The 57,671-nt window shown below is 70.3% G+C and carries 39 protein-coding genes and 2 pseudogenes (1 of these 41 running past the window's edge); 20 read left to right on the forward strand and 21 right to left on the reverse strand.

The features are described 5' to 3' along the window. The 4 genes from AC5Y5V_RS07805 to gabT form a co-directional block, all read right to left on the reverse strand. Window positions 1-1,860 (reverse strand): PE family protein (locus tag AC5Y5V_RS07805; protein WP_499932502.1); only part of this gene is annotated, 1,860 nt, incomplete at its 3' end. A 119-nt stretch (window positions 1,861-1,979) separates the two neighbouring features. Continuing rightward, window positions 1,980-6,140 carry a PE family protein gene (locus tag AC5Y5V_RS07810; protein WP_499932504.1) on the reverse strand — a complete coding sequence of 1,387 codons (4,161 nt, stop codon included), beginning with the start codon at window positions 6,138-6,140 and terminating at the stop codon, window positions 1,980-1,982. A 287-nt stretch (window positions 6,141-6,427) separates the two neighbouring features. After that, window positions 6,428-9,883, reverse strand: coding sequence for a carboxylic acid reductase (gene car, locus AC5Y5V_RS07815; protein WP_499932506.1), 3,456 nt, complete (start codon window positions 9,881-9,883; stop codon window positions 6,428-6,430). 260 nt (window positions 9,884-10,143) lie between these two features. After that, complete coding sequence (gene gabT / locus AC5Y5V_RS07820; protein ID WP_499932508.1) at window positions 10,144-11,484, reverse strand: 4-aminobutyrate--2-oxoglutarate transaminase; 1,341 nt, start codon at window positions 11,482-11,484, stop codon at window positions 10,144-10,146. A 171-nt stretch (window positions 11,485-11,655) separates the two neighbouring features. On the opposite strand from gabT, the gene yajC reads away from it, so the two are divergent. The 7 genes and pseudogenes from yajC to AC5Y5V_RS07855 all read left to right on the forward strand — a co-directional run bounded on the left by yajC (window position 11,656) and on the right by AC5Y5V_RS07855 (window position 20,863). Further along, a complete protein-coding gene (gene yajC, locus AC5Y5V_RS07825; RefSeq protein WP_499932510.1) occupies window positions 11,656-12,024 on the forward strand; it encodes a preprotein translocase subunit YajC in 369 nt (122 codons plus the stop codon). A gap of 97 nt (window positions 12,025-12,121) precedes the next feature. After that, window positions 12,122-13,930, forward strand: coding sequence for a protein translocase subunit SecD (secD, locus tag AC5Y5V_RS07830; RefSeq protein WP_499932513.1), 1,809 nt, complete (start codon window positions 12,122-12,124; stop codon window positions 13,928-13,930). Window positions 13,931-13,936: 6 nt separating this feature from the next. Continuing rightward, window positions 13,937-14,704: pseudogene (locus AC5Y5V_RS07835) on the forward strand (serine/threonine-protein kinase); the annotation flags it as partial. 168 nt (window positions 14,705-14,872) lie between these two features. Beyond that, window positions 14,873-16,117 (forward strand): protein translocase subunit SecF, encoded by a 1,245-nt coding sequence (gene secF, locus AC5Y5V_RS07840; protein ID WP_499932925.1) that lies wholly within the window; start codon window positions 14,873-14,875, stop codon window positions 16,115-16,117. A 15-nt stretch (window positions 16,118-16,132) separates the two neighbouring features. Further along, entirely contained in the window at window positions 16,133-17,773 is a 1,641-nt protein-coding gene (locus AC5Y5V_RS07845) for an ABC transporter substrate-binding protein (RefSeq protein ID WP_499932515.1), read from the forward strand. 10 nt (window positions 17,774-17,783) lie between these two features. Further along, the gene (locus AC5Y5V_RS07850; RefSeq protein WP_499932517.1) at window positions 17,784-18,320 is read left to right on the forward strand and encodes an adenine phosphoribosyltransferase; all 537 of its coding nucleotides are present in this window, start codon (window positions 17,784-17,786) and stop codon (window positions 18,318-18,320) included. A 152-nt stretch (window positions 18,321-18,472) separates the two neighbouring features. Continuing rightward, the gene (locus tag AC5Y5V_RS07855) at window positions 18,473-20,863 is read left to right on the forward strand and encodes a RelA/SpoT family protein (RefSeq protein ID WP_499932520.1); all 2,391 of its coding nucleotides are present in this window, start codon (window positions 18,473-18,475) and stop codon (window positions 20,861-20,863) included. Window positions 20,864-20,927: 64 nt separating this feature from the next. Here the strand turns inward: AC5Y5V_RS07855 and AC5Y5V_RS07860 are convergent, their stop codons facing one another. From AC5Y5V_RS07860 to AC5Y5V_RS07880, 5 genes and pseudogenes are all read right to left on the reverse strand, one after another. Then, a complete protein-coding gene (locus AC5Y5V_RS07860) occupies window positions 20,928-22,844 on the reverse strand; it encodes a protein kinase domain-containing protein (protein WP_499932929.1) in 1,917 nt (638 codons plus the stop codon). Window positions 22,845-22,914: 70 nt separating this feature from the next. Then, window positions 22,915-24,624: a protein kinase domain-containing protein gene (locus tag AC5Y5V_RS07865; RefSeq protein WP_499932933.1), complete on the reverse strand. Its 1,710-nt coding sequence runs from the start codon at window positions 24,622-24,624 to the stop codon at window positions 22,915-22,917. A gap of 87 nt (window positions 24,625-24,711) precedes the next feature. After that, the gene (locus tag AC5Y5V_RS07870; RefSeq protein ID WP_499932936.1) at window positions 24,712-25,542 is read right to left on the reverse strand and encodes a peptidylprolyl isomerase; all 831 of its coding nucleotides are present in this window, start codon (window positions 25,540-25,542) and stop codon (window positions 24,712-24,714) included. Between the two features lie 171 nt (window positions 25,543-25,713). Continuing rightward, window positions 25,714-26,469 (reverse strand): annotated as a pseudogene (locus AC5Y5V_RS07875) (serine/threonine-protein kinase); the annotation flags it as partial. Window positions 26,470-26,487: 18 nt separating this feature from the next. After that, window positions 26,488-27,387, reverse strand: coding sequence for a peptidylprolyl isomerase (locus AC5Y5V_RS07880; RefSeq protein WP_499932522.1), 900 nt, complete (start codon window positions 27,385-27,387; stop codon window positions 26,488-26,490). Window positions 27,388-27,462: 75 nt separating this feature from the next. Between AC5Y5V_RS07880 and AC5Y5V_RS07885 the strand changes: the two genes are divergently transcribed. The 3 genes from AC5Y5V_RS07885 to AC5Y5V_RS07895 all read left to right on the forward strand — a co-directional run bounded on the left by AC5Y5V_RS07885 (window position 27,463) and on the right by AC5Y5V_RS07895 (window position 31,586). Next, window positions 27,463-28,131 carry an MBL fold metallo-hydrolase gene (locus tag AC5Y5V_RS07885; protein ID WP_499932940.1) on the forward strand — a complete coding sequence of 223 codons (669 nt, stop codon included), beginning with the start codon at window positions 27,463-27,465 and terminating at the stop codon, window positions 28,129-28,131. Between the two features lie 3 nt (window positions 28,132-28,134). After that, the gene (hisS, locus tag AC5Y5V_RS07890; RefSeq protein ID WP_499932524.1) at window positions 28,135-29,406 is read left to right on the forward strand and encodes a histidine--tRNA ligase; all 1,272 of its coding nucleotides are present in this window, start codon (window positions 28,135-28,137) and stop codon (window positions 29,404-29,406) included. 134 nt (window positions 29,407-29,540) lie between these two features. Beyond that, entirely contained in the window at window positions 29,541-31,586 is a 2,046-nt protein-coding gene (locus tag AC5Y5V_RS07895; RefSeq protein ID WP_499932527.1) for a PE family protein, read from the forward strand. A gap of 27 nt (window positions 31,587-31,613) precedes the next feature. On the opposite strand, the gene AC5Y5V_RS07900 is transcribed toward AC5Y5V_RS07895, so the two are convergent. Beyond that, the gene (locus AC5Y5V_RS07900) at window positions 31,614-32,846 is read right to left on the reverse strand and encodes a PA14 domain-containing protein (RefSeq protein WP_499932529.1); all 1,233 of its coding nucleotides are present in this window, start codon (window positions 32,844-32,846) and stop codon (window positions 31,614-31,616) included. 265 nt (window positions 32,847-33,111) lie between these two features. Between AC5Y5V_RS07900 and AC5Y5V_RS07905 the strand changes: the two genes are divergently transcribed. Beyond that, complete coding sequence (locus AC5Y5V_RS07905; RefSeq protein ID WP_499932531.1) at window positions 33,112-34,143, forward strand: Rv2578c family radical SAM protein; 1,032 nt, start codon at window positions 33,112-33,114, stop codon at window positions 34,141-34,143. 1 nt (window position 34,144) lies between these two features. Here AC5Y5V_RS07905 and AC5Y5V_RS07910 read toward each other — a convergent pair whose 3' ends face one another. After that, complete coding sequence (locus tag AC5Y5V_RS07910) at window positions 34,145-35,689, reverse strand: purple acid phosphatase family protein (RefSeq protein WP_499932533.1); 1,545 nt, start codon at window positions 35,687-35,689, stop codon at window positions 34,145-34,147. 100 nt (window positions 35,690-35,789) lie between these two features. On the opposite strand from AC5Y5V_RS07910, the gene AC5Y5V_RS07915 reads away from it, so the two are divergent. Then, window positions 35,790-36,242, forward strand: a complete 453-nt coding sequence (locus tag AC5Y5V_RS07915) for an Rv2576c family protein (RefSeq protein WP_499932535.1) — start codon at window positions 35,790-35,792, stop codon at window positions 36,240-36,242. Window positions 36,243-36,281: 39 nt separating this feature from the next. Here the strand turns inward: AC5Y5V_RS07915 and cax are convergent, their stop codons facing one another. Together cax and AC5Y5V_RS07925 are read right to left on the reverse strand one after the other, a co-directional pair. Then, complete coding sequence (gene cax, locus AC5Y5V_RS07920) at window positions 36,282-37,373, reverse strand: calcium/proton exchanger (RefSeq protein WP_499932538.1); 1,092 nt, start codon at window positions 37,371-37,373, stop codon at window positions 36,282-36,284. 48 nt (window positions 37,374-37,421) lie between these two features. Beyond that, entirely contained in the window at window positions 37,422-37,931 is a 510-nt protein-coding gene (locus AC5Y5V_RS07925; protein ID WP_499932543.1) for a helix-turn-helix domain-containing protein, read from the reverse strand. A gap of 56 nt (window positions 37,932-37,987) precedes the next feature. Here AC5Y5V_RS07925 and AC5Y5V_RS07930 point away from each other — a divergent pair, with 56 nt between their 5' ends. Next, window positions 37,988-38,773, forward strand: a complete 786-nt coding sequence (locus tag AC5Y5V_RS07930) for an aldolase (protein ID WP_499932546.1) — start codon at window positions 37,988-37,990, stop codon at window positions 38,771-38,773. Between the two features lie 13 nt (window positions 38,774-38,786). Continuing rightward, a complete protein-coding gene (locus AC5Y5V_RS07935) occupies window positions 38,787-39,656 on the forward strand; it encodes a dihydrodipicolinate synthase family protein (RefSeq protein WP_499932548.1) in 870 nt (289 codons plus the stop codon). Between the two features lie 7 nt (window positions 39,657-39,663). On the opposite strand, the gene ypfJ is transcribed toward AC5Y5V_RS07935, so the two are convergent. The 3 genes from ypfJ to AC5Y5V_RS07950 are packed head-to-tail and all read right to left on the reverse strand — an operon-like array spanning window position 39,664 to window position 41,994. Beyond that, window positions 39,664-40,560 carry a KPN_02809 family neutral zinc metallopeptidase gene (gene ypfJ / locus AC5Y5V_RS07940; protein ID WP_499932552.1) on the reverse strand — a complete coding sequence of 299 codons (897 nt, stop codon included), beginning with the start codon at window positions 40,558-40,560 and terminating at the stop codon, window positions 39,664-39,666. A 33-nt stretch (window positions 40,561-40,593) separates the two neighbouring features. Then, the gene (locus AC5Y5V_RS07945; protein ID WP_499932557.1) at window positions 40,594-41,097 is read right to left on the reverse strand and encodes an SRPBCC family protein; all 504 of its coding nucleotides are present in this window, start codon (window positions 41,095-41,097) and stop codon (window positions 40,594-40,596) included. Between the two features lie 9 nt (window positions 41,098-41,106). Further along, on the reverse strand, window positions 41,107-41,994 hold the full coding sequence (locus AC5Y5V_RS07950) for an oxidoreductase (RefSeq protein WP_499932943.1): 888 nt from the start codon (window positions 41,992-41,994) through the stop codon (window positions 41,107-41,109). 66 nt (window positions 41,995-42,060) lie between these two features. Here AC5Y5V_RS07950 and aspS point away from each other — a divergent pair, with 66 nt between their 5' ends. From aspS to AC5Y5V_RS07965, 3 genes are all read left to right on the forward strand, one after another. Further along, window positions 42,061-43,842, forward strand: coding sequence for an aspartate--tRNA ligase (gene aspS / locus AC5Y5V_RS07955; protein ID WP_499932559.1), 1,782 nt, complete (start codon window positions 42,061-42,063; stop codon window positions 43,840-43,842). After that, on the forward strand, window positions 43,839-44,273 hold the full coding sequence (locus tag AC5Y5V_RS07960) for a nitroreductase family deazaflavin-dependent oxidoreductase (RefSeq protein ID WP_499932561.1): 435 nt from the start codon (window positions 43,839-43,841) through the stop codon (window positions 44,271-44,273). The genes aspS and AC5Y5V_RS07960 overlap by 4 nt, the downstream gene beginning before the upstream one ends. A 120-nt stretch (window positions 44,274-44,393) precedes the next feature. Beyond that, a complete protein-coding gene (locus tag AC5Y5V_RS07965; protein WP_499932563.1) occupies window positions 44,394-45,437 on the forward strand; it encodes an FUSC family protein in 1,044 nt (347 codons plus the stop codon). Between the two features lie 122 nt (window positions 45,438-45,559). On the opposite strand, the gene AC5Y5V_RS07970 is transcribed toward AC5Y5V_RS07965, so the two are convergent. Together AC5Y5V_RS07970 and AC5Y5V_RS07975 are read right to left on the reverse strand one after the other, a co-directional pair. Next, window positions 45,560-45,949, reverse strand: a complete 390-nt coding sequence (locus AC5Y5V_RS07970; protein WP_499932565.1) for an MmcQ/YjbR family DNA-binding protein — start codon at window positions 45,947-45,949, stop codon at window positions 45,560-45,562. Window positions 45,950-45,995: 46 nt separating this feature from the next. Beyond that, on the reverse strand, window positions 45,996-47,228 hold the full coding sequence (locus tag AC5Y5V_RS07975; RefSeq protein WP_499932567.1) for an esterase/lipase family protein: 1,233 nt from the start codon (window positions 47,226-47,228) through the stop codon (window positions 45,996-45,998). A 45-nt stretch (window positions 47,229-47,273) separates the two neighbouring features. Between AC5Y5V_RS07975 and AC5Y5V_RS07980 the strand changes: the two genes are divergently transcribed. Together AC5Y5V_RS07980 and AC5Y5V_RS07985 are read left to right on the forward strand one after the other, a co-directional pair. After that, complete coding sequence (locus tag AC5Y5V_RS07980) at window positions 47,274-48,206, forward strand: transglutaminase family protein (RefSeq protein ID WP_499932569.1); 933 nt, start codon at window positions 47,274-47,276, stop codon at window positions 48,204-48,206. Then, window positions 48,199-49,233, forward strand: coding sequence for a zinc-binding metallopeptidase family protein (locus AC5Y5V_RS07985; RefSeq protein WP_499932571.1), 1,035 nt, complete (start codon window positions 48,199-48,201; stop codon window positions 49,231-49,233). Before AC5Y5V_RS07980 ends, AC5Y5V_RS07985 begins: the two co-directional genes overlap by 8 nt. 82 nt (window positions 49,234-49,315) lie before the next feature. Here AC5Y5V_RS07985 and AC5Y5V_RS07990 read toward each other — a convergent pair whose 3' ends face one another. The 3 genes from AC5Y5V_RS07990 to AC5Y5V_RS08000 all read right to left on the reverse strand — a co-directional run bounded on the left by AC5Y5V_RS07990 (window position 49,316) and on the right by AC5Y5V_RS08000 (window position 56,473). Further along, window positions 49,316-51,982: a circularly permuted type 2 ATP-grasp protein gene (locus tag AC5Y5V_RS07990; protein ID WP_499932573.1), complete on the reverse strand. Its 2,667-nt coding sequence runs from the start codon at window positions 51,980-51,982 to the stop codon at window positions 49,316-49,318. Continuing rightward, window positions 51,982-55,311: a transglutaminase family protein gene (locus tag AC5Y5V_RS07995; protein WP_499932575.1), complete on the reverse strand. Its 3,330-nt coding sequence runs from the start codon at window positions 55,309-55,311 to the stop codon at window positions 51,982-51,984. The genes AC5Y5V_RS07990 and AC5Y5V_RS07995 overlap by 1 nt, the downstream gene beginning before the upstream one ends. A 112-nt stretch (window positions 55,312-55,423) precedes the next feature. Beyond that, window positions 55,424-56,473 carry a DUF2189 domain-containing protein gene (locus tag AC5Y5V_RS08000; RefSeq protein ID WP_499932577.1) on the reverse strand — a complete coding sequence of 350 codons (1,050 nt, stop codon included), beginning with the start codon at window positions 56,471-56,473 and terminating at the stop codon, window positions 55,424-55,426. A gap of 126 nt (window positions 56,474-56,599) precedes the next feature. Between AC5Y5V_RS08000 and AC5Y5V_RS08005 the strand changes: the two genes are divergently transcribed. Next, on the forward strand, window positions 56,600-57,671 hold the 5' portion of the coding sequence (locus tag AC5Y5V_RS08005) for a replication-associated recombination protein A (protein ID WP_499932580.1). The gene runs 284 nt beyond the window's last position; 1,072 of the gene's 1,356 nt are visible here — the first part of the coding sequence; it begins with the start codon at window positions 56,600-56,602; its stop codon lies beyond the right edge, outside the window.

Here is a 57,671-nt window from a genome sequence, read left to right on the forward strand (position 1 = left end):
GCCACCCTGGCCGCCCGGCTTGCCCGGATCGAGCGTGGTGCCGTCGACGCCGTTGGCGCCGGTGCCACCGCGTCCGCCGTCGCCGCCGAGGCCGCCTTTGCCGCCGGTGCCGTTGCTGCCTGCCGCGCCACCGTCGGTGCCGCTGCCCGCCGCGCCGGCGGTGCCACCGGTGCCGCCCTTGCCGCCGTCGGAGCCCATCCCGCCGGTGGTGCCGGTGTTGGTGCCACCTTGACCGCCGGTGCCGCCGACCCCGCCCACGCCACCCTTGCCGCCGTCGCCGCCGCCGACCCCGCCGATGCCGGCGCCGCCGTCGCCGCCTTTACCGCCGGCGCCGCCCTGGCCGGCCTCGCCGCCCGCGGTGGGCGTAACACCGCTCGTACCGTGGGCGCCCTCGCCGCCGGTGCCACCAAAGCCGCCGCTGCCGCCGGTGCCGCCGACACCGTTGGCGCCGCCGTCGGTGCCGGCGCCGGCCGCGCCCCCCTTACCGCCGGTGCCGCCTTGACCGCCTGAGGTCCCGATACCGACGGCGTTGCTGTTGGGGGCGCCCTGCCCGCCGGTGCCGCCGACCCCGCCGGCGCCGCCCTTGCCGCCGTCGCCGCCGCCGACGCCGCCGATGCCGGCGCCTCCGGCACCGCCCGTGCCGCCGTTCCCGCCCAGTCCGCCCTGCCAACCACCGGTGGGCGGAGTGATGGAAGCGCCGTTGGCGCCTGTCCCGCCCGTCCCGCCGGCGCCGCCGACCCCGCCCGTCCCGCCGGTGCCGTTGGCCCCGTGCGCGCCGGCGCTGCCCAGGAAATTGGTTGCCGCTGTCGCGCCACCCGCCCCCCCGACACCGGCGTGACCGCCGGTCCCGCCGGTCCCGCCGTCACCGCCGGCCTTGCCGACGTCTGCGCTGCTACCGCCGCTGCCGCCGGCGCCGCCGACGCCGCCCGCGCCACCGACACCGCCACCCCCGCCGGTTCCGCCGGAGCCGCCGAGTAATGCGTGGTTGGCCCCACCGACTCCGCCGGTCCCGCCGGACCCACCGGTGCCGCCGCCCTGCCCGGGGCCGCCCGTCGCGCCCTCGGCGCCCACACCGCCCGCTCCGCCGATACCGCCGTCACCGCCGGTCCCGCCGGCCCCGGACACCGACACCACCTGCCGGTTCGCTCCACCCGCCCCGCCGTTGCCGCCGTCGCCGCCGGTTCCGCCGGCCTGGCCCGTCGGGGTCGCACCGGCCGCGCCGGCCCCGCCGATGCCGCCGGCTCCGCCGTTGCCGCCGCCGATCAGGCCGTTGGCCCCGCCCGCGCCGCCGTTGCCGCCGTTTGCGCCCGCGGTGATGGCATCCCCGCCGGCGCCGCCCGCACCGCCGGCGCCCCACAGTCCCGCTGACCCGCCCGCGCCGCCTGTCTGTCCCGCCGCACCCGACCCGCCGGCCCCGCCGTCGCCCAGAATCCAGCCCCCGTCCCCACCGGCGAGCCCACTGCCGGCGGCTCGGTCGGCACCGTTGCCGACCAGCGGACGGCCGGTCAACAGCTCGACGGGCGAAAACAGCGTCAGGTCCTGGGCCGCCTGCACCAGGACGTGCAGCAGGGAGGTGTTGGCGGCCTCAGCCCCCGCGTATGTCCCCGCTCCGGCAAGCAACGTCTGCACAAACCCGGAATGGAACAGCGCGGTTCGCGCGCTGAGCGCCTGAAAATCCCGCGCATAGCCGCCGAACAACCTCGTCACCGTCGCCGACACCTCGTCCGCGGCTAAAGGGGTGATCGTCGTCGTCGAGGGCGCCGCCGCCGCACTGGCTGCCCGCAGTGCCTCGCCGATACGGCTCAAATCCCCGGCCGCTGCGGCCAGCGTCTCCGGTGCTGCGGACAGATAAGAAGACATTCGGACCCCTTGCCTCGTTGTGATGGGACATCCAAAGCGCGCAGAACTTTACAACCGGTCCGTCGCAGTCACTTTCGATTAGAGAGACCTCATAGGAACATCACTTGACGAGCAGACGGTCAGCCGGACTCGCCGTCACCGCCTCTGCCGTTGGCCTGGCCCATGGCGGCGCTGCCAGCCTTTCCGCCCTGGCCCGCGATGCCGGAGGTGCCGCCGCCGGAGCCGCCGTTGTTCTGATCGGCGCCGTTGTTGGCGCCCGGCCCGCCGACGCCGCCCTGAATGCCATTTGCGCCGTCTCCACCGACGAAGGCCACGGGGTTGTTGTTAATAGTGGTCGCGCCTGCGCCGCCGCCACCACCGCCACCGATACCAGCCCACCCGGCAGCGCCGGACGACCCGACGCCGCCCTCGCCACCCGAGGCTGACGCGGTCGACTTGGAGGCGCCGCCCCCGGCACCGCCGTCGCCGGCGACGGCGCCGATTGCGCCGGCGGCCCCACCTCCGCCGCCGCCCCCGCCGGCGGCGCCCCCGCCAGCGGTAACTCCGGCGGCGGCCCCTCCAGCCCCGCCGCCTCCGCCGCCACCACCCGTGCCACCGGCGCCGCCCGAAACGGCGCCGCCGCCACCACCCGTGCCGCCAGAGCCCCCTTCGCCGAATGCGCCGGAGCCGCTGTTGCTGGACGTTCCGCCGCTGCCGCCGGTACCACCGGTGCCGCCCTGGCCTCCGAGGGCACCGCCGCCTCCACCGTCACCGCCGCTGCCACCTGCGCCGCCTCCGCCGCCCCCGCCGCCGAATCCGAGGGTTAAGGCGGAGCCCGTAGCGTAGTCGCCGCCGTCGCCGCCTCCGCCGCCGTTTCCGCCGGTGCCGCCCTGGCCGCCCAAGGTGTTGCCGGCACCGGCCACCCCGCCGCCTCCACCGGCGCCGCCGGTGCCGCCCTGGCCGCCGCGCGCGCTCGCGGTGGTGAAGATGCTGCTGCCCATATTTGTGCCGCCGCGGCCGCCGTCGCCGCCGTCGCCGCCGGTGCCGCCCTGGCCACCGACGCCACCGCCGACACCGTTGATGCCGGCGCCGCCGTCGCCACCCGTCCCGCCGGACCCGCCCGCACCGCCCTTGTCGCCTTCTGTCGGTGTGAGCGAGGTGACGCCGGCAGTGCCGGTGCCCCCGTCCCCGCCTGCGCCGCCCTGGCCGCCGGTGCCGCCGGTGCCGACGGCCCCGTCCGCGCCGAGGTCGGTGCCGAGGCCCGCCGCGCCCGCGGTGCCGCCGGTGCCGCCTTTGCCGCCGCTCGTCCCCGCCCCGCCGCTGTTGCCGGTGTTAGAGCCGCCCGCGCCGCCGTCGCCGCCGCTTCCGCCGTTACCGCCCGTCCCGCCGGTGCCGCCGCCGGAGCCGCCGATGCCGGCACCGCCGTCGCCGCCCTGACCGCCCGCGCCACCCTGGCCGCCCTGGTGGCCTCCCGTCGGATTGGTCGGGTCGTCGGTGCCGGCGAGGCCGATGCCGCCCTTGCCGCCGTTACCGCCGTGGCCGCCGCTGCCGCCGGTGCCGATGCTGCCGTCGTCGCCGCCGTCGGTGCCGATTCCGGCCGCGCCGGCCGTGCCGCCGGTGCCACCCTTGCCGCCTTGGGCGCCGTCAGCGATCGGCATGGCGGTGCCGGTGTTGGATCCGCCCAGGCCGCCCGTGCCGCCGGTGCCGCCGGTGCCGCCCTTGCCGCCGTTGCCACCGCCTTGGCTGCCGATACCTGCCCCGCCGTCGCCGCCTTGTCCGCCCGCGCCGCCCTGGCCCCCTTGATGGCCCGCCGTCGGATTGGTCGGGTCGTCGGTGCCGGCGATGCCGGTGCCGCCCTTGCCGCCGGCGCCGCCCTGGCCGCCGGTGCCGCCGGCCCCGATGCTGCCGGTGGCCCCGCCGTCGGTGCCGACGCCCGCCGCGCCGGCGGTGCCGCCGGTGCCGCCCTTTCCGCCGTCGGCGGCGTCCCCGCCGAGGTTGCCGGTGTTGGAACCGCCGACGCCGCCCGTGCCGCCGGCACCGCCGGCGCCGCCCTTGCCGCCGGCGCCGCCGCCTTGGTTGTTGATGCCGGTGCCGCCGTCGCCGCCTTGGCCGCCCGCGCCACCCCGGCCGCCCTGGTGGCCCTGCATCGGATTGGTCGGGTCGCTGCTGCCGGCAATGCCGGTGCCGCCTTGGCCGCCGGCGCCGCCCTGGCCGCCGGTGCCTCCGGCGCCGATGCTGCCGGTGGCCCCGCCGTCGGTGCCGACGCCCGCCGCGCCGGCGGTGCCGCCGGTGCCGCCCTTACCGCCGTCCGCTCCGTCGCCGCCGGTGTTGCCCGTGTTGGTGCCGCCGAGGCCCCCGGTGCCGCCGCTGCCCCCGACGCCGCCCTGGCCGCCCTTGCCGCCGCCCTGGTTGTCGATGCCGGCGCCGCCGTCGCCGCCTTGGCCGCCCGACCCGCCTTGGCCGCCTTGGCGGCCCTGCGTCGGGGCGGTGGGGTCGTCGGTGCCGTTGATGCCGGTGCCGCCCCTGCCGCCGGTGCCGCCGTGGCCGCCGACGCCACCGGTGCCGCTGCTGCCGGCGGCCCCGCCGTCGGTGCCGACGCCCGCCGCGCCCGCGGTGCCGCCGGTGCCACCCTTGCCACCATCGGCGCCAGTGCCCGCGACGGTGTCAGTGTTGGTGCCGCCCTGGCCGCCGGAGCCGCCAATTCCGCCGACGCCGCCCTGGCCGCCGGAGCCGCCGCCTTGGTTGTTGATCCCGGCGCCGCCGTCGCCGCCTTGGCCGCCCGTCCCGCCTTGGCCGCCCTGGTGGCCCGCGGTGGGCGTCAGGCCGGAGGTGCCGTTGTCGCCTGTCCCGCCTTGGCCACCGGTGCCGCCTCGGCCGCCGACGCCGCCGACGCCGTTGCTGCCGTCGGCGCCACCGTCGGTGCCGTGGCCCGCCGCCCCCGCGGCACCGCCCGTGCCGCCCTTACCGCCCTGAGCGCCGGCACCGCCGGTGCTGGCGGTGTTGTCGCCGCCGGTGCCGCCGGTGCCACCGACGCCGCCAGTCCCGCCGCTGCCGCCCGCACCGCCGCCGACGCCGTTGATGCCGGCGCCGCCGGCACCGCCCTTGCCGCCGGTTCCGCCGAGACCGCCCACGTCGCCCGCGGTGGGCGCGGCGCCGCTCGGACCCGACACCCCGGTGCCTCCGGTCCCGCCCGAGCCCCCGCCGCCGCCTGTCCCGCCGACGCCGTTGGCGCCGGCGGCCCCCGCGCTGCCGACGACGTTCGTGGCCGCTCCCACCGCGCCGCCGGCGCCGCCGGCGCCGGCATGACCACCGGCCCCGCCCGTCCCGCCGTCGCCGCCTTTGGCGCCGATGGCTGTCGCGTCGCCGCCGGCGCCGCCCTCGCCGCCCGTCGCGCCGGACCCGCCCTGGCCGCCGGTGCCGCCGGTGCCGCCGAGCAGCGCCTGGTTGGCCCCGCCGACACCGCCCACGCCGCCGCCACCGCCGACCCCGCCGGTAGTTCCCGTCATGCCGGCCGGTCCGGTCGCTCCCGAACCGCCGTCGGCCCCAGCGCCGCCGACCCCGCCAGCACCACCGGTCCCGGACACCGAGAACAGCTGCCGGTTGGCCCCGCCCGCGCCGCCGTCCCCGCCGGCCCCGCCGGCCTGCCCCGTGTGCGCCTCGCCGGCCGCACCCGCGCCGCCGACCCCGCCCGCACCGCCGTTGCCGCCGCCGATCAGGCCGTTGGCCCCACCGGCGCCGCCTTTGCCGCCGGCCGCACCCGCCGCGGTCGCGTTCCCCCCGTCGCCGCCGCGGCCGCCGGCGCCCCAGAGCCCCGCCGACCCGCCGGCGCCGCCGGCCAGCCCGGCGGCACCGGACCCGCCGTTGCCGCCGTTGCCCAGGATCCAGCCGCCGTCGCCGCCGGCGAGCCCGCTACCGGCGACCGCGTCTGCGCCGTTACCGATCAGGGGCCGCCCCGTCAGATCCCGGACGGGGGAAAATACCGCCAGGCTTTCCGCAAGGGATTGCAGCGGTGAAACATTGGCCGCCTCGGCCGCCGCATACGAGCCGGCGCCGGCCAGCAAAGCATGGACAAAGCTGCCGTGAAACAGCGCTGTGCGCGCGTGGAGCGCCTGAAAATCGTGGGCGTAGCCGGCGAACAGTCGCGTGATGGCGGCCGAGACCTCGTCGGCGGCCAGGGGAGCGATCGCCGTCGTCGACGGCGCCGCCGCCCTACTGGCCGCTCGAAGCGCCTCCCCGATCCCTTTCAAGTCGTCCGCCGCGGCGGCCAAAATCTCCGGTGCTGCAATTACCTGCGTCGACAACTCGAAACTCCTGTTCTCAAGCTGACCAATGGCTAATTTGCGCGGAAAAGATACCGGGATCGCGGGGCGTCGTCATCCAATTCGGGTAGCTACTAAGAATTTTCAAATATCCGAGGTCGCAGCAGGGCAGTGATCGAGCCTGCGGTGAGGGCTGGGTCTCGCTCGCGAACGTGACCCTCGATGCTAGGTCGACGGACGGACCCGAATACCCCGCGCCGAACAGACGCAAAAGCACCCATTTCCACGCTGAAATGGGTGCTTTTGCGTCTGCTCGCGCTACGGCCGCGCTAGAGGAGGCCGAGCAACCTCAGGTCGCTGACGTACTTGGCGATGATCGCCGGACCGATGTGCGGAATGTCCTTGTCCGCACCGATTTTCGCGTCCTGGACCGCCGCCCGGAACCGGTCGGTCGGTGCCATCGAACCGCGCAACGGCCGCTCCGGCTTCTGGTAGTTGTGCAGCAACGGCAGCAACGACGCGTTGCGCTGCTTCTCGGGCAGACCGCGCAGCGTGGTCTCGAACCGCGCCAGCCACTCGCCGTAGTCGGCGATCCGCTGGATCGCGCAGCCGTCCTGCACCAGCCAGTCGACGAACTCGTCCATGCCGATGCCGTCGTCGTAGGGGTTCATCACGTGGTACGTCTGGTACCCGTCATCCCGCCGCGCACCCAACGTCGATATCGCCTCGGCGATGAATTCCACCGGCAGCCCGTCATAGTGGGCGCGCTGCCGCTCGCCGTCCTCCGACAGTTCGTAGAACGAGCCGGGAGCGACGCCGGTGGCGACCAGGCTCAGCATCATGCGGGTGAACATGTCGGGCACGTTGAGCTGGCCCGCCCATGTCGTGTCGGCCAGGATCATGTCGCAGCGGAACACCGCGACCGGCAGGCCGCACAGGTCGTGCGCCTCGCGCAGCAGCACCTCGCCGGCCCACTTGCTGTTGCCGTAGCCGTTGGCGTAGCTGTCGTTGATCCGGCGCGTCGCGCTGATGACGCGGATGTCGGCGTCCTCGGTGAACTTGCCGGGCTCGATCTGGTCGCCGACGCCGATCGTGGACACGTAGGTGAACGGTTTCACCTTGGACGTCAACGCGATTCGGATCAGCTCCGCGGTGCCCAGCGCGTTGGGGCCGAACAGCTCGCTGTACGGCAGCACGTGGTTGACCAGCGCCGCGGGGTCGACGATCAGGTCCACCGTGTCGGCGAGCCGCTGCCAGGTGACGGCGTCCAGGCCGAGGTTGGCCTCGCCCTTGTCGCCGGCCAGCACCTCGAGATGCCCCGCCAGGCGCTGGTAGTGCGCCAACAGCTTGGGGTCTCCGCTGTCGAAGGTCTTGTCCAGCCGCGCGCGTGCCTCGTCGTCGGACTTGGCCCGCACCAGCGCGATCACTTTGCCGTCGACCAGGCTCATCCGCTCCAGCCAGTCCAGCGCCAGGTAGCGACCCAGGAAGCCGGTCGACCCGGTCAGCAGGACCGTCCGCGCCTGGACATCGGCCCGCGGCAGCTGAGCAGCGGCCGCCAGCGTGTCGGCGTCGATGAACTTGTCCAGCGTCAGGTCGCTCGCGTGCACCTCGACCGCGTCCCGACCGTGAACCGAAGCGAACGTCGGGCGCTTGGAGCCGCCCCGCTCGGCCTCGATGTAGGCCGCGACGGCCGCCAGATCGTTGGCCGGGCTGACGATCACGCCCACCGGCACGTCGACGTCGAAGATCTCGCGCAGCAGGTTGCCGAACGTCAACGCGGACAACGAGTCTCCACCCAGGTCGGTGAAGTGCGCATCCGGCGAGAGGTCGCTCGCGGCGCTGCCCAGCAGCGCACCCGCGGCACGGCTCACCGTGTCCAGCACCGGCGCGTCGGCGCCGCTTTGACGCAGCTCGCTCAGCTCGTTGGCCTGGCCCGCGGCCAGGTCGGCGTAGAGCTGTTCCAGCCGTTCGCCGTAGTGCTGCTTGAGCTTCGGCCACGCCAGCTTGCGGATGCCGGTCAGCAGGCCGTTTTCCAGGGTGAACGGCGTGGTCTCGACGATGAAGTCGCGCGGCACCTCATAGGACTGCAAACCCGCCTCTTTGGCGACGGCCTGCAGCGAGTCGGCGATCTCCGACTTCGACGCGTTCACGTCGGTCGGCACCACAACGGCCAGCAGGTAGGGGTGCGCGCTGTTGCCGTAGACGTAGATCTGGCGGACCAGCGGGCTGTTGCCGAACACCGCCTCCAGCTTGGCGACGGTGACGAACTCGCCCTGCGCCAGCTTGAGCACGTTGTTGCGACGGTCGACGTACACCAGACGGCCGGGCGCCACCTCGGCGACGACGTCGCCGGTCCGGTAGTAGCCGTCGGGGTCGAAGACGCCGGCGGTCACCTCGGGCCGCTTGTAGTAGCCGGGGAACATGTTCTCGGTCTTGAGCAGCAGCTCGCCCCGCGGATGCGGCCGGTCGGTGGCGTAGTAGCCCAGGTCCGGCACGTCGTCCAGCTTGTAGTCGATTACCGGCGGGCTCTGGATCTCGCCGTCGAACAGCACCATCCCGGCCTCGGTCGAGCCGTAGCCGTCCAGCAGGCGCATCTGCAGCAAGGACTCCACCCACGCCTTGAGCTCCGGCGACGTCGGCGCCGAGCCCGTCATCGCGAAGATGAACCGCCCGCCCAGCAGGTACTGGCGCACGTCGTCCAGCACGTCCGCCTCGTTGCCGCCGCGGTCGACCTGCCGCTGGTATTCGGCGTACAGCGTCTCCCAGATGCGCGGCACGAAGTTCAGCTCGGTGGGCCGCACCAGCTCGAGGTCCTCCAACAGCGTCGAGAGGTCGCTGCGGGCCGCGAAGTACGCCGTGCCGCCGTTGCCGAGGGTGCCGTAGAGGATGCCGCGGCCCATGACGTGGCTCATCGGCATGAAGTTGAGGGTGATCGACGCGGCGCACTCGCCGAACCAGTTGCGGCTCGACCGGCACCACATTTTGCCGACGTTGCTCTGCGGGTACATCGCGCCCTTGGGCGCGCCGGTGCTGCCGGAGGTGTAGATCAGCAGCGCCAACGGGTTGGCTTCGGCGGGCTCGGCAACCGGCTCGACGGGCAGGCCCTTGCCGCGCTCGATCACGTCGGCCAGCGTTTCGACGCTGACGGCGGTGTCGGCGAGCGCGGCGACGGCGGCGTCGAAAGCCTCGCGCTCGTCGTCGACCTCGGGGTGGTAGTCGAACACCACGAGCTTGGCGGGCGTGTGGCCGCCCAAGATGAGCTCGACGGCGTCGGGCAGCTGGTTCACGCTCGCCGCGACGACGGTCGGCTCGGTCTCCTCGACGATCGGGCGCAGGCCGCTGACGGCCGCGCTGGTCTGCAGCGGGACCGACACGGCACTGATCTTGGCCAGCGCGACGTCGATGGTGGTGAAGTCGACGCTGTTGAAGCCCAGCACGGCGACGCGGTCGCCGGCGCGCACGGAGTCGTGGGTCAGCGCGCGGGCCAGGGCGCCGACGCGCTCGCTCAGCTCGCCGTAGGTGACGGTCTCGAAGCGGGGGAGCAGCTGGGAAACCGTGCGCCCGGTCTTGGGGTCCTGGACGAATTCGACGACGCGCTGGCCCAGGGCCGGGCGGTCGGCGTAACCGTCGAGCACGGTCTGGATGATCTGCGGCAGGCGCAGCCCGGGTTGCTCGAGGGCTTCGACGACGGCCGGGTCCGGCCTGGCGGCGGCGAATTGCGGGTCATTGGTGGTCAGTTCTTCTATGCGGCGCTCGAGCCGCTCGTCTTGAATAAAGGTCGACATGACAGTCCCTAGCGATCAATGAAAATTAGGTGGTTCGCGCAACGTTGCGCTGATAGATAGAACGTTAGCCAAGCTAAAGGTATTCCCGCAAGGGTCCGCGCTGCTAGTCCACTGTGAATTGCACCACCGCCTGGCTGCGGCGTGGCATTCGTCGCGTCGCGTGTGGGGGATATGCACGTTTCCTCGACGGTTTTCGTCCATATCCCCACACTCGTGGGGACGCGGCGCGGCGCCGTACGCAGCGGCGCCCAGCCTGCCTGTTACAGGTCCGCCAGCAGCCCGGCGAGGACGTCGACACCTTCGATCAGCAATTCGTCGCTGATGGTCAGCGGCGGCAGCAACCGGATGATGTTGCCGAACATCCCGCAGGTCAACACGATCACACCGGCCGCATGCGCCGCGGTGGACAGCTTGAACGTCAGGTCGGGGTCGGGGTCGGCGGTCCCGGACTTCACCAGCTCGATGGCGATCATCGCGCCGCGGCCGCGCACGTCGCCGATCCGGTCGTCGGCGGCCTGCAGGGGCAGCAGTCGATCCATCATCAGCCGCTCGATCTCCTGCGCCCGCTCGATCAGGCCGTCGCGTTCGATGGTCTCGATCGCGGCCAGCGCGGCGGCGCACGCCACCGGATTGCCGCCGAACGTCCCGCCCAGGCCGCTGGTGTGCGGGGCGTCCATGATCTCGGCCCGGCCGGTGACCGCGGACAGCGGCAACCCGCCGGCGATGCCCTTGGCGGTCACGATCACGTCCGGCGCTAGATCCTCGTGTTCGCAGGCGAACATCGCACCGGTGCGCGCGAAACCGGTCTGCACCTCGTCGGCGACGAACACCACGCCGTTGTCGCGGCACCAGGACAGCAGACCGGCCAGGAACCCGGGGGCCGGGACGATGAACCCGCCCTCGCCGGCGATCGGCTCGATGATGACGGCGGCCAGGTTGTCGGCGCCGACCTGCTTCTCGATGACGTTGATGGCCCGGGCCGCCGCCAGATCACCGTCGGTCGCCATCTCCTTGTCGATCAGGCCGTCACGATAGGGATAGGACAGCGGAGCACGGTAGATCTCCGGCGCGAACGGGCCGAAACCGCTCTTGTACGGCATGGACTTGGCGGTCAGGGCCATCGCCATGTTGGTGCGGCCGTGGTAGGCGTGGTCGAACGCCACCACCGCAGGCTTACGGGTGTGCGCGCGGGCGACCTTGATCGCGTTCTCGACGGCCTCGGCGCCGGAGTTGAACAGCACCGAACGCTTCTCGCCGCTGCCCGGGGTGATCCGGTTGAGCTCCTCGGCGACGGCGACATACTCCTCGTACGGCGTCACCATGAAGCAGGTGTGGGTGAAGTCGGCGACCTGCTCGCGGACGGCGTCGACCACGCGGGGCGACGAACTGCCGATCGTGGTGACCGCGATGCCCGAGCCCAGGTCGATCAGCCGGTTTCCGTCGACGTCCTCAACGATTCCGCCGGCGGCACGCGTCACGAACACCGGCATGGTGATACCCACGCCGTGCGACACCGCCGAGACCCGGCGTTTGGTCAGTTCCAGCGATGCGGGACCCGGGATCTCGGTGGCCAGATGACGACTCTGCTCGAGGCTGGCCACCAAAATCCTCCTCACTGCGGGCGTGCCCGCAACCATGAATAGAGCCCCGCACAGGGCGCGCATCACGCGCCAATAAAGCCTAGCCGCTAGCCGGGTGGGCAGCCTGCCAGACTGGGCGGGCACACTGGACCGTTAACGAGTACCGATACGAAAAGAAAGATAGGCGCTTCGATGCAAGGTATGGCCTTTCCACTCGCGATGCTGGTCCTCATCGGCGGGTTTCTGTGGTTTACGAACCGCCGCCAGCGGCGGGCGATGCAGGCAACCATCGACCTGCACGAGTCGCTGCGGCCGGGGGACCGGGTGCACACCACGTCCGGCTTGGAGGCCACCATCACCGACGTCGCCGACGACACTGTCGACCTCGAGATCGCGCCCGGGGTCGTCACCACCTGGATGAAGCTGGCGATCCGCGACCGGATCCTGCCCGACGAACTCGCCGACGCCGACTATGACGCCGACGAAGACACCGACTACGGCGCCGACGAGACGGACGACTCCGACGCCGCCGCCGAGACCCAGGCCAGCAAGGAGTCCTGACACACCGAAGGCCCTGCAAACGCGACACGTAGTCTTTTCCGGAGTCGCTTCGAGGTCTTCGGGGTACTGAACCGATTCTCAAGGAGATATACGGAACGTGGCATCGTCTTCGGCGCCGGTATACCCAGCCCGCTACCTGTCGGTGTTCCTGGCCCTGCTCATCGGCGTCTACCTGCTGGTTTTCCTCACCGGCGACAGGAAGGCGTCCCCGAAGCTGGGCATTGACCTGCAGGGTGGAACCCGCGTCACACTGACCGCGCGCACGCCGGACGGCTCCCGCCCGGGCCACGACGCGCTGGCCCAGGCGCAGCAGATCATCAGTTCGCGGGTCAACGGGCTCGGCGTCTCCGGTTCGGAGGTCGTCGTCGACGGCGACAACCTGATCATCACGGTGCCCGGCCACGACGGCGACGAGGCCCGCAACCTGGGCCAGACCGCGCGGCTGTACATCCGGCCGGTGATCCAGGCGATTCCGGCGCAGGCTGTCGAACCGCCCAAGCCCAAGGCGCCCGCCGCACCGGCGCCCGGCGGTCAACCCGGCCCCGCGCCCGCGCCCGGCGGTCAACCGGCCCCCGCGCCGGCGCCCGGCGCCAACCCGGCTCCGCCGCCCGCCCCCGGCGCCGGCCCGGCCCCACAGCCGCGGCCTTACCCGCAGGACCCCACCCCGGCGCCCGGTCCCTCTCCGGCGCCCAGCCCGGCGCCGGCACCTAGCAGTGGAGCTCCCGCCCCGGCGGAGGCGCCGCCTGGTGAGGTGCCCGCGCCCCCGGACCCGCGCAAGGAACTCGCGGAACGCATCGCGGCCGAGAAGGGCTGGCGGCAGAGCACCCGGCAGGGTGTCCAGTTCCTGGCCCTGCAGTACCAGGCCACGCTGTGCGCCAAGAAGGGCTACCAGGACATTCTGGCCGGCAACGACGACCCGAAGCTGCCGCTGGTGACCTGCTCGCAGGACCATAAGGCTGCGTACCTGCTGGCGCCGTCGATCATCAGCGGTGACCAGATCCAGGACGCCAGCTCCGGCATGAACCAGCGCGGCCTGGGCTACGTCGTGGACCTGCAGTTCAAGCCCGCCGCGGCGGCCATCTGGGCCGACTTCACCGCCGCGCACGTCGGCACCCAGACCGCGTTCACCCTGGACTCGCAGGTCGTCAGCTCCCCGGTGATCCAGGAGGCGATCCCCGGCGGCCGGACCCAGATCAACGGCGGTGACCCGCCGTTCACCTCGTCCACCGCGCGCCAGCTGGCCAACGTGCTGAAGTACGGGTCGCTGCCGCTGTCGTTCGAGCCGTCGGAAGCCCAGACGGTGTCGGCGACGCTGGGCCTGACGTCGCTGCGGGCCGGGCTGATCGCGGGCGGGATCGGTCTGATCCTGGTGCTGTTGTATTCGCTGCTGTACTATCGGGTCCTCGGCCTGCTCACGGCGCTGTCGCTGATCGCTTCGGGGGCAATGGTTTTCGCGATCCTGGTGCTGCTGGGCCGCTATATCAACTACACCCTGGACCTGGCCGGGATCGCGGGTCTGATCATCGGCATCGGTACCACCGCGGACTCGTTTGTCGTGTTCTTCGAACGCATCAAGGACGAGATACGCGAAGGCCGTTCGTTCCGATCGGCCGTTCCGCGCGGTTGGGCGCGGGCCCGCAAGACGATCGTGTCGGGCAACGCGGTCACGTTCCTGGCCGCCGCCGTGCTGTACTTCCTGGCGATCGGCCAGGTGAAGGGGTTCGCCTTCACGCTGGGTCTGACGACGATCCTCGACCTGGTGGTGGTGTTCCTGGTGACCTGGCCGCTGGTGTACCTGGCGTCCAAGTCGTCGCTGCTGTCCAAGCCCGCCTACAACGGCCTTGGCGCGGTTCAGCAGGCGGCCCGCGAACGCCGGACGTCAGCTTCAACGACGGGACGGGGTTAAATCCTCATGGCGACAAAGGACTTCGGCCGCTACGAACTCCGCGACCTGCTGGGTCGCGGCGGGATGGGCGAAGTATTCAGCGCGTATGACAGCGAGACCGACCGCGTCGTCGCCGTGAAGCTGCTGCCGGCGCACCTGGCCGAGGACGTGGACTTTCAGCGCCGCTTCCGCCGCGAGGCCAAGACGGCCGCGGGGTTGAACGATCCGCACGTGGTGCCCATTCACAGCTACGGCGACATCGACGGCCAGCTGTATGTGGACATGCGGTTGATCGAGGGGCCGGATCTGGGGACGCTCATCGCCGACGAGGGCGGGAAGCTCAGTCCGTCGCGCGCGGTCAAGCTGATCGAGCAGGTCGCCTCGGCGCTGGACACCGCGCACGAGGCGGGCCTGGTGCACCGCGACGTCAAGCCGTCGAACATCCTGGTGGCCGCGCGCGATTTCGCCTACCTGATCGATTTCGGCATCGCCCGCGCCGCCGCGGACACGTCGGTGACGGCCGACGGGCAGACCGTCGGCACCTTCGCCTACATGGCCCCGGAGCGGTTCAGCGGCACGGCCGACGCCGCCTCCGACGTCTATTCGCTGGCCGGCGTGCTGTACGAGTGCCTGACCGGCCAGCGTCCGTACCCCGGCGACAGCATGGAGCAGCAACTCGCCGGGCACCTCACCGGCGACGTGCCGAAGCCGTCCAGCGTTTCCGACGACATCCCGAAGGCCTTCGACGAGGTGATCGCACGCGGAATGGCCAAGGATCCCGACGAGCGCTACTCGACGGCCACCGAGCTGGCGGAGGCCGCCCGCTCGGCGTTGGGGGAGTCGCCCAAGAAACCGGCCGCGAAAGCGAAGCCGGCGACGAAAAAGCCCCCGGCCAAGTCGGCCGCCAAGACCGCCGCGAAACCGGCCGCGAAACCGACTGAGTCCACAGCGTCCACGAAGGTCATTGCGAAGCCGGTCGTCGGCGAGGCGCCGCACCACAGCTTCCTGTCTCGGCTCTACACCGGCACCGGCGCATTCGAGGTGGTGGGACGGCGTCGGCTCTGGTACGGCGTCAGCGGCGCGATCGTCGCGATCGCCCTGCTGAGCATCCTGGTCCGCGGCTTCACGTTCGGCATCGACTTCAAGGGCGGCACCACGGTGTCGATGCCCGCTAACGGCGTGCACGGCACCGTGCAGACCAGCCAGGTGCAGGACGTCTTCAGCAAGACCATCGGCAAGGATGCTGAGGCGGTCGTCATCGTGGGCAGCGGCTCCTCCGCGACGGTGCAGATTCGTTCCGAGCACTTGGACAACCAGCAGACGGCGAAACTGAAGACCGCGCTGTTCGACGCGTTCCAGCCGCAGGTGGACGGAAAGCCCAGCAAGCAGGCGATCAGTGACTCGGCGGTGTCGGAGACCTGGGGCGGTCAGATCACCGTCAAGGCGCTGATCGCGCTCGGGGTGTTCGTCCTGCTGGTCGGCGCTTATATCGTGGTGCGTTACGAACTCTGGATGGCCGTCTCCGCGCTGATCACCATGTTCTTCGATATCACGGTCACCGCCGGTGTCTATTCGCTGGTGGGCTTCGAGGTCAGCCCGGCCACGGTCATCGGACTGCTGACGATCCTGGGTTTCTCGCTCTACGACACCGTCATCGTGTTCGACAAGGTCGAGGAGAACACCCACGGCTTCCAGCACACCACCCGGCGCACCTTCGCCGAGCAGGCCAACCTGGCGATCAACCAGACCTTCATGCGCTCGATCAACACCAGCCTGATCTCCGTGCTGCCGGTGCTGGCGCTGATGGTGGTGGCGGTGTGGCTGCTCGGTGTGGGCACGCTGAAGGACCTGGCGCTGGTGCAGCTCGTCGGCATCCTGGTCGGCACCTACTCGTCGATCTTCTTCGCCACGCCGCTGCTGGTCACCCTGCGCGAACGCACCGAGCTGGTGCGCACCCACAGCCGCCGGGTGCTGCGGCGGCGCAGCCCGGCCGCGCAATCCGGGGCCAAGGCGGTGAGCGCCGATACCGCCACCGCGGCCGACGACGACGAAGCGGCGACGGAGACCGTCGAGGCCGCCACGCAGGTCAGCAGCACCGCCAAGACGGTCGCTGCCAACGCCGCGAGCAAACCGGCGCCGGGCGCGAAACCGGTGCGGCCCACCGGAACCCGGCGCCCGACCGGCAAACGCAATGCCGGCCGGCGTTAGTCGGGGCTAGTCAGCATGGCCGGCTACCGGTGGACGCTCCTGGGTCTGACGGCGGCGCTGACGGCGGCTATGACGGTGAGCGGGTGCTCGAGCAGCGCCGCGGGGCACATCGACTACGTCGTCGACGGCGCGCTGATCAGCTACAACACCAACACGGTCGTCGGCGCCGCGTCGGCCGGAGCGCAGGCATTCGCCCGCACGCTCACCGGCTTCGGCTACCACGGGCCGGACGGGCAGATCGTCGCCGACCACGACTTCGGCAGCGTCTCGGTGGTGGGCGGGGCGCCGCTGGTGCTCGACTACCAGATTGCCGACAACGCGGTCTATTCCGACGGCAAGCCGGTGACCTGCGACGACCTGGTGCTCACATGGGCGGCCCAGTCCGGCAAGTTCCCCGCCTTCGAGGCCAACACCCAGGCCGGCTACGTCGACATCGCCAACATCGAATGCATCCCCGGGCAGAAGAAGGCCCGGGTGACGTTTGTCCCGGACCGCGGCGTGGTCGACTACGGTCAACTGTTCGCGGCGACGTCGATGATGCCGTCGCACGTCATCGCCGACCAGCTGAAGGTCGACGTCACGGCGGCGCTGCTGGGTAATCAGATCCAGCTGGTGAACGAGATCGCCAAGCTGTGGAACACCATCTGGGATCTCAAGCCGGGCCTGGATCTGAAGCGTTTCCCGTCGTCTGGCCCGTACAAGATCGAATCCGTCCTGCCGGGCGGCTCGGTGGTGCTCACCGCCAACGATCGCTGGTGGGGCCCCAAGGCGGTGACCAAACGGGTGACCGTGCGGCCGCAGGGCCCCGACATCCAGGACCGGGTCAACAACCGGAATGTGGACGTGGTCGACGTCGCGGCCGGGTCGTCGGGATCGCTTGCCACGCCCGACAATTACGAGCGCATCGACTATCCGTCGGCCGGTATCGAGCAGCTGATCTTCGCGATGCAGGGACCGCTCGCGCTGGCCCGTGAGCGCCGCGCGTTCGCGCTGTGTACCCCGCGCGACGTGATCGCCCGGGACGCCGGGGTGCCGATCGCCAACTCCAGGCTGTCGCCGGTGGCCGACGACTCCGTCGCCCAGGCCGACGGGGCCGCCCAGGCCGGCCAATTCAGCAAGGCGGACCCCGCCGCCGCCAAAGGCGCCCTCAACGGCGCGCCGCTGGCGCTGCGGGTCGGTTACCAGGGGCCCAACGCCCGGTTGGCGACCGCCGTCGGGGCGATCGCGAAGTCCTGCGCCGCGGCCGGCATTACCGTCACGGGCGTCACCATCGACACCCCCGGCCCGCAGGCGCTGCGGGAGGGCAAGATCGACGTGCTGCTGTCCAGCACCGGCGGAGCCACCGGCAGCGGGTCCACCGGGGCCTCGGCCATGGACGCCTACACGCTGCACAGCGGCAACGGCAACAACTTGTCCGGCTACGCGAACCCGCAGATCGACGGCAATATCAACGCGATGGCGGTGTCGGCCGACCCGGCCGAGCGGGTCAGGCTGCTGACCGAGAGCGCGCCCATCCTGTGGGGCGACATGCCGACCTTGCCGCTTTACCGCCAGCAGCGCACGCTGTTGATGTCGAAGAAGATGTACGCGGTGGGCAAGAATCCGACCCGTTGGGGCGCGGGCTGGAACATGGACAGATGGGCCCTTATGCAGTGAGATTGCAGTGATGCGGGGTGGGGGGACGACGATCGCCGAGGTAATTGCGGGGCTGACCCGCGACGTCGCCGACTTTCCGAAGGCCGGCGTGCGGTTCAAGGACCTCACGCCGCTGTTCGTCGACCCCGACGGCATGGCCGCGGTGACCGACGCGCTGGCCGAGCTCGCCACCGGGGTGGATCTGGTGGCCGGCATCGAATCGCGGGGGTCGATGGTGGCCGCGGCCGCCGCCGCGCGGCTCGGCATCGGCGTGCTGTCGATCCGCAAGCGTGGCAAGCTTCCGCCGCCGGTGCTCACCGAGGAATACACCCGGGAGTACGGCGGCGCCGCCATGGAGATCCCCGCCGACGGCATCGACCTGCGGGGTCGCACCATCGTGATCATCGACGACGTGCTCGCCACCGGCGGCACCCTGGGCGCTGCGCAGCGGCTGCTGGTGCGTGCCGGGGGAGACGTGATTTCCGCGGCGGTGCTGATCGAACTTCCCGCGCTCGGCGGCCGCGAGGCGATCGCCCCGCTGCCGGTGCACAGCCTGAGCATGGCCTAGCCGCGCGAAGGGGCGCCGCGCAGGCCGACTGGCGCCGAGTGTGCGGCCAGCCGCACGTTGGGCGCCGAACGTGCGGCCGGCCGCACGTTGGGGCCGCGCAAGGCCCGACACCCGATATCCTCGAAGGGCGAAGGCGACTTTCGGAGGTAAACGTGGCGGACGACCAGAGCACGGCGCAAGCCGTCGTTGCGCCGCCCGCAGAAACCGATGCGGAAACCCCGATGGTCGTCGAGCCGGTGCCAGAGGCGCCGCCCGAACCGCCGGTAGAGGCGCTCAAGACCACCAGCAGCGCGTCGCGGCGGGTCCGCGCCCGGCTGGCCCGCCGGATGACGGCGCGCAGCGGCGCCCTCAATCCCGTGCTCGAGCCGCTGGTGGCGGTGCACCGGGAGGTCTATCCGAAGGCCAACCTGTCGTTGCTGCAGCGCGCCTTCGAGGTCGCCGACCAGCGCCACGCCAGCCAGCTGCGCCATTCCGGCGACCCGTACATCACCCACCCGCTGGCCGTCGCCAACATCCTGGCCGAGCTGGGCATGGACACCACCACGCTGGTCGCCGCGCTGCTGCACGACACCGTCGAGGACACGGGTTACACGCTGGAGGCCTTGAGCGAGGAGTTCGGCGAAGAGGTGGGCCATCTGGTCGACGGCGTGACCAAGCTGGACCGCGTCGTGCTGGGCAGCGCGGCTGAGGGCGAGACGATCCGCAAGATGATCACCGCGATGGCCCGCGACCCGCGAGTGTTGGTGATCAAGGTCGCCGACCGGCTGCACAACATGCGCACCATGCGCTTCCTCCCGCCGGAGAAGCAGGCCCGCAAGGCCCGCGAGACGCTGGAAGTCATTGCGCCGCTGGCCCACCGGCTGGGGATGGCGAGCGTCAAGTGGGAGCTAGAGGACCTCTCGTTCGCGATCCTGCACCCCAAGAAGTACGAGGAGATCGTCCGGCTGGTCGCCGGCCGGGCGCCGTCGCGGGACACCTACCTGACCAAGGTCCGCACCGAGATCACCAACACCCTCAACGCCTCGAAGATCAAGGCGGTGGTGGAGGGCCGGCCGAAGCACTACTGGTCGATCTATCAGAAGATGATCGTCAAGGGCCGCGACTTCGACGACATCCACGACCTGGTCGGCATCCGCATCCTGTGCGACGAGATCCGGGACTGCTATGCCGCTGTGGGCGTGGTGCATTCGCTGTGGCAGCCGATGGCGGGCAGGTTCAAGGACTACATCGCCCAGCCCAGATACGGCGTCTACCAGTCGCTGCACACGACCGTCGTCGGCCCGGAGGGCAAGCCGCTGGAGGTGCAGATCCGCACCCGCGACATGCACAAGACGGCCGAGTTCGGCATCGCCGCGCACTGGCGCTACAAGGAAGCCAAGGGCCGCAACGGAGTTCCACACCCGCACGCCGCCGCCGAGATCGACGACATGGCCTGGATGCGTCAGCTGCTGGACTGGCAGCGGGAGGCCGCCGACCCGGGCGAATTCCTGGAGTCGCTGCGCTACGACCTTGCGGTGCAGGAGATTTTCGTGTTCTCACCCAAGGGCGACGTCTTTACGCTGCCGACGGGATCCACTCCGGTGGACTTCGCCTACGCGGTGCACACCGAGGTCGGCCACCGCTGCATCGGGGCGCGGGTCAACGGCCGACTGGTGGCGCTGGAACGCAAGCTGGAAAACGGCGAAGTCGTCGAGGTTTTCACGTCCAAGGCGCTCAACGCCGGGCCGTCGCGGGACTGGCAGCAGTTCGTGGTGTCACCGCGCGCCAAGACGAAGATCCGCCAGTGGTTCGCCAAGGAGCGCCGCGAGGAGGCGCTGGAGGCGGGCAAGGAAGTGATGGCCCGCGAGGTGCGTCGGGGCGGGCTTCCTTTGCAGCGCTTGGTGAATGGCGAGTCGATGGGCGCCGTCGCCCGCGAGCTGCACTACACCGACGTGTCCGCGCTCTACACCGCGATCGGTGAAGGCCACGTCTCGGCGCGCCACGTCGTGCAACGCCTGCTGGCCGAACTCGGCGGTCTCGACCAGGCCGAGGAGGAGCTCGCCGAGCGGTCCACCCCGGCGACCATGCTGCGCCGCCCGCGCAGCAACGACGACGTCGGCGTCTCCGTGCCCGGCGCTCCCGGCGTGCTCACCAAGCTCGCGAAGTGCTGCACTCCGGTGCCAGGCGACCAGATCATGGGGTTCGTCACCCGCGGGGGCGGCGTCAGCGTGCACCGCACCGACTGCACCAACGCCGCGTCGCTGCAGCAGCAGGCCGAGCGCATCATCGAGGTGCTGTGGGCGCCGTCGCCGTCGTCGGTGTTCCTGGTGGCCATCCAGGTCGAGGCCCTGGACCGGCACCGCCTGCTGTCGGACGTGACGCGCGTGCTGGCCGACGAGAAGGTGAACATCCTGTCCGCGTCGGTCACCACGTCGGGTGACCGGGTGGCGATCAGCCGGTTCACCTTCGAGATGGGCGATCCCAAGCACCTCGGGCACCTGCTCAACGTGGTCCGCAATGTCGAGGGCGTCTACGACGTCTACCGGGTCACGTCCGCGGCCTAGTTCCACCGCCGAAACTGCGCCGACGGCGCCGAAACTGCGGTGAGGGCGCTGCTTTCGACGTAATTCACGCCCTGAACGCAGCCCCGATGCGAGCCCGACGGGCACGAATCAGCAGGAACACCAGCACGCCGATCAGCACCAGCGCCAGCCCGGCCAGCGTCGCGACGACCCACCCCGGCGGCGAAAGCAGATCCGACACCGGGTCCGGCCGCGCCGCGCCCGGAGTGGGCGCCACCGGTTCCGCAGGCGACATCTCGAAACTCAGCGGCAGCGCACCGTACTTCAGGTCGTTGGCCAACCCGCGGGCGGTGGATTCGTCAAACGGCGGATCGCCACCGCTGATCTGGGTTCGGCCGCCGGGAATCGCCTCCTGGATCGTCGGCGCACTGACGACGCGCGAATCCAGCGTGAACGCCACCTGGGTACCAACGTGCGCGGCGGTGTACTCGGCCCACGTGTTTGCCGCGGCGGGCTTGAACAACAGGTCGACGACGTGGTCTCCGGTTTGCTGGCTCACGCTGGTGCCGGCGTCCTGGACCTGGTCGCCGCCGATAATCGAAGGTCCGAGCAGGTACGCCACCTTTCCGTCCGTCGAGCAGGTGATCAGCGGCAGGGTCGGGTCGTCATTACCGGCCAAGATGTCGCCGGGGCCGCAGCGGGCCGCCTGATATTGCAGCGCCAGGAACTGAATGCGCGGGTTGGTGTTCTGCCGGAGCTTCTTCTCGTTCGCGATGCGCTCGGCGAGGGACGCGGGTGGATCGGCCGGCGGGGGCGGCGCGGAGGCCGGGGGCGCCGGTGCGGGCCCCTCGGACGCGGGCGTCGCGGGGGGCTGCGCCGGCACGGACTGGATCACCGGCCGCAGGTACAGCCGCGCGGTCTGGCTGATGTTGCGGGCCTGGCCGGCGTCGCTTCCCGGCACCGTCACCACCACGTTGCTGCCGTCGACGACGACCTGCGCGCCGGAGATCCCCAGCCCCTTGGCCCGGGCGGCGATGATCTGCCGCGCCTGCGACAGCGCCTCGGCTGAGGGTGCCGAACCGTCGGGAGTCCGCGCGGTCAGGGTGATCCGGGTGCCGCCCTGGCGTTCGACGGAGTGGTCGGGCCGGTGCCCCCCGGCGACGAGGACGCCGAGCAGGTACGCGGCGATCAGCACGATCAGCGACGCCACCAGAGAGCTCGCCACCCATGATGACGAGGCCGTTGCCGCGGGCCTGACGGGCACCCTCGGCATGGTCGTCAACGCCGCGCGGGCGTCCTCGGCCAGCGCAAGCGCGCTCTGGTAGCGCTGGTCGGGGTCCTTCGCCATGCCGCGGGCGATCACGGCATCAAAGCCGGCCGGGACGTCGGGGCACAGAGCCGACGGCGCCGGGGGCGGAGCGGCCAGGTGTCCCGCCAGCTGCTGCTCGGGACTGTCGCCGGCAAAGGGCCGCCGGCCGGTCAGGCATTCGTACAACACGCAGGTCAGCGAATAAATGTCGGCGCGCGGGTCGGTGGTGCCGCTGAACCGCTCGGGCGCCATGTAGGCCATCGTGCCGACGGTCTGTCCGGTGTTCGTCAGCGCGGTGTCGGCGGCGGCGCGCGCGATGCCGAAGTCGATCAGGTAGGCGAAGTCGCGGGCGGCGATCAGGATGTTCGACGGCTTGATGTCGCGGTGCACCAGCCCGGCCCGGTGCGCGGCGTCCAGCGCGGACGCGACCTGTTCGATGATCGCCACCGCCCGCGCGGGGTGCAGCCGGCCATCCATCAACAGCGCGCCCAAGTCGCGCCCCTCGATCAGGCGCATGTCCACATAGAGCCGGCCGTCGATCTCGCCGTAATTGTGGATGGGCACTACGTGCGGGTCGTTGAGTCCCGCCGCGGTGTGCGCCTCACGCTGGAACCGTTGCCGATAATCGGGATCTTCGGCCAGGTGCGCCGGCAGTAGCTTCACCGCGACCTCCCGGTCGGTCGCGCTGTCGTGGGCCCGGAAGACCTCGCCCATGCCTCCGCGGCCCAACACTCCCAGCAGTTGATACCGGCCGAACGAAGCCCCCGGCGCTACACCCGTCACGTCACTCCACCCGCACCGATTCGATCGTCACCGGGGTCGCGGGGGTTCCGTCGTCGCCGCCCCCGGCGACGCCGGCCTTGGCGATCTTGTCGAGGGTGGCCAGGCCTTCGTCGTCGATCGTGCCGAATACCGTGCAATGCGGCGGTAGCTCGGAGTCGCGGTAGACGAGGTAGAACTGGCTGCCGTTGGCGTCGGGCGTGTTGGTCGCCATCGCCAGCGTTCCGCGCGGGTACAGCACCGGGCGGTGTGGCGCGGGATCGTTGGATCCGTACTGGTTGGCCGGGTATTCGTCGTCGAAGCGGTAGCCGGGGCCGCCGGTGCCGTCGTTGCGGGTGGCGCCGCATTGCAGCACGCTCAGGGTCTGCGAGGTGCTCAGTCGGTGGCATTGCGTGCCGTCGAAGAACCGCTGCCGTGCCAGGCTCACGAAGCTGTTCACCGTGCACGGCGACTTCTGGTTGGAGAGCTTGAGGCCGACGTTGCCCTGGTCGGTCACGATGTCGGCAGCGATCTCGGCCGGCTCGGTGGGCACCTTGCCCGCGCGCGGCGGCTCCGCGGCCTGGCCGCCCGGCTCCGGCGACGACGGGTACTGGCAGTCGGCGCCCAGCTCGGGCGGCGGGGTGAACGCCGGCAACTGCGGCACGCCGGCCTCGGCCGGCGCCTTCGACGACGGGACGGTCGCGGCCTTGTCGTGGTGCGACGTGAGGTTGCCGATCACGGCGACCACCGCCGCCAGCGCCAGGATCGGCGCGGCGACCAGGGCCACGATCAAGAGCACGGATCTGTGCGGCTTCGGGGCGGGGGCCTCGGGCTCCGGGGCTGTGGGCGCCGGCCCGGTGAACTGCGGTCCGGCGGGTTCCGGTTGCGTGGGCGTCGGCCCAGCGGGTTCTGGTTGCGCGGGCTTCGGCGGGAAGCTGCCGGTGGGCGCCGACGACAGCGGCGTCGGCCCCGGCGCACCGCCCAGCGCCGCCCTGGCGGCCCGGGCGAGGTCGAGCGCCGTCTGGTAGCGCTCGTCGGGGTCCTTGGCCATGCCGCGGGCGACCACCTCGTCGAGCGCCGGCGGGACGCCGGGCGCCATGGCCGACGGTCGTGGCGGCGGCGTACTCAGGTGTCCGGCGAGTTGCTCCTCGTACGTCGCGCCCGGGTACGGCCGCTGTCCGGTCAGGCACTCGCACAGCACGCACGCCAGCGAATACACGTCGGCACGCACATCCGTTGTGCCCCTGAAACGTTCGGGGGCCATATACGCCATGGTGCCCATGGTGTGCCCGGTGTTGGTGAGGGTGACGTCCGTCGCGGTGCGCGCGATTCCGAAGTCGATCAGGTACACGAAGTCCCGCGCGTCGGCGACCAGGATGTTCGACGGCTTCACGTCGCGGTGCACCAGACCCACGTGGTGGGCGCTGTCCAGCGCGGCCGCGACCTGCTCGATCACCGTGACCGCCTGCGAAGGGCTCAGCCGCCCACCGTTTTCGGCGATAAAGGTGTTCAGGTCGCGGCCCTCGATGAGCCGCATGTCGACATAGAGCTGGCCGTCGATTTCACCGTAGCCGTGGATGGGCACGATGTGCGGATCGTTGAGGTTGGCCGCCGCGCGCGCCTCGCGACGGAACCGCTGCTGGTACGCGTCGTCCTCTGCCACCTGCGGGGGCAGCACCTTGAGCGCCACCACCCGGTCGGTCGTGGCGTCATACGCCCGGAAAACCTGCCCCATCCCGCCGCGGCCCAGCGCGCCCCGCAATTCGTATCGCCCGAAAGACTCTGGGGTCCCCACGCCCACGACCATAGCGTTGCGTCAGCTTCAGTCGAGCAGGACCGACGTGATGGTCGTCTGGGCGACGGGCTTGCCATCGGTTCCGCCGCCGGCGGCTCCACCCTTGGCGATCTTGTCCAGGGTGGCCAGCCCGTCGGCCTGGATCTTGCCGAAGACGGTATACGTGGGCGGTAGCTGCGAGTCCTTGTAGACCAGGAAGAACTGGCTGCCGTTGGTGTTGGGTCCGGCGTTGGCCATCGCCAGGGTGCCGCGCGGGTAGACGACCGGCTGCTGCAACCGGGGATCACTCGGCGGGTATTGGTCGGTTGGGTATTCGTTGGCGAACTGGTAGCCGGGGCCGCCCGCGCCCGTGCCCTCCGGGTCGCCGCACTGCAGCACGCCGAGCGCCGGGGCGGTGGTCAGCCGGTGGCATGGCGTGCCGTTGAAGTAGCCCTGGGCGGCCAGGCTCGCGAAATTGTTGACCGTGCAGGGTGATTCGTTGTTGGCCAGCTGCAGCCCGATCGGGCCCTGACTGGTGGCCATGCTGACGCTCACCGTGGCCGGCTCGGTCGGCACCTTACCGGTCCGCGGCGGCCTGACCGGTTTGACGGCGCCGGCCTGCGACGGCGGGTACTGGCAGTTGGCGCCGAGGTTGGCCGGGGCGGTGAACGGCGGCAGCGTGCCGGCCGGCGGCTCGGTCCCCGGGGTGCTGCTGCTGGGGGTGGCCGCGCTCGAGGTTGTCGTCGAGGCAGCGTCCGGGTGCTCGTTGCCGTTTCCCGTGACGATCACGATCGCGACTGTCGCGGCTACCACCGCGATCGACGCGCCGACGATCGTCGGGACCAGCCACCGTCGGGTCGTAGCGGGGCGGGGCTGCAGGTGGCTGTCGAGCGGCGGCCACGGGGCCTGCTGGGTCGGCGGCTGCGCGGCCCAACCCGGCGGCGCGGCCCAATCCGGCGGCGGCGGGACGGGCGGCGGTGGCATCGGCGGCGCGATCAGCGCGGCGCGCGCGGCGTCGGCCAACTCGGATGCCGTCTGGTAGCGCTGAACAGGGTCCTTGGCCATGCCCCTGGCGATCACGGCGTCAAAGGCCGGCGGGATGCCGGGCGCCATGGCCGACGGCCGCGGGGGCGGGACGGTCAGATGGCCGGCGACTTGTTGTTCGAGGCTGTCGCCGGGGTAGGGCTTGGCGCCGGTCAGGCACTCGTGCAGCACGCAGGTCAGCGCGTAGACGTCGCCACGCGGATCGATTGTGCCGCTGAACCTCTCGGGTGCCATGTAGGCGAAGGTGCCTATCGTCTGGCCCGTTTTCGTGACGGCGGTGTCGGTGGTTGCGCGGGCGATCCCGAAGTCGATGAGGTAGGCGAAGTCGCGTCCGGTGATGAGGATGTTCGAGGGCTTGACGTCGCGGTGCACCAACGACGCCCGGTGCGCGCTGTCCAGGGCGCTGGCGACCTGCTCGATGATCGCAACGGCGCGCCCGGGGGTGAAACGACCCTCGGCGACCAGCAGTGTTTGCAGGTCGGAGCCCTCGATCAGCCGCATGTCCACGTAAAGCTGGCCGTCGATCTCGCCGTAGCTGTGAATCGGCACCACGTGGGGGTCGTTTAGGCCGGCCGCGGTCCGTGCCTCGCGGCGGAAGCGTTGCTCGAACGCCCGGTCCCCGGCCAGGTCAGCGGGTAGCAGCTTGATGGCGACGATGCGCTCGGTGGCCGTGTCGTGCGCGCGGTACACCTCGCCCATGCCGCCGCGACCCAGCAAGTCGAGAAGCTCGTAGCGCCCGAACGACCTTGCCTCCACGGGCACCCCCCTCGTTGCGCAAACTTAGTCGAGCAGCACCGACTTGATCGTCGTTTCGGCGGCGGGTGTCGACTCTGTGTTGGGAACGACGCCGGCCTGCGCGATCTTGTCCAGGGTGGCGAGCCCGTCGTCCTGGATCTTTCCGAAGACGGTGTAGTCGGGGGGCAGCGCCGAGTCGCGGAAGACCATGAAGAACTGGCTGCCGTTACTATTCGGCAGGCTGGAGTGGGCCATGGCTAGGGTGCCGCGAGGATAGATCACCGACTGCTTCAGCTTGGGGTCATTGGGCGGGAACTGGTCGGTCGGGTATTCGTTGCCGAACTGGTAGCCCGGGCCGCCGGTGCCCTTGCCCGTAGGGTCGCCACATTGCAGCACCGACAGCGCGGGAGACGCGACCAGCCGGTGGCACTGGGTGTCGTTGAAGAAGCCCTGGCCGACCAGGCTGGCGAAACTGTTGACGGTGCACGGCGATTGCGCGTTGTTCAGCAGCAGGCCGATCTTGCCCTGGTTGGTGACCATGCTGGCGCTCACTGTGGCCGGCTGGGTCGGTATCTTGCCGGTTTTCGGGGGCTTGGCCGGTTTGGCGGCCGGTTCCTGCGATGCCGGGTACTGGCAGTTTGCGCCCAGGTTCGCCGGCGCCTTGAACTCCGGTAGCGGCACGGCGTTGCCGAGATCGACAGGCGGCAGGTTGACCGACGGCGGCGGGCCCGCGGAACTGCTCGTCGTCGGCGTCGCCGTCTTGGTCTTCTTGTCGTCCTTGCTGCTCACGACGACGAAGACGACCGCCGCGATGACGGCCACCACCGCGACCGCGATGCCCGCGATGACGATCTGACGACGGCGCTTGGCCTGCTTGGCGCGGCGCTCCAGCTGCCGTTCGAGTTTGCGCTTGGCGGTGGCACGTCGCTGTTCGTTGGTCGGCACGGCCGCTATCTTTCCATGTCGCTTTCTGGGGTCGCCGACGCAGCCGGATCCGGCGGCCATGGGAAACTGGACATCGTGTTGATCACGGGATTTCCCGCCGGGATGCTGGCGTGCAACTGTTACGTGCTGGCCGAACGGCCGGGAGCGGACTGCATCGTCGTGGACCCGGGGCAGCGCGCCATGGGCCAGCTGCGGCGCATCCTCGACGAGAATCGGCTGACGCCCGCCGCGGTGCTGCTGACCCATGGCCACATCGACCACATGTGGTCCGCGCAGAAGGTGTCCGACACCTTCGGTTGCCCCACCTACATCCATCCCGAGGACCGATTCATGCTGACCGACCCGATCCACGGCTTCGGCCCGCGGGTGGCGCAGCTGTTCACCGGCGCGTTCTTCCGCGAGCCCAAGCAGGTCGTCGAGCTGGATCGCGACGGCGACAAGATCGACCTCGGCGGCGTGTCGGTGAACGTCGACCACACTCCAGGGCACACCCGCGGGTCGGTGTGCTTCCGGGTGCCGGAGGCCGCCAAGACCGGCGCCGACGTGGTGTTCACCGGGGACACGCTGTTCGAGCGCTCGATTGGCCGCACCGATCTGTTCGGCGGCAGCGGCCGCGACCTGTACCGCTCGATCGTCGGAAAGCTATTGGTGCTCGACGACCAGACCGTGGTACTACCCGGGCATGGCAACTCCACCACCGTCGGCGCCGAGCGTCGCCTCAACCCGTTCCCCGAAGGCCTGTAGCCGGTGAGCGAATTCGCCGCGTTTTCTGGCCCCAAGGGAGTCCCGGACTACGTCCCGCCGGAGTCAGCCGAGTTCGTCGCCGTGCGCGACGGCTTGCTTTCGGCGGCCCGCCGGGCGGGCTACAGCCACATCGAGATGCCGATCTTCGAGGACACCGCGCTGTTCACCCGCGGCGTCGGGGAATCCACTGACGTGGTGACCAAGGAGATGTACACCTTCACCGACCGCGGCGGCCGGTCGCTGACCCTGCGGCCGGAGGGGACCGCCGGGGTGGTGCGCGCGGTGATCGAGAACGGCCTGGACCGCGGCGCGCTGCCCGTCAAGCTCTGTTATTCGGGGCCGTTCTTCCGCTACGAGCGCCCGCAGGCCGGCCGGTATCGCCAGCTGCAGCAGGTCGGCGTGGAGGCGATCGGCGTCGACGACCCCGCGCTGGACGCCGAGGCGATTGCCGTCGCCGACGCGGGTTTCCGGGCGCTGGGCCTGGATGGCTACCGGCTGGAAATCACCTCGCTGGGCGACGACACCTGCCGCCCGCAGTATCGGGAACTGTTGCAGGACTTCCTTTTTGCCCTGGATCTCGACGAGGAGACCCGGCGTCGCGCGGAGCTCAACCCGCTGCGCGTGCTCGACGACAAGCGCCCCGAGGTGCGCGCGATGACGGCCGACGCGCCGGTGCTGCTCGACCACCTGTCCGACGGCGCCAAGCAGCACTTCGACACCGTGCTGGCTCATTTGGATGCGCTGGGGGTGTCCTACGTGATCAACCCGCGGATGGTGCGTGGGCTGGACTACTACACCAAGACCACGTTCGAATTCGTGCACGACGGGCTGGGCGCGCAGTCGGGCATCGGTGGTGGCGGCCGATACGACGGCCTCATGCGCCAACTCGGGGGGCAGGACCTGTCCGGCATCGGGTTCGGCCTCGGCGTGGACCGGGTCCTGCTGGCGCTGCGCGCCGAGGGGCGCAGTGTGGGACCGTCGGCGCGGTGTGACGTGTTCGGCGTGCCATTGAGCGACGCGGCAAAGCTGCGGCTGGCTGTGGTGGCCGCGCAGTTGCGGGGTGCCGGCGTGCGCGTCGACCTCTCCTACGGCGACCGCGGGCTCAAAGGCGCGATGCGCGCGGCCGACCGCTCCGGCGCGCGTTTCGCGCTGGTGGCCGGCGATCGGGAGATCGAGGCCGGCGCCGTCGGGGTGAAGGACCTGGCTTCCGGCGAACAGGTTTCGGTTCCCTTGGACTCGGTTGTCGCCGAAGTGCTTTCGCGTCTGGGCCGGTAGCCGTCTGCTGTGGTCACGTTGGCAGTTACCTGACAACTGACTGAAAGACCTGAAGGTCCAGCTGGCCAGTTCTATCATCAGGCCAATACGGGGCCTGCGCCCGCCACCGACGCAAAAGTGTTGGGAGGGAAGCCATGTCGTTTGTCATCGCCGCCCCCGAGTTCGTTGAATCGGCAGCGAAGAATCTGCAGGGAATCGGCTCGACACTCAGCGAGGCCAACAGCGCAGCCGTCGGGGCAACGACGCGTGTGCTGGCCGCAGGGGGCGACGAGGTATCCGCCGCCATCGCGACGTTGTTCTCCGGGCACGGCCAGGCCTATCAGGCGCTCAGCGCGGAGGCTGCGTCGTTTCATCAGCAATTTGTCCAGGCCTTGACCGCGGGCGCAGGCGCCTACGCCCACGCCGAGGCTGCGAATGCCTCGCCGCTGCAGGCTCTGCAGCAGGATGTGCTCGGCATCGTCAATGCGCCGACGGCGGCGGCGCTGGGGCGGCCGTTGATCGGCAACGGCACGCCCGGCACCGCGCAGAACCCCAACGGTGGCGACGGAGGCCTGCTGTACGGCAATGGGGGCAACGGGTTCAGCGCCGAGGGCCAGGCCGCCGGGGGTAACGGTGGCAACGCGGGACTGATCGGCAACGGCGGAATGGGCGGTGGCGGCGGCTTGGCCGCGGCCGGCGGAAACGGTGGGCGCGGCGGTTTGATCTACGGCAATGGCGGGGCCGGCGGCACCGGCGGGGGCGGCACGGGTACGGGCTTCGCTTCGGAGCTCAACGGCGGCGTCGGCGGTAGCGGCGGAGGTGCCGGGCTGTGGGGCAGCGGCGGTGCCGGCGGCGACGGCGGTGCCGGCGCGACGCCCAGGGTCGCAGGCCATGCGGGCGGCATCGGGGGCGATGGCGGCGCCGGCGGCGCGGGGGGCTTCCACGGCAACGGGGGTGCCGGCGGCAACGGCGGTGCGGGAGGTGCGCCCAGCGGCCACGTCGCGGGCGGCCAGGGCGGCACCGGTGGCGTTGGGGGTGCCGCCGGGGTGTGGGGTAATGGCGGCTTTGGCGGCAACGGCGGGATCGGCGGCGGTGCCTCCGGTTTCGGCAGCACGCAGGGAGCCGGCGGGGGCGGCGGCCACGGCGGTGCCGCCGGTTGGGTCGGCGACGGCGGCAACGGCGGAACGGGGGCCGTGGGAGGCATACAGGGCGGCAATGGCGGCGACGCGGGCACAGGTGGGCACGTGTTTGGCAGTGGCGGTCGCGGCGGCAACGGCGGAATCGCCACTGCCGGACCCGGCGGTTCGGGTGGTGCGGGCGGCGACGCTTTAGGGCTGGTGGGTGACGGCGGAACCGGAGGCGCGGGCGGCGTCGGTGCCTTCTTCGCCAGCGGCGCTGGTGGAATCGGCGGGACCGCCGGGGTGGTCGGCAACGGAGGCGACGGTGGGGCCGGCGCCATAGCTAGCGGCCAAACCGGCACCGCGGGAGCGGGCGGCAACGGTGGCGCGGCACGGTTCGTCGGTCACGGCGGCAATGGCGGAGCAGGTGCTCCCGGCCTGTCCGGACCCGGCGGCGCCGGCGGCGAGGGTGGTCGTCTGCTCGGCAGCGGGGGCAACGGCGGCGCCGGTGCCCGCGGCGGGGATGGCGGCTTGTTCGGCAACGGCGGCGACGGCGGCAACGGCGTCCTGGTCGGGGACGGCTCGGCCGGCGGAAACGGCGGCGACGCGCTCGGGTTGTTCGGTCACGGCGGGACGGGTGGAACCGGGGGCACCGACGTGAACACTGGCGCCGGTTTGAACGGCGGAGACGGTGGCACCGGCGGGCGACTCGTCGGAAACGGCGGTGCTGGGGGCGCCGGCGGTTACGGCCTGTTTGCGTCCGGCGGGAACGGTGGGAACGGCGGCAGGGCCTTTGGTGTACTCGGAAATGGTGGCGCGGGCGGGACCGGCGGGCTCAGCTTGGAGGGAAACCCGGGTACCGGCGGTAACGGCGGTGGCGGCGGCACGATCGGCAGCGGCGGTGCCGGCGGCGACGCCGGAGTCAGCGGCATCAACTCTCCCGGTACGGGCGGAAATGGTGGCGACGCACAGCTGGCGGGAAACGGCGGCAACGGCGGCAACGGCAGTTCCGGTGGCCCCGGGGGTATCGGGGGCACGCGCGGACTGCTGTTCGGTACCGGCGGCATGAATGGCGTGGTATAGGCCTCTCGTCCGGCCACGCGGCGCGGCTCAGTGCGGCTGCTGGCAGGTCGCGTCGTCGGCCGCGTCGAGTCGGAAGCCTGTCGACGAGCCCTGCGGCGCGAGAAAGCGCAGGTGCGGTATCAGCGACTTCGGCAGCGGCGTGAACGGCTCGCCATACGTCGACCCGTCCGTCGCGCTCTCCGCGAAGAGTGCGAATGCGCCCGCGGTATCCCCGTCGTAGGCGCCGTAGGTCTGCAGCGCCTTGGCGACCATGCGCTGAAACGGCGACAGGCTGAGCGAATTGAGGTTGAGGTTGGGGTCCAACTGGATCCGGGTGCCCTCGGGAACGCCGGCGGCGAGGGTGCCGTCGGACCTGGTCCCGGGGTAGGTGAAGGTCCAGGTGTTGTCCGGAATGGCGAATCGCAGGGCATGCGTGATCACGCCGGCGCGGACGTCTTCGGGCGTGATCAGTCCGCCGATGTAGGACAGCTCGCCGCCGGCGTGGCCCTGGTCCGATACGTGTCCGCCCGAACCGGTGTCGGAGTGGAAGGTGGCTTCGGAGTGCGCGGACATCGACTCCGGATCGAAGCCCTGGAATTCGTAGTCACACCCGTTGCCGGTGTCGATCACCGCGAGATGAGAGTCCGTGTCCGGGCTCGGCCTGAAGTCGGGCGAATACGGAATGGTGATGTGTGTATTAGTGTTTCGGAGCCGGACTGTCGCGGTCGGTGTGCCCGCGGGAGCCTTGTAAATCGGGACTGACCAGGCGTCGTAATTGAACACGATGCCGCTCACCTTCGGGTCGGCATACAGCAAACCGACCCAAATCAGGCTCTGGGGATCAATCGCCGCGTGCGCCGGAATGGGCTGGTTGTAAAAAGAGTCCGCCGCGAAATAGTTGCCATTGGTACTCGGTTCACCGGTTCCCGCCGGCGACACGGAAAAATCCGCGGCGCCATCCTTGGCGGCATCGACCACGACGACCTGGACGGTATGGACACCCTTGCTCACAGTGTTTGACACCAGATAATCGGTGTAGTCGATTTTCGGCTCGTCTATCACCGGAGTGCCATCGAGCGTCACCTTGACAGTCACGTCGCTGACGTTGGCGTTCCAGTTGTAGGTGCCGGTGCTCGGAAAATCGATCGACCCCTTATAGACCACCGAAAAATGCCCGGCCCGCACCAGGCCCGGGTGGTTGGCGGCCCACGCTGCGCCCGCGGATCTCTCGCAGCGAATGAGCACCGGTATTCCGCTGTGCGTCAGGTTGTTGTAGTACATCGCGAGATAGCGATTGACGGGACATAGCGTCGGCCAGGCATGTGCATTCGGGGCCGACGTGACTGCGAAACCGCACGCAAACAACGGCGCGAATAGCGCGCTCAGCAAACGCCGCATCGCTCCTCCCGACTCTGGAAGCGATTGTCACAATACTAACTTTGGAATCATTAGAAACATTCGTAACATTTCTGTGTTGGTGTATTGACGCGGTCGACACCGCGAGCGCGCACTTGACATTGTATCGAACAAATGTTCGAATAGAGAGATGCGCTGGACTGCCCAAGCCGTCGCCGTCAACGGGACACCCGTCGACGACGGAGCACTACCGGGGCTGCAGCGCATCGGCCTGGTCCGCAGCGTGCGCGTGCCGCAGTTTGACGGCATCACCTTCCACGAGGTGCTGTGCAAGTCGGCGCTGAACAAGGTGCCGAGGTCGAGTGCCTTACCTTTCCAATACACGGTCAACGGGTACCGGGGCTGCTCGCACGGCTGCCGTTATTGCTTCGCGCGCCCTACGCACGAATACCTGGACTTCAACTGCGGCGACGACTTCGACACCCAGGTGGTGGTGAAGACCAACGTCGCCGAGGTGCTGCGCCGGGAACTTCGTCGTCCGTCGTGGCGTCGCGAGACCGTCGCGCTGGGCACCAACACCGATCCCTACCAGCGTGCCGAGGGCCGCTACGCGCTGATGCCCGGGATCATTGGCGCGCTCGCCGGATCCGGCACGCCGCTGTCGATCCTCACCAAGGGCACCCTGCTGCGGCGCGACCTGTCGCTGATCGCGGACGCCGCAGGACAGGTGCCCGTGTCGGTGTCGGTGTCACTGGCGGTAGGCGACGCGGCGCTGCACCGCGACGTCGAACCGGGCACCCCGACGCCGCAGGCGCGGCTGCGCCTGATCGCCGCGATCCGCGACGCCGGCCTGGGCTGCCACGTGATGGTCGCCCCGGTGCTGCCGCATCTCACGGACTCCGTAGAGCACCTTGACTGGCTGCTCGGTCAGATCGCTGCCGCCGGCGGTACCGGCGTCACGGTCTTCGGCCTGCATCTGCGTGGCTCGACACGCGGCTGGTTCATGTCGTGGCTGGCCCGCGCCCATCCGGAGCTCGTGCCCGCGTACCGCGAGCTGTACCGGCGCGGCGCCTACCTGCCGCCGAGCTACCGCGAGCAACTGCGCGCCCGGGCAGCGCCGCTGATCGCGAAGTACCGGCTGGGCGGCGACAACCGCCCGCCGTCGCGTCCCGTCGAGCAAGAGGAGGTGGTTCCGGAGCTCGTTCAGCAGACGCTGTTCTGATCTACCCGCCGCGAGGTTTGGTGAGCGTGAACTCGTCCACTACGGTCACCGCACCGAACAGCCCGCTGAGCGCGTAGTGCGTCGCCTTGATCGTGGTGTTGCCGCCGGGCGGGCCCGGGTCGACGTCGAAAGCCGCGAAACCGTAAGGGTTGTCGGGGTCGCGGACCGCAGACCAGGGCGCGTCCTCGATGACGTAGATCGGCGCCTTGGCCTTGATCGCCGGGTCGTACTCGCCGACGCCGGTCAACACGCGGCAGCGCGGTTGCGGGAACAGCAACCTGTTCGACGGCAGCGACGTGCCGCCCCCGCCGATCACCATGTGCACGGTTCCACGGGTGGTGTCGATGACGTCGGTGCGGGTCGCGACGGGTATCGGGGTGCGGGTGTCGCTGCCCAGCGTCCCGCGCAGCGGATGCGACCGTTCGTAATGGTGTTCGTGGCCGCAGACCACCAGGTCGACCTTGTACTGGTCGAACAAGGGCAGCCACTGCTCGCGGATCCCCAGATCGGCGCCGTTGAAGCGGTCGGCGGTGGAGATCGCCGTCTGGTGCATGCACACCACGAGCCAGTCGATGTCCGGATCGCGCCGCGCGGCCGCGAGTTCGGTTTCCAGCCAGCGCTTCTGCTCGCCGCCCGAGTAGCCATGCACGTAGGAGTTGCCGCCGTCCTGGTAGGCCACGTCGTCGTTGTTGAGGCTGATCACCCGCACGGATCCGGCGGTGAACGAGTACCACAGCCCCCGCAGCTGTGGGCTGGATCCCGCGTCCGGCACCGAGAAATAGGTCTGATACGCGCCGAAACCGATTGGGCCGTTGCCCAATTCGTTCTCGTGGTTGCCGGCGGCGGGCATCCACGGGCGGTAGCGGGCCGAGCGGCTGTTCCACTCAAACCAGTCCGACCAGGTGCGGATTCGGTCCAGCGCCATGTTGGCGTAGCACAGGTCGCCGTTGACCAGGTTGAACAGCGGGCCCAGCCGCTCGACTGCCATCGTGGTGTCCCCGGCCGCGGGGGTGCCGACGTTGTCGCTGACGTATTTGTCGCCGGCCAACCTGCCCAGCGTCGGTGTGCCCTGATCGCCGAAGCTGGTGAAACGCAGGGGCTTTCGTCCCAACGGCGCGGTTCGCACCGTCCCGGACTCGGGGTTTGCACCGTCGTGCACCGCGGCATAGACGTAGTCGGTGTCCGGCGTGAGATCGGTCAGCCGGGCGTGGTTGACGCGCACCTCGACGTTGGACCGCGCGTCCCGGTACGTGCGCGTCTCGGCCGCGACCGTGCGCCCGAAGCCCGACGTCGGTGTGCCCAGCATGACCCGTGGGTTCGCGACGGCCTCGGTGGTGTGCCAGGACACCACCACCTCGGTGGCGGCGTTCTTGCCGAACTGCAGATGCAGGCCGGCCACCGGGGGCGCGCCGATGCGCTCCGGCCGGTACCAGACGGCCGGGCCGCGCCGGTGCGATTCCCGCGACCACACGACGGCGGCCCCACCTGCGATTCCGGCGCCGGCGAGCGCCGCGGTGCCTGTCGTCAGGACGCGGCGGCGACTCATGGCACGATCGTCGCTCACCCATGCTTCATACCCGAGCAGGCTGGCCGAAGGCCATCCGAGCGGCCGCAACCGCGGTAACGAATCCGGTAGCGTTTTCGACATGACCAACGTGCAGAAACTGATGAGCGGGGTTGCGGCGGCAACATTCGCCGCGGCCCTGGCAGTCGCCTGGGTGGCGATCACGCCCGCGGCAGCGCACGCGGATCCGGCGGGCCATCAGGTGGTTTACACCATCACCAGCACCGGCAATCTGACCGGTAACGTCCGGTACATCACCAGCGATCCGCCCAGCCAGGCGGCCTTCAACGCCAACTCGTCGCAGTTCTTGACCACGGCGCCGACGCCGTTCGCCGCCGGTCAGCCGCTGACGTACACCGCGACGCTGACCAACCCAAGCCAGTGGGCTTACGTCAATGCCAGCGGCGGATGCCACTGGCCGGACTGCGGTTCCGGGGCCACCCCCGAACTGCACTGCGAGATCTCGGTAGACGGCCAGGTGGTCACGCAAAACACCGCACCCACCTCGGTGACGTGTTCAACCCGCCCCTGGTAAAGCCTGGTAAAGGCCGGTAAGGCCCTGGCGTCCGGGGGATCAGCCCCACCAAAACGACGCTGCGATGATCCCGTAGAGCACGATGAGCGTGGCGCCTTCCAGCCACGTCGATTCGCCGTCGAACGAGATGAATGCGGCGAGTACGACGGCGACCAGCAGGGTCACCACCAGCATCGGGCTGAAGACCAGCGTGAGCGTGGTCAGGCCGGCGGCTTGCGAGATGAGTACCAAGAGCGGCGCCAGCACGAGCGAGATCTGCAGCGGGGAGTTGAGCACCACCGAGAAGGCGTACGCCGACTGTCCGGCAGCGGCAAGCTGGATGCCAACGAAATTCTCCACGGCGTTGCCGGCGATCGCGACCACGACCAGGCCCGCGAATGTCGGAGAGATGTGCAGCGCGTGCATGGCTGGCTGCAGCCCATCGACGAACCACTCCGAGACGAAGGCCGCGAGCACGCCGGCGACGGCCAGCAGCCCAACCGCGAGCCAGACCGGCCAGCGCGGCGGTGCGTGCGATGGCTCCGGTTCGGTGGGTTGGGCTTCGGCTGGCTCGCGGCGCAACGAGGCCGGCAGCGACAGGGCGAACAACCCGAGCAGCAGCACCGAAACGACGATCGAGAGGGCGTCTTCGTGTTTGGAGGCCGGGGTGTGGATCCAGTAAGCGACCGACGGGATCGCCATCGCCGTGACCGACAGCAGCATCAGCACTGTGATGGTGCGTACACGTTCCGAGCCGAGGCGCTGGGTGCCGTGGCGCAGTCCGCCGACCACGAACGCCAGCCCGAGCACGAGCAGAACGTTGGCCAGGATGGACCCGACCAGCGCGGCGCGGACCACGTCGACCATGCCGAGCCGGAGACTGAACACGCAGATGAAAAGCTCAGGGAGGTTGCCGAGCGCCGACTGGAGCACACCGGTTGCCCCGGCGCCGAAGCGGTCACCGAGCTGCTCTACGCAGCGGCCGACGAGTGCGGCGAGAACGGCGACCGCCGCGGCTGCGAGGACGAACGTGAGTACCGAGTTCCAGCCGCCGAAATGGGCAAGCCCCGAACACAGTGCCAAGGCCGCCGATAGGGCCAGCAAGATCGAATCGGACCGGACCAGGACGGGCGTCGCGCTGTCGACCGGCATCGGTCCACGATAACGGCGGAAACAGCTAAGCGCGCGCCCGCGCTGCGGTCAGCGGCAGGCCACCACTACCACTTCGGCGCGCCGGTTTCCGACCCGGCGAATCTTGTGGGGGAGTGACGCGTCGAAGTAGGCGCTGTCACCTGCGGCGAGCGTGACCGTCTGATCGCCGTATGCAAGCTCGACGGTGCCCGCATGCACGAACACGAACTCTTGACCGGCGTGCTCGGCGGGCGGGTCGGTGGACGGGCGGGCCGAAGGCCGAACGACGAACGGCGACATGGACTTTCCGAGCAGCGCGGACGCGAGCGCCTGGTATCGGCCCGGTGCGGAATCCGTGGCGCGGTCGACGGCGATCTTCTCGTCGGCCGCGTCGTCGGAAAACAGCCGCCCGACATCGACGTCCAGCACCCGCGCGACCTTCAGCGCCACGGCGATCGACGGTGTGCTCTGCCCGCGCTCGATCTTGGACAGGTAGCTCTTGGTCAGCCCGGTCTGCCCGGCGAGCGCCTCCAGCGTCAGTCCGCGCTGTTTGCGGACGGCGCGCAGCAGTGCTGTCACGAAGCCCTCCCGAACGACCGATGACACAAAGTGTCCTAACTGCTACATTGTGTCACATGGCCAGCACATTCGCCGACCCCAAGTCCGAACTGATGCGTAGGTCCCAGGAACGGCTGGAAGCCGAACAGGTCGAGTCGCCGTTGACCACTCGGCAGAAGGTGGCGCTGACGTGCCGGGCGCTGTTCGACGGCGGGCACGACTCCGGGCTGGCGGGGCAGATCACCGCCCGCGCCGAGGCCGACGGCACCTACTACACCCAGCGGCTGGGCCTCGGTTTCGACGAGATCACCGACGCCAACCTGCTGCTGGTCGACGAGGACCTCAATGTTCTCGACGGGACCGGAACGCCCAACCCCGCCAACCGGTTTCATAGTTGGATCTACCGGGCCCGGCCCGACGTGCAGTGCATCGTGCACACCCATCCCTTCCACGTCGCGGCGCTGTCGATGCTGGAAGTTCCGCTGGTGGTCTCACACATGGACACCACGCCGCTCTACGACGACTGCGCGTTCCTCGCGAAATGGCCGGGCGTGCCCGTCGGCAACGAGGAGGGGGAGATCATCAGCGCGGCGCTCGGCGACAAGAAGGCGGCGCTGCTGGCGCATCACGGCCAGGTGGTGGCCGGCGCCAGCGTGGAGGAGGCCTGCTCGCTGGCGATCTTGATCGAGCGCGCCGCGAAACTGCAGCTCGCGGCCATGGCCGCCGGCACCATCAAGGAATTGCCGGTGGAGCTGGCCCGAGAAGCGCACGACTGGACGCTGACCCCGGCGCGCAGCCGGGCCAACTTCGCCTACTACGCCCGCCGGGCCCAGGTCCGCCACCCCGACGCCCTCACCAGCTGACAAGGAGCGCACCATGTTTCGCGGCATACTGGCCTACCCGGTGACCCCGTTCACCAGTGACGACTCCATCGACACCAAGCGGCTGGCCGAGCTCGTCGAGCGGCTCGTCGACTCGGGAGTCCACGCCATCGCCCCGCTCGGCAGCACCGGGGAACTGGCCTACCTTGAAGAGCCCGAGTTCGACGCGGTCGTCGACACCACCATCGCCACGGTGGACGGGCGGCTGCCGGTCCTGGTCGGGGTGTCGGACGTGACCACCGCCAAGACGGTGCGCCGGGCGCGGTATGCCGAGCAGGCCGGCGCCGACGCGGTGATGGTGCTGCCCGTGTCGTACTGGAAGCTCAGCGAGCGCGAGATCGCCCAGCATTACCGCAGCGTCGGCGACGCGATCGGCATCCCCATCGTGGCCTACAACAACCCGGCCACCAGCGGCGTCGACATGCACCCGGAGCTGCTGGTCGAGATGTTCGACAGCATCGACAACGTCGCCATGGTCAAGGAATCCACCGGCGACCTGTCCCGGATGCGCCGCATCGCCGAACTCTCCGGCGGCAGGCTGCCGTTCTACAACGGCAGCAACCCGCTGGTGCTCGACGCGCTGCGCGCCGGCGCCTCGGGCTGGTGCACGGCCGCACCAAACCTGCGGCCCCAGCCCTGTCTCGACCTGTACGACGCGGTCCGGGCGGGCGAGCAGGACAAGGCGCAGCTCATCTATGACGACCTGAAGCCGCTGCTGGAGTTCATCGTCGCGGGCGGGCTGGCGACCACGGTCAAGGCCGGCCTGGATCTGCTCGGCTTCCCGGTCGGTGATCCGCGGCCGCCGTTGCTGCCGCTCGATGCGCAGGGACGCGGCGAATTGCAGGACTTGCTAACGCCTCACTAGCCCCGGCTCAACCGAGGTTGTCCGTGGCGAAGGTGTCGCACTGCTTGGGGTCACCGGTCTGATAGCCGACGGTGAACCAGTGCTGCCGCTGCTCCGACGAGCCGTGGCTCCAGGACTCCGGGTTGACTCGTCCGGTCGATCTCTGCTGGATCCGGTCGTCACCCACCGCCGCCGCAGCCGATAGGGCCTGCTCGATGTCCTTGTCAGTCAACGGATTCAGGTAAGTGACGCCGGTGCCCTCCTGCTTGACCGTCGACGCGTAGTGCGCCCAGATGCCGGCGTAGCAGTCGGCCTGCAACTCCGTGCGCACGCCATTGCCGCCGGCTCCTTGCGCGCCCTGCTGCGCGCGGCCGAGCACGCCGAGCAGGTTCTGCACGTGGTGGCCGTATTCGTGCGCCACAACGTACTCCTGCGCGAACGGCCCACCGCTGGAACCGAATCGGTCGACCAGGACCTGGAAGAAGTCGGTGTCGAAGTACGCCGTCTTGTCACCGGGGCAGTAGAAGGGCCCGACCTCGCTGGTGGCCATGCCGCATGCGGTTTGCACTTGACCACTGAACAGCCGCACATGCGGGCGGGTGTAGTTGCGACCAAGCCTGGGCATCTGCTGTTTCCACACCGCGTCCACCGAGTTCCCGGTGGCCACCACGCGGCACTGCACGTATTTGTTGGCGTCGGCGCCGGTCTTGCACTGGTTCAGGTCGAACCCGGGCGCGGACACGTCGCTGCCGTTCATCCCCTGCTGGGGCAGCACGTTGCCGGGATCGACGCCCAGGAACATCGCCAACAGCACGATCACCAGCCCGCCGAGGCCGCCGCCGATGGCGAGCATCCCACCGCCACCGCCCCCGCCGGAGGACGACGCCGTGCTGGTGTCGATCTGCATACCCTCGTTGAAGGTCATCGCGGCTCCCCGGAGTGTCGTGGTCGAATCAGCCTAACGCGGTTGGGCAGTGCTGAACCGTGCGTCGCTATAGCGGCGCAGATTCGTCAGGAACCGGCGCAGGCTCAGGTTCAGCAGCGGCGCGGTCACGAACATCGCAAGTCGGGCCGCTCCGGCGGGTTGCAGGGCCATGGTCCAGGTCAGCCGGCAGCCGCCAGGGGTGGCCTGCACCCGGTAGTCCTCGGCGAACGCCGCGACCATCCGGGTGGAGCATTCGTTGAACCGAAATGCCATGTGGGTGAAGGGCTCCCAGGCGATGAATTCCTCGTCGCCGACGATTCCGCCGCGCATCTCGACGGTGCGGGTGGTGCCGACAGCGCGTGGCTCGGCGCTGGTCCACGTCACCTTGGTGATCACGCTGGCCCAGCGGGGCCAGGATTCCGCGTCGGCCAGCACCTCGAACAGCTGCTCGGGAGTGATGGCCAACTCGACACTGTTGCGGAGACGGTAGGGCGCGCTCTCGATGAAATTCAGGTCGACGCGCTCGCAGGCGAACATGCTCACAACCTAGCCGGGGCCGTCGCTGGCAGCCGCCAGCAGTGGCACGAGGATGTCGCTGATCGGCGTGGGCAGGCCGTGGGTGCGCGCCTTGCGGATGATCACCCCGTTGCGGATGTCCCATTCCAACCGGCGATGGTTCTCCCGGTCGGCCAGCATCGAGGTGCCCATGTCTTCGGGCGCCTGACCGAACATGCCGACCAGTTCGTCGACGACGCCGTCGGGCAGTCGGGCGCCCTCGGCCCGCGCCACGGTCAGGCATTCGGCGACGTAGCGGCGCGAGAGCGCGGCCACGTCGTCGCGGCGGAACATGCCCGAGCGCCGCCCGGACAGCACCATGAAGCCGGCGAGCGCATTGACCAGCAGCTTGCGCCACGCCGCAGTCAGGAAGTCGGGGTCGCAGTCGGCGTGGCAGCCGGCTCCGCGGAACAACTCGGCGAGCTCGTCGGCCATCGGCCCGCTGGGCAGCACCAGCCGGGCCTCGCCGCGCAGCCGCACCCACCCCTCGGGCTGCGTCTCGGCCGAATACCAGACGATCCCGGGCACCACCGGCGACGACGGGCAGTGCGGCGCGACCTGCTCCACCTGCTCGACGCCGTTCTGCAGCACGGCGACGATCGTGTGCTCGTCGCACAAGGGGCGCAGCCAGCCGGCGGCGTCGTCGATCTGGGTGGCCTTGACGGCCAGCACCACCACGTCGACCGAGCCGCTCACCTCGGCGGGATCGGTAAGCACCGGGCCGGGCACCACGATGTGCTCGCCGCCGTCGGGCCGTAGTTCGATGCTTTCGCGCGGGGTGTGGCCGCAGACCAGCACGGAATGCCCCGCCCGGTGCAGTAGCGCGGCGACCGTCGTGCCGACGGCGCCCGGGCCGACGAGTGCGATGTTGGTTGCGATGACACTGAAATTACCCCCGGCGACCGATGTTTAGACTGAGCAGTCATCCCGTCCCACCTCGAAGGAGTGTTTGTGCTGCGCAGCCACGCCGCTGGTTCGCTACGGATTTCCGACGCCGGGCAGCAGGTGACGTTGGCCGGCTGGGTGGCGCACCGCCGCGACCACGGCGGCGTCATCTTCATCGACCTGCGGGACGCGTCCGGCGTGGCCCAGGTGGTGTTCCGCGCCCCGGACGTGTTGGCGCAGGCGCACCGGCTGCGCGCCGAGTTCTGCGTCGCGGTGTCCGGCGTCGTCGAGGTTCGGCCGGAGGGCAACGCCAACACCGAGATCCCGACCGGCGAGATCGAGGTCAACGCCTCGTCGCTGACGGTGCTCGGCGAGAGCGCCCCGCTGCCGTTCCAGCTGGACGAGCCGGCGGGGGAGGAGCTGCGCCTGAAGTACCGCTACCTCGACCTGCGCCGCGAGGGACCGGCGACGGCAATCCGGCTGCGCTCCAAGGTGAATGCCGCCGCGCGGGAGGTGCTGGCGCGCCACGACTTCGTCGAGGTCGAGACGCCGACCATCACCCGCTCGACCCCCGAAGGGGCCCGCGACTTTCTGGTGCCGGCCCGGCTGCGGCCGGGCACGTTCTACGCGCTGCCGCAGAGCCCTCAGCTGTTCAAGCAGCTGCTCATGGTCGGCGGACTCGAACGCTACTACCAGATCGCCAGGTGTTACCGCGACGAGGATTTCCGCGCCGACCGGCAGCCCGAGTTCACCCAGCTCGACATGGAGATGAGCTTCGTCGACGCCGAGGACATCATCACGATCTCCGAGGAGATCCTGACCGCGCTGTGGGCGCTGATCGGCTACCAGGTTCCGACGCCGATTCCGCGGATCAGCTACGCCGAGGCCATGCGACGGTTCGGCTCGGACAAGCCCGACATGCGGTTCGCGCTCGAACTCGTCGAGTGCACGGAGTTCTTCAAAGACACCACATTCCGCGTCTTCCAGGCGCCCTACGTCGGCGCCGTCGTCATGCCGGGTGGGGCTTCGCAGCCCCGGCGCACGCTGGACGGCTGGCAGGAGTGGGCCAAGCAGCGCGGGCACCGCGGTCTGGCCTATGTGCTGGTCGGCGATGACGGGACGCTGAGCGGTCCGGTGGCCAAGAACCTGACCGACGCGGAACGCGACGGCCTGGCCGGCCACGTCGGAGCCGCGCCCGGCGACTGCATCTTCTTTTCCGCGGGCCCGCCGAAGCCGTCGCGGGCGTTGCTGGGCGCCGCCCGCGGCGAGATCGCCGGCCGGCTGGGCCTGATCGACCCGCATGCCTGGGCGTTCGTCTGGGTGGTCGACCCGCCGCTGTTCGAGCCCGCGGAGGACGCCACCGCCTCCGGCGACGTCGCGGTGGGCTCGGGGGCGTGGACGGCGGTGCACCACGCCTTCACCTCGCCCAAGCCCGAATTCGCCGACGCCTTGGATACCGATCCGGGGGGCGTGCTGGCCGATGCGTACGACATCGTCTGCAACGGCAACGAGATCGGCGGCGGCTCGATCCGTATCCATCGCCGCGACGTCCAAGAGCGGGTGTTCGCGGTGATGGGGCTGGACCAGGCCGAGGCGCAGGAGAAGTTCGGCTTCCTGTTGGAGGCGTTCACGTTCGGCGCGCCGCCGCACGGCGGCATCGCGTTCGGTTGGGACCGGATCAACGCGCTGCTGTCGGGCGTGGACTCGATCCGCGAGGTGATCGCGTTCCCCAAGACCGGCGGCGGCGTCGACCCGCTGACCGACGCGCCGGCGCCCATCACCGCCCAGCAGCGTCGGGAATCCGGAATAGACGCCAAGCCCAAACAAGTTGACGGGGCATGACCGATACGCGCGCACTGGCCGAGATGGCCAAGACATTCAACAAGGACATCATCGACGAGTTCCGTGCTCACGACGGCAAGGTCGGCGGCCAGTTCGAGGGCGCCGACCTGCTGTTGCTCACCACGACGGGCGCCAAGTCCGGCCAACCGCGGGTGTCGCCGCTGGCGTACTTCCGCGTCGACGGCAAGCTGATCATCATCGGCTCGTTCGCGGGTTCCGACGTCAACCCCGCCTGGGTGCACAACCTGCGGGCCAACCCGGGCGCGCACATCGAGGTCGGCACCGACTCGTTCGACGTGACCGCGCGCGAGCTGCCGTCGCAGGAGCGCGACGAGATCTTCGCGAAGGTCGCCGCCGCGGCTCCGGGGTTCTCCGACTACCAGGCGAAGACGTCGCGGGTGATTCCGCTGTTCGAGCTGAAAAGCGTCTAGCTCCGGCGCCTAGGTCCGGCGCCGGCGCGTGTCGGGTTGGTGCACGGTTGTCGGGCGCAGGCGTGACATAAGTCGACACTCGGGGAGGCGCGGGGTGCGGCCGTGCGGTAAGCAGGCGTGGTGAGCACTTCGCGGCTGCTACTGGGCGGCCTGAAACGGGTCCGCGACGTGTGGTGGACGATCCTGCAGACCGCGACGGCCGCGGGACTGGCCTGGTACATCACCCACGATCTGCTGCATCACCCGCAGCCGTTCTTCGCGCCGATCGCCGCCGCGGTCTGCCTGTCGGCGAGCAACGTGCTGCGGGCGCAGCGCGCCATCCAGATGATGGTCGGCGTGACCCTGGGGATCGGGATCGGCACCGCCGTGCAGGGGTTCCTGGGGACCGGCCCCATTCCGATCGGGGTCACCGCGCTGCTCGCGCTGTGCGTCGCGGTGCTGATCGGGCGCGGTTTCATCGGCCAGGGCATGATGTTCGTCAATCAGACCACCGTGTCGGCCGTCCTGGTGCTGGCGCTGTACCGCAGCGGTGTCGGCGGCGAACGCATCTACGACGCGATGATCGGCGGCGCGCTGGCCATGGTTTTCGCCGTGCTGCTGTTTCCGGCGAACCCGCTGACGGTGCTCAGTGCCGCGCGGGTCGGGGTGCTCAGCGCGCTGCACGGCGTCCTGCGCCGTACCACCGACTGCGCCGCCGGCCGCAAGAAGGTGCCGACCGACTGGCCACTGTCGGCGCTCGACCGGGTGCACGAACAGCTCGGCAACCTGATCGAGGCCCGCGCCACCGCGCGTCAGGTGGTGCGGTTCGCCCCGCGCCGGTGGGGGATGCGACCGACCGTCTACGCCGCGGACCACCAGGCCCTCTACATCGCCCTGCTCTCGGGTTCGGTGATGCAGCTTGCCCGGGCCGTCGCGCCGGTCCTGCATGACCCGGATTGGCTGCCGCAGCCCGCGCACCTCGTGCTCGCGGAGCTGACGGAGGCGACGGAGCTGGCCGAGTCGGATCCGGCGGCGGCCAGCGCGCACACCGACAACGCGCTGCGGCACGCGTCGGCGCTGCAGGCGGGCGCGCGGGAAAAGGCCGAGGTGATGCTCGCGGGCGTGGTGCAGGCCTGCGTCGACGACTTGCGGCGGGTGATCGACCTGCGCGCCGTGAGCGCTTAGCTCATCGGGCGCGCTCGCCGCCTGCGCGCTACGGGGCGTCGAGTGTCGACTTCAGGCACGCTGCCGGGCCAGGAACGTGCGATAACCCGACACTCGCCGGGACTCGCGAGGGACTCGCGGAACTAGGACGATTCGGCCAGGAACTCCTGGACCAGCTTCTTTGGCGCCTGCGTGAGCCAGGCCTCGGTGATCAGCTCCTCGAGCTCGATCACTCGGATCTCGGCCAGGTTGACCAGCACCGCCGGGTAGCCGTCGAAGTGTGGGGTGGTGAAGTACACCTCGGGCTCCTCGGCGATCAACGCGAACTTGACGCCCTCGTCGGAGACCCGGACGCCGAGGATGTCGCCGTCGGGCGGCTCTGTCCCGAGTTGGCGGAGCGCCTCGTAATCGGATTTGCGCAGCGGTCGCTCCCAGGCCACCAGCTTCTTGCCCACCCGCCAGTCGTGCGGCGACGGTTCCGCCGTCAGCGGCAGTTCGGCGATGATGCGGGCTACGTCGTCCCAGGTGGCCACCATTCGATTGTGCTCCCGGCGGCACAGCTATGGCAGGTTTCCGGAGTTAATCGGGTATTCGCTGGGCCGCGCCGAGCCAGTCCAGCAGCTTCTGATAGATCGACGGGTGATTGAGCAGGTCGAAGTGGTGCAGCCCGGTCAGGGTCAGCCCGTGCGCCTCCTCGAAGGGAATGTTGCGGAACCGGCCGCGACCGGACGCACTCTTCGGGCGCACCAGGCTGTCGCCGAGCAGGAAGCCGAGCGCGCGCGGTGCGGCGCTGGTGGCGACGAAGTGGTAGACGGCGTCGGGCAGGAACGGCACCTCGTGACAGCGGTCCTGCAGGAATTCGTCGGGATCGCAGTCGCCCCAGTCCTCGTCGAGCAGGGCGCCGAACCGTAGGTCCTTCACGCCGGAGCTGCGCTTGTTCAGGAACGCGGCGAGGCCGCGGGTCTCCGGCAGCTTGGCCATCGCCCAGGACGCGGCGTTGACGCCCTTCTCCAGCTCCGCGCCCAGGTGCGGCGAACCGAGGCAGACGACGTGGCGCACCGCGGCGGTCCAGGAGTGGCCGTGCTCGCGCCCGTAGTGGCAGGCGCTGCGCGCCACCAGCCCGCCCATCGAGTGGCCCACCAGCGCGACTTCCTCCACCGGCACCGGCCACAGCGCCTGCAGCCGGTCCAGCAGGTCGGCGAGCTGACGGCCGTTGTGCGAAATGTGGAAGCCGCTGTTGTAACGCAGATAGACCGGGGTGAAGCCGAGATCTTTGCGCAGCCGCTTGCCGTACGGCCGGGTCGGGTCCCCGTCGCGCGGTGCGCGCCACCACGATCGTTCGGTCATGCACCAGCCGTGCACGAAGACGACGACGCGCCCGCTGGCCTTCGGGAACGCCTCGGCGAGGGATTGGGGTGTCAGCGCGACGGGTTGGCTCCTGCGCCGGATCTGCATGCTCAGCGCGAAGCCGTTGCGCCGGTCGGCCAACTGGTCGCCGTAGATGCCGTTGACCGCCGCGAGCGCCGCGGCGACCCGGGGATCCGACTCGACCGTCGGGTGGTCGTCGTCGCTGAACGTTCCGGCCGCCAGCGCGCCGGCACCGTAGAGCGACCCGCGGACCGCGCCGTCGACCAGGGTGTACACGGTCTTGGCGGTGGCGTCGTGGACCACCTGGACGGGCTTGGACGCGGGGCCGATCGAGTCGAAGACCCGGCTCGCGATGCCGCTGTGCAGGTCGCGAACCAGCGCGGTCAGCACCCGCGTGCCCTCGCCCGCGAGGTCGGCCAATGATCGAATTTCGTGTCGTTGCACGAAGCCCATTTTGTCGCAGTTGCCGCGATTCGTCAGAATCTCGTTGTGTCTGACGCTCTGCTCGACCCCGCCACCCACCGCTACCGGGTCACGCACCGGACCGAGTATCGCTACTCCGACGTGGTGACCAGCTCGTACGGCCGCGGGTTCCTGACGCCGCGCGATTCGCTGCGCCAGCGCGTCGTGGCCCACCGGCTGACCATCGAACCGACCCCCGCCGACAGCTCCACCAGTCGCGACAACTACGACAACATCAGCTCCTACTTCCACGTCATCGAGCCGCACCGCGCGCTGAGGATCACCAGCGACTCGATCGTCGACGTGGGACCGCAGACGCGCGGCCTGTACGACACCGGGCCCGCGCTGGCGCCGTGGGAGGCCGCCCGGCCCGACGGGGTCCAGGGGGCGCTGGCGGCGGACTTCACGCTGGACCTCGATCCGCCGGAGATCACCGACGACGTGCGCGAGTACGCGGCCCCCAGCTTCGAGCCCGGCCGCCCGTTGGTGGAGGTGTTGCGCGACCTCGCGAGCCGGATCTTCCGTGACTTCACCTACCGGTCCGGATCCACGACCGTTTCCACCCGCGTAAGTGAGGTTCTGACGGCCCGCGAGGGGGTATGCCAAGACTTCGCGAGGCTCGCGATCGCTTGCCTGCGCGCCAACGGTCTGGCGGCCTGCTACGTGTCTGGGTATCTGGCCACCGAACCCCCTCCCGGAAAGGATCGGATGATCGGCATTGACGCGACCCATGCCTGGGCCTCGGTGTGGACTCCCCAGCAGCCCGGCCAGTTCGAATGGTTGGGGGTTGACCCGACCAACGACCAGCTGGTCGACCAGCGTTACATCGTCGTCGGCCGAGGCCGCGACTACGCGGATGTGCCGCCGCTGCGCGGCATCATCTACACCAATTCCGAGCACAGCGTGATCGACGTCGCCGTCGACGTGGTGCCGTTCGAAGGCGATGACCTCAATGCGTGACTTCAATTGTCCAAACTGCGGACAGCGGCTGGCTTTTGAGAACTCGGCCTGCCTGTCCTGCGGCAGCGACCTGGGTTTCTCGCTGGAGCAAATGGCCCTCTTGGTGATCGCCAAGGGCGACGAGGGCGATCACGCCGGGGCCGTCGACTCCGGCCAGTACCAGCTGTGCGCCAACCTCTATCTCGCCGAATGCAATTGGCTGGTTCCGGTCAACCACCCCGGCGGCTTGTGCGAGTCGTGCTCCCTGACGTCGGAACGGCCGAACGACAACGACACCGTCGGTCTGCCGGAGTTCGCCCGGGCCGAGGCGGCCAAACGGCGGCTGGTCGTCGAGCTGAACGAGCTGAAGCTGCCGATCATCGGCCGCAATCAGGATCCCGACTACGGGCTGGCCTTCCGGCTGCTGTCCAGCGCCCACGAGAAGGTGATCACCGGGCACGAGAACGGCGTCATCACACTGGATCTGGCCGAGGGCGACGACGTGCACCGCGAGCAGCTGCGGGTCGAGATGGACGAGCCGTACCGCACTCTGCTGGGGCACTTCCGGCACGAGGTCGGGCACTACTACTTCTACCGGCTGATTCGCTCACCCGAGTACCTGCAGCGGTTCAACGAGCTGTTCGGCGATCCCGACGCCGACTATCAGGCCGCGCTGGACCGCCACTACAGCGAGGGCGCGCCTGAGGACTGGCAGGAGACGTTCGTCTCGTCGTATGCGACCATGCACCCCGCCGAGGACTGGGCCGAGACCTTCGCGCACTACCTGCACATCCGCGACACGCTGGACACCTCGGCGTCCTGCGGGCTGGCGCCAGCGGCCGCGACGTTCGACCGGCCGCCGTTGGGCCCCAGCGCCTTTCCCACCATCATCGATATGTGGCTGCCGCTGTCGTGGTCGCTGAACATGGTGAACCGGTCGATGGGCCACGACGACCTGTATCCGTTCGTGCTGCCGCCCGCGGTGCTCGACAAGATGCAGTTCGTGCACACCGTGATCGACGAGACCACCTCGGCCGAGCAGACGTAAAAGCCCCCAAATCAGGCCCGAAAAGGGTGCTTTTGCGTCTGCTCGCGCCGGCTAGGGCGGCTCGCGCCGGCTCGCGCAAACCTCAAGCCGGCATCGTCCGGCGCTCGTCGGGCCCCCACAGCGGCTGGATGTCGCCGGGCAGCGCCAGCTGTGTGGTCGTGATGGCGTCGGCGAGGTCGCGCAGCGCGGCATGGATCGCGTCGAGCAGCTCGGCCAGCTCCACCCTTCGGCCGTCGGTGACCTCTTCCAGCTCGGCGGGATCCGAGCGGCGCAGCCGGGTGTTGATGTCGTCGGCGATCCGCTCCGGGCGCGACGAGCCCGACGAGCCCGGCAGCTCCCGCAGGTTGGCCCGCAGTCGCTCCAGCTGGAAGGCCAGCGAGCGCGGGTTGTGCGCGTCGAACAGCATCAGGTCGGTCACGGCGGCGATGCTGACCTTGCCCACGTTGCGGCGCCGGTAGATGACCGAGGATTCGCACGCCACCAGCGTGGATTCGGTGACGGTCTCCTCGGCCGGCGCGCTGCGGACCGTCGTCAGGGTCGCCTGCAGCAACGCGGTGAGCCAGAGGCCGCGTTCGATGCGCTTGCCGACGTCCATCATCGTCCAGCCCACGTCGTGCACCATCGACTCGCTGGCGACCCCCGACAGCGTGAGCATCCCGGCCAGCGTCTGCGTCTGCGCCGAGACCAGCAGCGCGTCGGCCTGCGCCAGCGACTGCGGGGGATCGGACCGCTGCACCACCGCGCGCTCCACGTTTGCCAGCACCATCCAGGTGTCGTTGGACAATTGGTCGCGCACCGCGCGGGCCGCCAGTGCCAGACCCTCCACCGACTGGACCAGCGACCCCGGCCGCGTCGGGTCCATCGTCAGCGACCACAGCATCGAGGGAGCGACGGCCACCAGCTCCGCCTGGTCGTTGGCGGTCCCGGTGTCGGTCCCGGTGATCTGGCCCAGCGCCGTCATCAGCGCTGGCACGCATTCGCTTTCCTCGCTGTCCTGGTGGTGCCGGTACACGTGGAATCGCTCGCGGGCCACGATCAGCAACCGCGCCATGCTCTCCGCGCGCTCGCCGTAGCGCCCCATCCAGAACAGGTCGGACAGCACGCGCGGCGAGCTCACACCCAGGGTGCCGGCGCCGCTCTTGACCGGCGTCACCGCCGACGGCAACACCACCGCCTCGGCGCGGGCACGTTCCGTCGGACGAACCCAGACATCCTTCGCGGCAACGGTTTTCAGCGTATACGCGGCCGGTCCGGGGGCAAGCACATAGCCCAGCCCGCCGATCATCGGCGCGTAGCCGCTGCGCTGGGCGATGGTGAACAGTCGCATCCCGACGCTGGCGGACGACAGCACGCCGGCGTGGTCGGTGGGGGCCGACGAGAACTCGGGCAGTTCCTGGCCCACCCACTGCCACGGCATGTTCTCGATGCGTGCCGCCAACTCGGCCAGCTGCGCCGACGACAGCGTCGGCCCGACCAGCGTTTCCTTGCCGACGGTCGATTTGATCAGCAACGACGAGAGCTTCGCCAGCAGGTGCGACCGTTCGGCGGCGATGCCGCCCCAGTACACCGGCGCGGTCTGCAGCAGCGGCTCCTCGCCGAGCAGGCGGTCGGCGAGTTCGGGTAGGAAGCGCAGCAGGCCGGGGCTTTCCAGGATGCCGCTGCCCAGCGTGTTGACGACGGTGACCGTGCCACGGTGCGTCGCCTCGACCAGGCCGACCACCCCCAGCCGGGAATCGGCGCGCAGGTCCAACGGGTCCGCGTAGTCGGCGTCGACGCGGCGCAGCACGACGTCCACCCGCTTGAGCGTGCCCAGCGAGCGCATCCACAGCTTGCCGTCGCGCACCACCAGGTCCGCGCTCTCCACCAGCGGGAAGCCCAGCAGCGTCGCCAGATACGCCTGGTCGAACGCCGTCTCGGAGTAGATGCCGGGGCTGAGCACCACCACCACGGGGTCCTGGGCGTCGTCGGGCGCCGCCTCAATCAGCGCCAACCGCAGCGCCTGAGCGAACGGCGTCGTCGGCCGGGGCGCGATCCGCTCGTACAGGTCGGGAATCGCGTGCGCGACCACCCGGCGATCGGCCAGCGCATAGCCGGCGCCCGACGGCGCCTGCGTCCAGTCGGCGTTGACCTCGAAACCGCCGCCCGGCCGTCGGCTCACGTCGCAGCCGTGCATGAACAGCTGGTGGTGCCCCGGCACCTCGACCCCGATCGCGGGGCGCACGTAGCCGGGATGCGCGAACACCAGTTGGGCCGGCAGCAGGCCCTCGGTGAGCAGGTTGCGCGGTCCGTACAGATCGGCGAGCACCGCGTTGAGCAGGCGTGACCGCTGTACCAGCCCGGCCTCGAGCGTTTCCCAGTCGGCCGCCGACACCACCAGCGGCAAGGTGTCCAGGATCCACGGGCCGGGCTCGAAACCGTGACTGCCGTCGGTCGCATCACGTTCCGCCGCAACGTCCGAGACGCCCGTGTAGGTGATGCCGTCGCTGTCGATCAGTCCGTGCACCACCGAGCGCAGCCGGTCCAGCCCGGCTCTGCCGCGTTCGGCGACCGTGTCGGCCAGCTCGGTCCAGTGCGGCCGCACGTTGCCGTCGGCGTCGACGAATTCGTCGTAGCCGATCCCCGGAACCGCCCCGACCGGGCGGAGGTCGAACAGGGCCTCCTGCGCGCGCGCAGTCCGGTAGCCGGCCAGCAGCCGCTCGACGTCGTACCGGTCGTCGGCGCTGGAAACCGCGATCTCTAGAGAGGCCATTACTGCTGAACGGTACGCACGCGTCGCAGGTCGAGGATGCCCGGCGCGCCGATGTCGGTGAGCATGCGCGCCTGTTTTTCCCGGATGCCGGCCAGGTCCAGCTGGCCGGGGGTGAAGCCCGTCGCCTCGAAGCGGCGGGCGCGGCGCGACTCGGCCTCGACGGCGTTCACCGGCGGCTCGTCGTACGCGCGGCCGCCGGGGTGGGTGACGTGGTACGTGCAACCGCCGCGCGATGTGCCGGCGGTCAGGTCGATCAGCTCGAACTGCAGCGGGCCGTCGGTGGTGATGGTCGGGTGCAGCGCGCTGGGTGGCTGCCAGGCCTTGAACCGCACACCACCGACGTGGATATCGGGATTGTCGGTGGCCAGCAACGGAACCGGGAAGCCGTTGCAGGTCACCAGGTAGCGGTGCCGGTCGGCGCCGATCACCCGGACTTGGACGCGCTCGACCGAGGAGTCGACGTAGCGGGCGGTGCCGGTGCCGGTGGACTCCTCGCCCAGGGTGTTCCACGGCTCGATCGCCCCGCGCAACTCGATCTCCACACCGTCGAAGACCGCGGTGCCGATGCGGGGAAACCGGAACTCGGTGAACGGGTCCAGCCAGCTGGTCTCGAACGCGACGCCATGCGCCCGCAGATCGGCCGCGACGTCGGCGATGTCGTGGATCAAGAAGTGCGGCAGCAGGTATCGGCCGTGCAGGTTGGCGCCGTGGCGGATCAGCGGGGCGCGCAGCGGCTCGTCCCAGAACCAGGCCACCAGCGATCGCACCAGCAGCGACTGCACCATCGCCATGCGCAGGTGTGGCGGCATCTCGAACCCGCGCAGCTCCAGCAGCCCGAGCCGGCCGCGCGAGCTGTCCGGGCTGTAGAGCTTGTCGATGCAGAACTCGGCGCGGTGGGTGTTGCCGGTGATGTCGGTGAGCAGGTGGCGCAGCGCGCGGTCGGTCACCCACGGCTGCGGCCGCGCCCCGCCGGACGCCAGTCGCAGGATCTCGGCGAACGCGATCTCGAGCTCGTAGAGCGCCTCGTCGCGGCCCTCGTCGACCCGTGGCGCCTGCGACGTGGTGCCGACGAACCGCCCGGCGAACAGATAGGACAGCGCGGGGTGCCGCTGCCAGTAGGTCAGCAGCGAGACCAGCAGGTCCGGGCGGCGCAGCAGCGGCGAGTCGGCGGGCGTGACGCCGCCGAGCGTGATGTGGTTGCCGCCGCCCGTGCCGCCGTGGGTGCCGTCGATGTCGAACGACTCGGTGGACAGTCGGGCAAGGCGGGCCTGCTCGTAGAGGACTTCAAGCTGCTGGTGCTGTTCGGCGAAGCTGGCGGTGGGCGCGACGTTGACCTCGATGACGCCGGGGTCGGGGGTGATGGTGGTGGACTTCAGCCGCGGGTCGGGCGGGGGGCCGTAGCCCTCGATCACCACCGGACAGTCGGCGGTTGCGGCGGCGGCCTCGATGCGCGCGACGAGGTCGACGAAGTGTTCCAGCGCCTCGGTGGGGGGCAGGAAGATGTAGAGCATCCCGTCGCGGACCTCGGCGACCATCGCGGTCGGCGGCGCGTCGGCCGCATCCACCACCACGGCCGGCGTCGCGCCGGGCTCGAGTGGCGTGGCGGGGTCGATGCTCACCGGGTCGATGTCGAAGGATGCCCGCGGCGGCTCCCAGCTGATCGCGTTCAGCGGCAGCCGCAGCCCCGCCGGCGAGTCGCCCTCGAGCAACACGATGCGGCCGCGACGCAGCCGCCAGTTCGCGCTGGCCCAGCCGAGGTCGTCGTCGCGGCGGTGCACCGGCAGCACGAAAGCCGTTGGCGTCGTGGTGGACTCGTCGAGGCGCTGCAGCAGCGTGGCGCGGTCGGCGGCGTCGTCCCCGGCATCGGGCCCGAGGTCTTCGGCCGGCTGCACCGGATCCCCGGCGGGCAGTCGCACCGCGGTCGCGAGCCGCGCCAGCGGATCCTCGTAGGCCGGGCGCACCTGCGTGGCGGGCAGCCCGAGGCCCCCGGCGACATGGGTGAGCACGCGCTGGGCCGCCTGCGCGTCGACTGGCGCGACTGCCGGGCCCCACGGGAAGGCCAGCAGCGCGTCGTTGGTCCACAGCGGGCGCCCGTCGGTGCGCCAGTACAGCGCGATCTGCCAGCGCGGCAACGGCTCTCCCGGATACCACTTGCCCTGGGCGTGCTGGACCAGCCCCTGCGGCGCCCACACGGATTTCAGCCGCGCGGTCAGTTCGGCGGCGCGCTCGCGCTTGTGCGGGCCGTCGGCGGCCGTCGTCCACTCCTCGTCGACCTGGTTATCCACCGAGACGAACGTCGGCTCGCCGCCCACGGTCAGCCGGACGTCGCCGGCGGCCAGGCGCTCGTCGACCCGCTGGCCGACCTCGCAGATCGTCTGCCAGGCCTGGTCGGTGTAGGGCAGGGTGACGCGCGGGTCCTCGTGGACGCGGGTGACGGTGTTGGAAAACTCCAGCTCTGACCCGCACGGCCCGGTGCCGCCGGTGATCGGTGCCGCGGAGGACGGGTGCGGCGTGGCCGCCAGCGGAATGTGGCCTTCGCCGGCGAACAGGCCCGACGTCGGGTCCAGCCCGATCCAGCCCGCGCCGGGGACGTACACCTCGGTCCAGGCGTGCAGGTCGGTGAAGTCGGCGGCGGGACCGGACGGCCCGTCCAGCGCCTCGATGTCCGACGCCAGCTGCACCAGGTAGCCGGACACGAACCGGGCGGCCAGCCCCAGCTGGCGCAGGATCGACACCAGCAGCCACGCCGAGTCCCGACACGAGCCGATGCCGGTGCGCAGCGTGTGATCCGGCGTCTGGACGCCCGGTTCCATCCGCACGCTGTAGCCGACGTCCGCGTTGACCGCCCGGTTCAGCGCGACCAGGAAGTCGATGGTGCGGGTGCCGTCGGGCACCGAGAAGTTTTGCACCCAGGCCTGCGCCAGGGCGCCGGGCCCGGTCCCTTCGCCGTCCTCGTCGACGGGGCTCAGGTACGGCTTGAGATCGTCGGCCAGCGCCTTGGGGTAGCCCGCCCCGACCCATGGCCACCTTTCGGCCCAGTCCTCGATGAAGAAATCGAACGGGTTGATCACCTTGAGGTCGGCGATCAGCCCGACGGTGATGGTCAGGCTCTGCGCGGGATTCGGAAACACCAGCCGAGCCAGGAAATTGCCCAGTGCATCCTGCTGCCAGTTGATGAAGTGGTCGGATGGCTCGACGCGCAGCGAATAGGCCTCGATGGGGGTGCGGGAGTGCGGCGCCGGGCGAAGCCGTACGACGTGCGGGTACACCTGCACCAACCGGTCAAAGGTGTAGCTGGTGCGATGCTCCAGCGCAACTTTGATGCTCATAACCGCAAATCTCATCACACCGGTCACGAGGCTGCAGCGCAGTGCAATTGGATGACCAGACGCAAAAACCCCCGACACGCCGTGCGTGCGGGGGCCTTTGCGTCTGTTCGCGCTAGCTGTACTGCGGGGGAGGACCCGGCGGGTATCCCGGCGGGGGACCCTGCGGGTACCCGGGAGGGCCACCGGGCCCGGGCTGCTGGGTGATCTCGGCGACCTGCCCGCCGCTGAGCTTGCGGTACCCGTAGGTGAGCACCAGCGCGTTGAACGGGATCGCGACGATCGAGCCGAGCCCGCACGTCACGACGCTGGCCACAGTCGACAGGATCAGCAGGAGGACGCACAGCAGGGTCGGGCCCACATTGGCCCGGACCGTGGCGATGCTGGCCTTGATCGCATCGACCGGCGACAGGGAACGGTCGATCGCAAACTGGATCGAGAAGATCGCCAGGACGCCGAAGATCAGGCCCGGGATGATGCACAACACCAAGCCGATCCCGACGCCGATGCCCACCAGCAGCGCGGTGAGGACGGCCCCGCCGAAGTTGCGCGGCTTGAAGAACGTGCCGATCTCCACCGGCTTGCCGTCGGCGATGTCAAGGCTGCCCGAGGTGAACGAGGCGCTCTGGTAGATGCTCACCACGAATGACAACAGCGCGATAAGCAGCGTGATGACCAAGAAGCCGGCACCCATCCCGGAACTTCCGGCCGTGTAGGTGCCGGTGCTCGGGTCATAGGTCCCCGGGGTGGGGCTGGGCGTCGCGGCGAACCGCACCCCAGACAGGATCCCGTTGACGATCAGGTAGATCAGCGCCGACACGGCGAGCGGTACCGCATTCTGGGTGAACTTGTTCCACGCCCAGCCCGCCACGTCGCCGAAGCCGAACGGCGCAGCGGGGCCGCCGATCTGGCCGCCGGGCGCGCCGCCGTAGCCCGGCGGCTGTCCGTAGCCGGCCTGGGGGGCGCCGTAGCCCGGGCCACCGGGCGGGGGCGGCGGCGGGGGCGGAGCCCCATAACCACCGGGCTGTCCTCCGGGCGGTCCGTAGCCGGGCGGCGGAGGCGGCGGCGCGTTGTACTGGGGCGGCGGAGGCGGTGCGCCGTAGTTGGGAGGCGGGTAACCCGAAGGTCCTGGATTGTTGCCGTAGGGGTCTTGAGGTTGGCTCATAGCCGTCCTAATTGCTGTCGTCGGTCCACCGGAACTGGGCAACCCGGAACTTAGCAAATTAGAGGGCAACACGCGCGGGTTGGGCGCACGGAACTTTTGGCGGGACCGGTGTCAGCCCAGCATGGTATGCCTGAAACCGTGTCCGACGGTCTGTTTGAGGTGCCCGGCGCGCCGCCGACGACCGGTGGTGATCTGACGGCTTCGGGCGCGTCGACCGGGGCGCCGCTCGCGGTGCGGATGCGTCCGGCGTCGCTGGACGAAGTGGTCGGGCAGGACCACCTGCTGGCGCCCGGGTCGCCGCTGCGGCGCCTGGTCGAGGGTTCGGGTGTGGCGTCGGCCATTCTCTACGGGCCACCGGGCAGCGGAAAGACGACGCTGGCCGCGCTCGTCTCGCAGGCGACGGGCCGTCGGTTCGAGGCGCTCTCGGCGCTGTCGGCCGGGGTCAAGGATGTTCGGGCCGTGATAGATACCGCACGCCGGGCGCTGCTGCACGGCGAGCAGACGGTGCTGTTCATCGACGAGGTGCACCGCTTTTCCAAGACCCAGCAGGACGCGCTGCTGTCCGCGGTGGAGAACCGGGTGGTGCTGCTGGTGGCCGCGACCACCGAGAACCCGTCGTTCTCCGTGGTCGCGCCGCTGCTGTCCCGGTCGCTGATCCTGCAACTGCGCCCGCTGGCCGCCGACGACATCCGCACGGTCGTCCAGCGCGCGATCGACGACCCCCGTGGCCTGGGTGGGCGCGTGGCGGTGGCTCCAGACGCCGTCGAGTTGCTGGTGCAGCTGGCCGCCGGCGACGCCCGTCGGGCATTGACGGCGCTGGAAGTGGCGTCCGAGGCGGGCGCTGACGTCACCGTCGAGACCATCGAGCAGTCCCTGGACAAGGCCGCCGTGCGCTACGACCGCGACGGCGACCAGCATTACGACGTCGTCAGCGCGTTCATCAAGTCGGTGCGCGGCTCCGACGTCGACGCCGCGCTGCACTATCTGGCCCGCATGCTGGTCGCCGGAGAGGATCCGCGTTTCGTCGCGCGCCGGCTGATGATCCTGGCCAGCGAGGACGTCGGCATGGCCGACCCGACGGCGCTGCCTGTCGCGGTGGCGGCCGCGCAGACCGTCGCCCTGATCGGCATGCCCGAGGCTCAGCTGACGCTGGCCCACGCCACCGTCCACCTGGCCACCGCGCCGAAGTCGAATGCCG

It is taken from the genome of Mycobacterium sp. NGS68 (genome assembly GCF_059812195.1).

Coding starts and splice junctions, on each gene's coding strand:
- car (WP_499932506.1), bottom strand. CDS start 9,883: ATGTCGACCTTTATTCAAGACGAGCGGCTCGAGCGCCGCATAGAAGAA.
- yajC (WP_499932510.1), top strand. CDS start 11,656: ATGCAAGGTATGGCCTTTCCACTCGCGATGCTGGTCCTCATCGGCGGG.
- AC5Y5V_RS07845 (WP_499932515.1), top strand. CDS start 16,133: ATGGCCGGCTACCGGTGGACGCTCCTGGGTCTGACGGCGGCGCTGACG.
- AC5Y5V_RS07850 (WP_499932517.1), top strand. CDS start 17,784: ATGCGGGGTGGGGGGACGACGATCGCCGAGGTAATTGCGGGGCTGACC.
- AC5Y5V_RS07860 (WP_499932929.1), bottom strand. CDS start 22,844: ATGGGCGAGGTCTTCCGGGCCCACGACAGCGCGACCGACCGGGAGGTC.
- AC5Y5V_RS07865 (WP_499932933.1), bottom strand. CDS start 24,624: ATGGGGCAGGTTTTCCGGGCGTATGACGCCACGACCGACCGGGTGGTG.
- AC5Y5V_RS07895 (WP_499932527.1), top strand. CDS start 29,541: ATGTCGTTTGTCATCGCCGCCCCCGAGTTCGTTGAATCGGCAGCGAAG.
- AC5Y5V_RS07900 (WP_499932529.1), bottom strand. CDS start 32,846: ATGTACTACAACAACCTGACGCACAGCGGAATACCGGTGCTCATTCGC.
- AC5Y5V_RS07905 (WP_499932531.1), top strand. CDS start 33,112: ATGCGCTGGACTGCCCAAGCCGTCGCCGTCAACGGGACACCCGTCGAC.
- AC5Y5V_RS07910 (WP_499932533.1), bottom strand. CDS start 35,689: ATGAGTCGCCGCCGCGTCCTGACGACAGGCACCGCGGCGCTCGCCGGC.
- AC5Y5V_RS07915 (WP_499932535.1), top strand. CDS start 35,790: ATGACCAACGTGCAGAAACTGATGAGCGGGGTTGCGGCGGCAACATTC.
- cax (WP_499932538.1), bottom strand. CDS start 37,373: ATGCCGGTCGACAGCGCGACGCCCGTCCTGGTCCGGTCCGATTCGATC.
- AC5Y5V_RS07930 (WP_499932546.1), top strand. CDS start 37,988: ATGGCCAGCACATTCGCCGACCCCAAGTCCGAACTGATGCGTAGGTCC.
- AC5Y5V_RS07935 (WP_499932548.1), top strand. CDS start 38,787: ATGTTTCGCGGCATACTGGCCTACCCGGTGACCCCGTTCACCAGTGAC.
- ypfJ (WP_499932552.1), bottom strand. CDS start 40,560: ATGACCTTCAACGAGGGTATGCAGATCGACACCAGCACGGCGTCGTCC.
- AC5Y5V_RS07945 (WP_499932557.1), bottom strand. CDS start 41,097: ATGTTCGCCTGCGAGCGCGTCGACCTGAATTTCATCGAGAGCGCGCCC.
- AC5Y5V_RS07960 (WP_499932561.1), top strand. CDS start 43,839: ATGACCGATACGCGCGCACTGGCCGAGATGGCCAAGACATTCAACAAG.
- AC5Y5V_RS07985 (WP_499932571.1), top strand. CDS start 48,199: ATGCGTGACTTCAATTGTCCAAACTGCGGACAGCGGCTGGCTTTTGAG.
- AC5Y5V_RS07990 (WP_499932573.1), bottom strand. CDS start 51,982: ATGGCCTCTCTAGAGATCGCGGTTTCCAGCGCCGACGACCGGTACGAC.
- AC5Y5V_RS07995 (WP_499932575.1), bottom strand. CDS start 55,311: ATGAGCATCAAAGTTGCGCTGGAGCATCGCACCAGCTACACCTTTGAC.
- AC5Y5V_RS08000 (WP_499932577.1), bottom strand. CDS start 56,473: ATGAGCCAACCTCAAGACCCCTACGGCAACAATCCAGGACCTTCGGGT.